The following is a 55,905-nucleotide window of genomic DNA, read 5'->3' on the forward strand; positions in this document are numbered from 1 at the left end:
GCCGCCCACCTCCAGCTCCATCAGCCGCTCGGCCGCAAAGCCGATCAGCTCGCGCAGGACATCCGTGTCGGCGCACTTCTCCAGCAGCCCGCGCAGGGCCATCATCTCGTCGGTCATCGGGGGGCTCTCGGTTCGGGGCTGGCTGTCGCAACCCGCCCGTACCCGGCAACCGCCGATGACCACCCCGCGAGGAAGTCCGCCCGCTACAGCGCGGGGGAGAGCGCGCGGGCGGACTTCCTCGCTACCGTCGAGCTGAACCACCTCCAGGGATACGACCCCGTGCACGTGCATGCAGATACGACCGGCGGCCGGGAGCCGCTCTGTGGCGAGGGTCGTGGGCGGTATGCATCCGGGCTGAGGACCTCCCATTCTGCCGGATCTGCTCAGGCGCTGCGGCGACTGCGGCACTCCGAGATCGGAACGGAGCAAAACTGACGCCCCTCACTGTGCACCTGAAGGCGAAGTGCGACTGGAAAAGTTGCTGCTGGAAGTCGCCGAGCTAAGTATCCGGGAGCGTCCGAGTTCGCAATCTGACTCCAGACGACAGCTACCGACGCCGCGGCCGTATTCGCTCGTTTGCTCGCTCCCGCGGACGTATGCTTCGCGCCCAGCAGAAGGACGCTATGAGCACTCAGATTGATCATAGGCCAAAGGGTCATCGCTTCGCGCGCCACTGTCAGATCAATCGGACGCTCGATGCTCTGCATGTCACACACCGCTAAGTTCGACACGTGAGCGCGATTGTTTGACCGCAGATCTTGCAGTACGGCTCGGAATCCTTTGAGCGATGGTGCCGACCGCCTCACCTGGGCGGTGGATCCGCCTTTTCCGCCATCGGCAGAGCGGCATACCAGTCGGCATAGCTCGTGTTCTTGACCATGCGGCGGTTCTGGTCCGGCGCGCCGTCCGTCCACCATACAGGCCCGCGCTCGCCGAGGCCGTGCTTCGCGGCATCGACAGCCGCTCTGGCCTGCGCGATCGCGGCATCGTCGCCGGCCCGCTTGCCCGCCCGGACGGCGCGTCGGGCGTCCATCAGTTCATGCACGAGCCGGTCGCGCTCCTTTGCCTCGAGGTCCGGCCTTTGGCGACGCCACAGTCGTCCGTGTAAGACGAGGTAGCGGCCGTCCGGTGTCTCGTGGAACGCCATTGTTCGCTCGCTGTTTGACGTTCGGGCTATCGGCGCCTCCCCTGTAGCCTTAAGACAACCTGCCCGGTCAATATGGCGGGCATGGTGACGCCCCACTGCCGGGCATGGCTCGGCCGATTTCGCGACACATCCTTTCTTTAACAGTTGGCGGCCTACCCTTCGGTAGCAACCGGCCAGATTCGGCCTGGATACCTAAGATCATCATGCGAAATACTTTGCGACGGTCGTTCACTGTCGAGGTCAAATCCAGCGAGCGCCGTCATGTGACGATCATACCGAGCCGCATCGTCCCGCCCGTCAGGCCAGAGCCTCGCGCGTTCCTGGCGATCGCTCCCGAAGGTATAGATCCCGCCGTCGCGCCGCGCCGCATCCTGCCAAGCCTAATTGTGCCGGAGGTCGAGCCCAAGCCGACGCGGAGGGCGGAAGAGCAACCAGCGCAGCGACGGCGCGGGCGGCCCCGCAAGGTGCCTCCTGCCACGGTCGACCCGGTCGCCGAGCCTGTGGCGGAAGCGGCACCCGCGGCGTTTCCGAAGGCGGCCGCCGCTCCATCTATACCCATCAAGCGTACGGCGAAGCCAGTGAGCGCCCTGATGCCCGGCGAGCGATGGAAGCGGCGGCTTGGGCGCTGGAGCCGGTAGAGCAGGCCGAGCGCCTCATCTCGACACATTCCACCATCCGGCTATTCTGCGCCCATGCGCACCGCTCTCGCCGCCCTCGTTTCCGTCGTCGCTGCCGGTGGGGCGAGCGCGCAGCAGCTGCTTCCTACCGTCCCCGAGTTGCTGACGGCCGAGGCCAAAGCCGCGCAGGCCTGCGAAGGCTCCGGAGATCCCGCCATCAGCAAGGAGCAGTGCCGACGCCATGATCGGCTGAGCGGCCGTCTGGCTCAGGCCGGCTATTGCTGGGGCCGCAAGGGTCAAACCGACGATAAAAAGGAGTGGCACGCCTGCCAGCCGGACTCGATCTACGAGGATGACATCGAGGCGGTCCAGCGCTGACGCTTACTCAACCACCGCGGGATGCCGCGTCGGCACGCCCCGGTAGTGCCGCGTGCTCGAAGGGCAGCCATCGTGCGCTCGGCGGTTTGAAAGCATCAGGTGGCACTGCGCGCTTGAGACGCCCCGGACCGTCACGCGGCCTTGGCAGATCGGGCAGCGCTTGAGGACATCGCGAGGCAGCAATCGCGGCTCGTTCAGGCTGACGGTGCGCCAAGCGCCTTCCACCTTCACGTCAAAGGTCTGGGCTGATGGCGTCGACATGCCCGACCATGCCGCTCCGGCCGATTGGTCCCCAGGGCAATCGGATCACACACCTCGGCCGCTCGCTCTCGCCCTGACTTGCTGATGAGACGGTGGAGCGCCCGATCTCACCGGCGAGAGGCGATAGGCCAGGCAGCTCTGGCAAGCGTCGGCAAGGGAGCCGCGCCGGGGTGCAAGCTGCGCGATCCCGACCCGGGAGGGGGCCGAACCGAAAAAGCCCGCCACGGCGTGAGCCGGACGGGCTGAAGGCGGGGCTCGGGAGAAGGAGGCAAGTTACTCCGCCGGGCGTTCGCCGCTGCAAAATTAGACAGATTCCGCCGAGCTGACACGAAAAGCCGCGCGTGCCAGGTGCCGGCAGGGCCGGGCCAGGGTGATCCGTGAGGCTTAGACGCGCGAGCGGGTTGGCAGTTCCGGGCCACGAGAAACGACGAAATGCGCCACAGCGCAAGTCGGGGTGGTCGACCTGGCAGCCCGGCAACCTGTCCGCATCGCCGTCTCGACGTTCTCCCTCCGCGCACGAATTCTTGTTCGCCGCGCGAGCGATCAGAACGCGCGCACGGTTGCCAAATTAGGAGGCAGTCTGTTTGAGAGCTTGGCTGTTTTGGTTGGGGTCCCCTTCATGTTGCTGGCCGTTGCACGAGGCCTTTCGGGGCTCGCGCTCTTGCTCCTATCTGCCACTCCCAGTCTCGCGGCAGCAGCCTCGCCCGACACCGGCAGCACGGCCTGGATCCTGACCGCCTCCGCGCTGGTCCTGTTCATGACGCTGCCTGGGCTTGCCCTGTTCTACGGAGGCTTGGTCCACGCGCGGAATGTCCTCTCCGTGCTGATGCAGTGCTTCGCAATCTGCTGCATCGGGTCTGTGCTCTGGGCTGTCTGCGGCTACAGCCTCGCCTTCGATGGCGATGGCGCGTTCATCGGCACGCTGCACAAGGCTTTCCTCGCCCACCTGGAACCGCTCCGCACCGCGACGCAGCTCCCCGAGCCGGTGTTCGCCCTATACCAGATGACTTTCGCGGTGATCACGCCGGCCCTGATCATCGGGGCGATCCCGGAACGCGTCGCCTTCCCTTTCCTCGTCCTGTTCTCGGCCGCGTGGCTGCTTCTCGTCTACGTGCCGGTGGCGCACTGGATCTGGGGCGGAGGCTGGCTCGCGGGGCTGGGGACCCTCGATTTTGCCGGCGGTATCGTGGTGCACACCACAGCGGGCATCTCGGCCCTGCTTCTCGCCATATTGGTGGGCCGTCGTCGCGGCTTTCCGACGACGCTGGCTCCGCCGCACAGCCCCGGAATGACTATGATGGGCGCCGGCATGCTCTGGGTCGGCTGGTTCGGCTTCAATGGGGGCAGCGCCCTCGCGGCCGATGCCAGCGCCGCGAATGCCATACTGGTCACGCACCTGTCGGCCTCGGCGGGAGCTGTGGCTTGGACGGCGGCCGAATGGGTAAAGATCCGAAAGCCCACCTCCATCGGAATCGTTACGGGCTGCGTGGCGGGCCTCGCCACGATCACGCCGGCGGCGGGCTACGTCTCGCCGGCGGCGGCTCTCCTAATCGGTGCGGCGGGCGGCGTGGTCTGCTTCTTCGTGACCTTGTTCGTGAAGCACCGCCTCGTCATCGACGATTCCCTCGATGTCTTCGCCGTGCACGGTGTCGGCGGCATTCTGGGTTCGCTCCTGCTTCCCCTCTTCGTGCTGCCCGACCTCGGAGGCATCGGCCTGACCGCAGGCCGCACGGCTCTGGGCCAGCTCGCGGTCCAGGCCCTCGCCATCGGGGCGACCGCCCTCTGGTCGGGCCTCCTAACCTTCGCCCTTACGCGGCTTATCGGGCTCGTCACGCCGCTGCGGGTCGATCAGGAGGCCGAGCACGACGGTCTGGATCTGGCCAGCCACGGCGAGCGCGCCTACGAGTTCACCGCGTAACACGCGTCCGACGGGTGATCGGCGGTCCTCCACGGGCCTCCGACTGCAGCACGTCCGGTGCTCGCTGCGCCCCATAGCGCAGATCTGGGTAGTCGACCTGGCAGCCCGGCCGCATCGCCGTCCCGGCGCTCTCAAACCGCGGGTACGGCGTGGCCAGATCGCGCCGCGGCTGGTCGAGGTCAGCGTCCGGGCCGACGCGCACGACCAAGTTTGCGTACCGGTAGCAGCAGCGGCGCGGGCACAGATCGCAGGTGAGCTGGACGATCACGAACGGATCGTCGGCGAGCGTCTTGAGGGCGGCCATGCGCTCAGCCGTTTAAATGGTGCCGCGCTGTAGCCCCTGGAGACCGGCCGCGCGTGCTCGGCGAACCGCCGCCCGGCCGCGTCGAGATCGGCCAGCGCGTCCGCGCTGGCTTGCATCAGGGCGGCCCAACCGTCGCACTGCGCCGGCTCGGTCGCAGTCCAGCGCGCTCGACTCGGCCTTCGAGCGGCGAATGTCCACAGCCGTCCGGCTCAACGATCGCGTGGCGCCGTTCTTCGAAGCCCGGGAGGGGAAGCTGTGCCGGGTGCTGACCGACCGCGGCACCAAATATTGTGGCAACCCCGAGCACCCCTGATACCAGCTCTACCGCGCGTTAGAGGACGTGGATCATTCCCGGACCAAGGCCAAGAACTCGCTGACCTACGGCACCGTCGAATTATTCCACAAGACGGCGCAGAACGAATTCTACCGGATCAACTTCCACAAGAATATCTAGGTCTCGCTTGCCGCTCCGCAGGCGGACCTGAATGCCTGGATGCGGATCAACAACGAGGAGCGACCGAACCAGGGGCGGAGGTGCTTCGGCGAGACGCCGATACAGACCCTTCTCGACGCCGTGCCGCTCGCCCGGGACAAGATGATCGCCGCCCGACGACCATCAGGCAGTCGAGACCGACCATCCCCAGACATCAGCTGTCCGACCAGGCCCCGACTACTACAGCGCATTCCCGGCGAACCAAACCGCACTAATTCCTCCCAGGGCACCTTACAGCGCCCCGGAGACTACTCATCATGAGCCGACCCATCGTCTTCCCCCTGCTGATCGTCAGTATCGCCACCATCGCCACGCCCGCTGCAGCCCTGTCGACGAAGGACTGCTCGGCAAAGTATCAAGCCGCCAAGCAGGCCGGCACGCTCAACGGGCAGAAGTGGAACGACTTCCGCAAGGCCGAGTGTGGTGCGCAGCCCGACGCCGCCGCCAAAGCCGTGCCGAACCCGGTCGCGCCGTCCGCGACGACGGCTGCACCACCCGCCACCGCGCCGACCACGACAGCCTCGAGGGCAGCGCCGGCGTCAGCTGCCTCGCCTGGCTCGGCCGCGTATCCCCGAGCAATCGACCCGAAGTACGCCAAGGAGTCGGCGGGCAAGGCCCGGATGCACACCTGTCTCGACAGCTACAACGCGGCCAAGGCCGCGGGCACGCTCGGCGACGCCAAATGGATCCAGAAGGGCGGCGGCTACTACTCGACATGCAACAAGCTGCTCAAGGGGTAGCTCACGCCCCAACCTGACCCGCGATGAGCCCAGGTCCAGCGCTGACAAGCGCCAAACCGTACCGATGCCCCTGCGGATCGGAGCACGTTGGCAAATCAAGAGATCGCCGAGCGGTGCGCGGTCGGCCATCCGTTGCGATGGGTGTGCCGGCCGTCTCACCGATATCTCCGTCATCGGGCCGGTCCTGGGCACCTGTCAGGACCGGTACGGCAACGTGATTGAGACCGGAACGCGCGAAATCTGCGCCGGCCGCGTCAATGCGACATCGGTCACGTGAAGATTCTGAATGGCGGACGCCCTCGCGACGCGGCGCGCCGTGCTGCCGGTCGAGGATAATCCCTTGCCGCTCATGGAAGCGGCTGCGGCCTCGCGCGAAACCGGCTACGAAGTTGCCGAGACGGCGAGTATCGAGGCCGTACAAACCCACTTGGCCGCCCGGCCAGAACTCGTGGCTATGGTCGCGGATGTCGACTTGGCAGGCGAGCCTTTGACCGGCTTCACCCTGGCGAAGGCCATCGCGGCACGCTGGCCTCAGGTCGCAATCCTGATCGTGTCAGGAATCGAGTGGCCACGCGAGGAGCAGATGCCGATGGGCGCGCGCTTCTTGCGCAAGCCGTTCACTCCGTAGTCGCTGACCGACGGTCTCGGTGCCGTGATCGAGGAACGCAACGTCGGCTCGGGGCCGCAGGACTTAGTCCGCCAGGACGGCGATGAGTGAGAACGAACCGGCGAGCACGAACGTGCCCGCAATGAGCGATGTGATCAGGAGCATGTCAAGACCTTATGCGCCGGACGGCGCCGCAGCTCCAACAACGTGTAAAGTCACGCTCGGTTGCGCATGGCCGAGCGCGGATCGTCCGTCAGTCCGGTCGTCGCTGCCGCCCTCTTGAGCGTCGCGGCAGGCGTGCAGCAGCCATCCCAACAGGTCGGCGTCATCCTCGCCTCCGCGCCCCTGACGGATTGCCAGTCGCTTCTTCGGGGATCCGCCCGCTCCTCGACGAACCACCTCCAGCACGCTACTCATCGTCATGGCCAAAGAAATGCCCTCTGTCGGCGATCTGCGTCGCAAGTCCGAGAGCACGGACGCTGAGATCGACACAGCGACAACTGCCCACCTGTGGGACGAGAGCACCTCGGCCACGTTCCACCGCACGACGGTGAGGCCGGCCGTCATCATGGGCTTCCCGGCGCAGGCATGAGCCACCCCGCGCCAGAAAAGGATCTCAGCGTCTACTACGACGGCGGTTGTCCACTATGCCGTGCAGAGATCGACCACTATCGCCGGTGCGCAGGAGCCGACCAGCTTACTTTCGTCGATATCGGGCGTGCTGTGCCCGCGCCGGAACTCGGACCCGATCTCGATCGTGACGCCGCCTTGCGGCGCTTCCATGTGCGCGCCGCAGACGGGCAGTTGGTCTCCGGCGCGGCCGCGTTCAGCCGCCTTTGGCGGACCTTGCCCGGCTGGCGCTGGCTCGGCCGCTTGGTCGATCTGCGCGTGCTGGGCTTCCAGCCCGTGCTGCCAATCGCCGAGCGGGCCTACCGCCTATCTCTGCCCCTGCGGCCCCGGCTGGCCCGGCTGGCCCGGCTGGCCTCACGTCGCCGACGCTGAAGGATGACAAGGGCTGGCGGCCCGCTGCGTCCACTGCGTCGGTTTCCGGGTCGATGTCTCCGACGGATGGGGGCGAGCATTCATTCGTCTGAGAGGGGCATCCATCGTATCACCGCAAATCACAGGGTCCTGGGTCCTCTGAACATCGGCATCTGACTATGAGGCCGCCGTGTTAGACTTGCTCCTAAATCTGCCTGTTTTCAGGATTAGGATCTCTTGGCAGCAGACGGTGTAACGCTCGCGCTCAAAGGCAGGCATGCAAGAGTTATTGCCGATCAACGAGTGTGAGTTCAGGGCCCGCACTCATCGGGGCGCCTACGGCCGGCGTGCGCACAAGGTTGTTCGAAAGGGCACGAAGCTCGCTGCCCTTATGGTTGCTCCGCTCCTCGGGGCCGGTCTAATCGTTCTTCCTCCCCGACCTGAACCCATGGTGGCCTTGGTGGCTGCCGCAGGTTCTGGAGCCGTGCTGGTGCCGCGCACGCCCAGCATGATCGCAATCACTTCCGCCAACGGGCTCGCCGCCGACTTCGTTAGCACGCACCTAAAGTCACCGATCGAAGTGGCGTCGGTCTCTCAGTTTCTGGACTCGCTTCAGGACACATGGCTGAATGCCTTCTACGGCGACAAGCAGCGCTTGCGGGAGTTCATCGAGCACACGGCCGTCGCCAACGGTCTACCGATCGATTTCTTCCTGCGGCTCCTTCAACAGGAGAGCGGGCTTGACCATCGTGCCGTCAGCCCTGCGGGGGCCCAGGGTGTCGCGCAGTTCATGCCGGCGACCGCGGCCGAGCGAGCCTTGATCGACCCGTTTGACCCCTTCGAGGCCATACCGAAAGCGGCGGAGTTCCTCCGAGAGCAGCGTGCGACCTTCGGTAGCCTGGGCTTGGCCGCCGCCGCCTACAATGCGGGATCGCAGCGTGTGCGGAATTGGCTAGCCGGACGCTCGGCGCTGCCCCAGGAGACAAGGGCCTACGTCACGAAGATCACCGGTCGGACCGCCGACGACTGGCGACAAGGCGGCGACATGCTCGCCGTCGCCGAGCCGGTGATTAGAAACGGTTGGTGACCATAAGGTTGGAGCCGCTCCCTGGCGGTGACGGCGAATCACGGGCAGACAGGACAAGATCAGCGCTGCGGGAGGCCGGAGCGCACCGATCGGTTGAGCATCCTACCTCGTTTGGCGGAATACGGCCTGGCAGCAGCGCCGCCTAAAGCTCTGCCTCGCCGGGAGCGTTCGCGGTGTCATCGCGTGACCAGTCGGAATGGGGCGGAATCCGGCTCGGTTCACGACGAGCGCGCCGACGAGGATCGGACTTATGCCGGCACGGTGTCCGCCGCCCGGTCTCGGCACGGCCGATGCCAGATTGAGGCAGAGGCCCGCGGTTCTCGGAAACTCTAGGACTCGGGTCGATGGCGTATCTTCGGGACTCGGCAAGCTTCGGGACAAACGACATGGGGGCGCCGGTCGGCCCGCATCTCGGGGTCTACCGGCCCAGACCCGCCTGGCACAGCAGCCCTACGGCGATCGGGCGACGGAGTGTCTGCGCGCTGCCGAGGCTGGGGCTCGACGCATTTCCCTGGATCCTCCTGATTCTGCTGGCGCCCGTGGCCGGCGAGCAGGTGAAGCTTCCGGGACTCGACAAGCTCGTCTGGCTCGGCAGCGATCTGGCCGCCCTCGCCTTCCTGGTCCTGCGTCGCGATCTCGCTAGCACGTTGTTCGGCAGCCGGCCGATCATCCTGGCTTGGCCCGCACTCGCGATCGCCTCGGCGACTTGGTCTCTCACGCCCGACATTTCTGCGTATCATGGCCTCCAGCTGCTCGCCACGATCGTGGCCGGCATCGCCCTGCGTGCCTCGATGGGGATCTCCGGCCTCGTAAGGATCGTCTTTCTTGGCCTCCTGGGCGGACAAATTCTGTCGGTCTTACTGGGCGTCGCCGCACCCAGCCTGACGCGCGGCCTCAGCGGCGAATGGTCGGGAATCTACTCGCACAAGAACGTACTGGGGAGCCTGATGAGCCTCCAGCTCCTCTGCGCCGCCTGCCTATTCCTGGAAGGCTGGCACCGCCTCCTGACAGCGGTGGCGTTTCTCGGGGCCCTCGGGCTCCTCGCGTCGTCGCATTCCGCCACCGCCCTCGTGGCCGGCGCCGTAGGGCTTGCGCCGCTGACAGCCATCACGGTGTGGCGACAGGGCAGCCGGATCACGGGCTTCTGCCTGGGCATCGCCATCGCGCTCGCGGGCGTCGGCATCATGGTTGCAGCGACTTACGGTGCAGACCTCTCCACCAGCCTGCTCTCCGATCTGGGCAAGGACACGACACTCACCGGCCGCACGATCCTGTGGCAGTTCGGCATCGACCAGTTCTGGCGGGAGCCTGTCCTGGGAATTGGCTATAAGGCCTACTGGGAGAGCCCGCTCACGACCGCCGCGTACCTCCATTTCACCACCCAGCAGAAGGTGTGGTTCTTCCATAACAATTTCATCGACATTGCAGTCGCGTTCGGCGTGGTGGGTTTGGTGATCTTCACGGGTGTCGTGCTCGACACCGCCCGCCGGGTGATCAAGCATTTCGCGCGATCGCCCGGCTACGTGGAGGCATGGCCGATCCTGTTCCTGTCGCAGATTGGCGTCCTCATTTGTTTCGAGTGCCCGCTCTTCGTGAATCACGGTCTCCACCAGATCCTGCTCGCGGCGATCCTGCCCGTGCTGCGGATGCGAGAGCGGACTTGAGCAGAATTGCATGGCGCGATTCTGCTGCGGTTCTTGCTCCGGCATCCTTGTCACTGCCGGACCGAAGTCGGTTCCGGCGAACCACGCCCGGAGTGGCGCACGGCCCGTCCCGGTAGGCGCGACCCCGATCCGACCCGACATCTGCAGACGTTCCGGGTCCGGTGGGACCGACGCGTAAAGGCCCTGGGACGATCGCCGCAGACACGCCGGCAGCGAAAAGATCCGGAAGCCGGGCGTGCCAGCACTCCCCGTCGCGGGCACGACGCCGGATCCGTATTCGCCACGGCAGCGATCCCGATGAGCGGAGTGTCGATGCCGCATCGGCAGCGTGTGAACCTGAAACTCCGGAAATTGAGGTATCATCAATACTGAATTCGCATCTCGCTATGGATTGCAAAACCGGCAAAAATTGCGTACTTCCGCCGTCCAGAGGCCGGTACGATGTACTGCTTTGCAATATCCATTCCCAGATTTCGCGAGCGGCACGCGTATATCGCCGAGCACCTCGCCCGGTTTTGGGGACCGGATTTCGAGATCATCGGCATCGATGGGGATGCGGCAGGCCAAGAGATATCGGCTCGGACCGGGCTGACCCCGGGGCAGGTCGGTTGCGCCCTGTCGCATCTGGCGGTCTACGAGACGCTGGTCGCACGCAAGATACCCTGGGCCCTCGTGGTCGAAGACGATGTGGTGCTCCCGCACGACATCCATGACATCCTCGTCCGGATCGAGGCGACCTTGCGCCGGGGCGACGTCGTCCTGCTCTACAATCGGCCCCAGCACCTCGCGGCGTTCAGCACCGTCGATGCCGTCTCCATCGGTGACTACAGGCTGTGCCTGCCCATGAGCATGAGTGGGCTCGGGACGACGGCGGCCTACGTGATCACCAGGCAGGCGGCCGAAGGCATACTGGCGGCGAACCGCCCGATCGTCGTGGCAGCGGACAATTGGACGTACTTCTACGAGCGTCGGGCAGTCTCCCGGGCGCGGGTGATGTCGCCGAACGCGGTGGCGGTTCAGCCCTTCGAGTCGACCATCTTCGCCTCCGGCTCGAAGGTCGGCGCATTCCTGCGGAGCAATCGCATCCTCCGCCCCCTGCTCACCGCTAGGCGGAAGTTCCTGACCACGCGCATGGCTGCCAACATGGTCTTCGTCGACGAGGTATCTCCTTACGCGAACATCTCGCCGCAGTAGGCGTGACGGCCGCGGAGGTCCCTGTCTCGCCCCCTGCCGAAGGAGGCACGGCGCGGTGTCTCACCTAACACGCGTTTCGGCGACGGCGTGCACGCTCAAGGGGAGTAAATCTCGAAACGGCGCGAGGCCCTATGGTGCCATGCAAGCCCGCGCACGGGCCGTCGGTGGGGCGCGGGCCGTTGAGGCCGAAGCCCCAGGCAATCGTGTTCGGCTTGTCCTGTGTCGATGACCGTTTGGAAGGGCCAGTAGCGCGCCGGCCTCCGGGGGGACCGGATCTAGCCCGGCGACACCCCCGATCACGGAATACGGTTCAGTTGAGCTTCTTCGTAAGACGCACGCAGAGGATGCCCGGTTTGTTCGAGCCCGGAAACGGATGTCGGTCCGTCAGGCTCCCGTAGACATTGTGATCTTCCCGGATACCGAACACCTCGCTCGTCACCACGGAAAACCCTCGGAACTTGTCGATCACGTCCATCCCGATGAGGTGGGGCTCGGTGACTGTCGGCGGATGATTGATCTCTACGATGAGCAGGATCGTCCCGCCCGGCGCGCAGACGCGTGCGAGTTCACCGACGGTCGTGTCGACGTTCTCCACATGGTCGAGGGCGTTGAACATCGTCACAATATCGAAATGCCCGTTCGGAAACGGGATGTTCTCGCTCGGGGCCGCGACGTACGACATCGTGTGCAGCCCGCGGTTGAGCTTCACGTAGGAATCGGCGAGCGGATCGAGACCGACGCGTTCCAGGGCGTCAGTCGCCCATTCCAGGCTGCCGACCGGGCCGCAGCCCACGTCGAGAACACGTTTGTCCGCGTAAAACGTTCGATCCAGGCCGAAGAAGGTGGTGTAGAATGGGATCAGATGCGCATTGTAGAACTTCCCCTTCGACTTCCACAGCGTCTTGCGCCAAAAGGCAAGCTCGACCAGCTCCTTGATGGACGATCTCAAAGTGGGATGCTGCGACAGAAACCGGCCTGCACTCTGCTTGATGAGGAGCATGTCTGTCCTTTCCATTATATCTTTTGTTCACGAGTAAATTTTTTCCGTTTCATTCTATACTATTATTTAATATTATAATATAATTCAAATACCCAACATCGCGGATAATAACTCATACGCGCAAACAATGACCGTATGACCAAGAAGCAGATGAATTTCGAAATCAGCTCGATCGAGAAAAATCTGATGATCGAAGCAACCAGAATCGATCCTGCTCCCGTTTCCGATACCACTCAGTTTTCGGAAACGAGGCACGTCATTCATTTTGGTTAGCGCAGGCATACGCGCGAGGCGAACCTCGCCTCGCCTGGGCGGCCGGGTCGCTATCATCCGTCTTTCGGCGTAGTCCGGCCGGCAGCATCGCCCCCGAAAGCTCTCCGGCATCCGGAGCATGGCACAAGGCGGCGTGCTCAGGCGACGCGCTGCTTCGACCCGATCGAGGCATGGATGCCCGCCCCGGCTCTGCGTACGAAGGAGCGGCTGGACTGGGCGACCGCCGACGAGCGACAGCGGGGCCTGGGTTTCTCGGCTGAAGACAGTGACGGCTTCTGCCCCGGAGGGGTATCGATTTCCGAGATGTCGCGGCCGATTTCGCCTTCCTCGTAGGGCGAGCGCATCATGATCGTTCCATCCGGGCCGTACCGCGTGAGAACGCCTGCGTTGCCGGCGCTGGCCATCGCGAAGAGCGGTCGGAAAGAATCCCGATCGGAGAAATTCACGAGCGGCGCGTCGAGAGGCTTCGACCTGAGGACAATCTTGTCTTACGCATCGATGACAAACGGGGAACTGAAATTTTCCCCCGTGGTCCCCCGATCGAAGCGGATCATGCGGCGTAACCTGGGCGCGGCCTGCGCAACTTGCGCCAGCGTCATACCGTCGACGACAGCGCGCAGAGATAGATCGTAGCGTTCGATTTACGGGGCGATGTCGTGCACGAGGCTCTGCGACGCGATCCGTGAGCGCTGCACATCCCCAGAAGCGTGATCGCTGCGCCCCCGGGGGGCGATTTCCGCCGCCTTCCTTTCCCACTTGAACAGAACAGGGCGACACACTTCGTACCAGCAGACTGGTAATGCGGCCGATGGACCGTCATCCTCTCGGCCGGAGCGCATGACGCCTCCCTCTAGAATTCTGCTGGAGGCCGACGCGGAACGAGTGGAAATCCGCCGTCAATGCCTCCCTCGGACACGCGCGGCCGGCGCGGCAGGAAGAAAATGAACCCCACGGCGAGCGTGGACCTAAACTTCGATCTGGGCGTGGGCTGCGGCGCTTACGCCCGCGGCCTCCAGGCCGGCGGTCCCGAGATCATGGTCAGCACCTTCGCGCGTGCGCCAGGAGATCTGGCGGATCGCGGCTACACCGAGGCGGGGCTGCTGATTCCGCGCAGCCAGTCCGGCGCGCTGATCACCGATGCCGCCGCCGTTAGGGTGCTTCGCATGGTGGAAGGCGGTGCGATCATCACGGCCTCTGGCCAATCGTTGCCGACGGCGATCCGTTCGATCTGTGTACACGGAGATTTTTGCCCACGCGGTTTCCACCGCCCAGGCGGTGCGCGCCCAGATCGAGGATGCTGGCGTGACGCTCGCGCCTTACCGACCGTGAGCGCCGCCGAGAGCACGCCAATCGGCGCATCCGGGCTGCTCGACACGCGCAGGGCGGGACACGGCTTTCGTTCCGGCCCGTCAACGTGGTCGAGGCGGTCGCGGCACGGCGGGCGGAGCGGGAGATGCTGCACGAACCAGTGCCGCGTGAACCAGTCGTGCGCACGACCTTCGCGTCCGATTTACTGGTCGGGCTCAGCCTCGTCGGCGGCGTCACCGACGGCCGCGCCTGACGCGAGGCATGCGCGTACAGTACCCTCGGCCGAGTCCGTCGGCTGATGATACGCAAGAGAGAGAGTCTTCACGCATGGCGCACGCCGTCACCGCCCTTGGCACGCCGCCCGCGCGCCGCAACGAGCCCCTGAACGCGGACGGCGTCCGTCGCGCCCGCGTCGACCTCGCCGCCTGCCTTCGCTGGGCCGCGCGCAACGGTCTCGAAGAGGGAATCTGCAACCATTTCTCCGCGGTCCTGCCCGAGCGGCCCGACCTGTTCCTGGTCAACCCCTACGGCCTCGCTTTCGCGGAGGTGACGGCGTCAAGCCTGCTGGTGTGCGACTTCCACGGCAACGTCGTCGAGGGCGACGGCCAGCCCGAGGCAACGGCCTTCCACATCCATGCCGAGTTGCACCGGCTGAGGCCTCGCGCCCGGGCCGCCTTCCACACACACATGCCCTACGCCACCGCGCTGGCCATGCTGGAAGGGCAGCCATTGCTCTGGGCCGGTCAGACCGCCCTGCGCTTCTACGGCCGGATCGCCGTGGACGAGGATTACAATGGGCTGGCACTCGATTCCCGCGAGGGCGAGCGGATCGCCCGGAGCGCCGGGGATGCCGACGTGGTGTTCCTCAAGAATCATGGCGTGATGGTGCTCGGCGAAACCATCGCGGAGGCCTGGGACGACCTGTACTATTTGGAGCGCGCCGCCCAGGCGCAGGTGCTTGCCATGAGCACGGGGCGCACCCTGAAGGTCGTGCCCGAGGGAATCGTGAGACACGTGGCGGCGCAGGAGGCGGCCGGTCGCGCAGAGAGCGCACGGCTGCATCTGGAGAGCGTCAAGCGTGTCCTGGCCCGGGACGAGCCCGCCTTCCTGGCCTGATCCGGTCTCAGGGCGCCGAGCGGCCCCCAGGGGTCGCCCGGATCCGGTCCAGCAACGCGGCGTCGGCGTAGCCGTCCGGCGGCAGTCCCACCGAGCCCTGGTAGGCACGCAAAGCCGCCCGGGTCTTCGGGCCGATCTTCCCGTCGACGCCGCCGGTGGCGTAGCCCCGCTCGGCCAGGCGGGTCTGGAGGTCGCGGCGCTCGTCCGGGGTGAGCGGGCGGTCGCTCCGCGGCCAGTCGCGCGAGAGGCCCGGGTCGCCGCGCAGCCGGTCAGAGAGCTGCGCCACCGTCAGGGCATAGGCCAACGCCGTGTTGTAGCGCAGGATCACCGCGAAGTTCGGCCTGAGCAGGAAGGCGGGGCCGCGGATCCCCGCGGGCAGGATCAGGGTCGCCGACGCGGTCTCATCCGGGATCGGCCGGTCCCGGATGGGCTTCACGCCGAGGTCCCGCCACTCGGCGAGGCTGCGGGAGGTGGTCTCGTCGGCGAGCGCGGCATCCAAACCCTCGGGCAGCGCCACCTCGTAGCCCCAGCCCTCGCCCGGCCGCCAGCCGTGGGCACGCAGGTAGTTCGCCGTGGAGGCGAGCCCGTCCGAGGTCGAGGTCCAGATGTCCCGCCGGCCGTCGCCGTCGAAGTCCACCGCGTAGCGCTGGTAGACGGTGGGCATGAACTGGGTCTGGCCCATCGCGCCCGCCCAGGAACCCGTGAGGCCGCCAGGCATCCGATCCAGCGGCACCTCATTGCCGGCGAGGATCTGGAGGGAAGCAGTCAGCTCGTCGCGCCAGTAGCCGGCGCGGGCGGGGTCACCGCAACTGAGCGTGGCGAGCGAGCGCACCACCGGCTTCACAACCGCGGGATTGTCCAGCACGGCGCCGTAGGTCGATTCGACGCCCCAGAATGCGACCAGCGTGTAGCGGTCGACACCGTATTGCGCCTCGATTGCCGCGAGGGGACCGGCCAGCTCGGCGAGCTTGCGCTGTCCGGTCTCGATCCGGGATGGGGTGACGCTGGCCTCGACGTAGTCCCAGATCGGCCGGACGAATTCGCTCTGGTTGCGAGTCGCGGCCAGCACGTCCGGGTCCGACGACACGCCGGCGAGATGGGCGTCGGCGACAGCCTGCGGAACCTCGTGCGCCGTCACCCAGGCGACTAGGTCGCCCCGGCAGCTCTCGAAGGACTGCATTGGTGCGGAGACCGGAGAAGCCTCGGGCGACGCGCCGGCCAGAGCTGGGACGAGGGCGATGGCTGCCGCCGCGAAACCGATAACGCGGGCGCGCGCCACAGTATTCCGAATGTCCGACTTCATGCGGGCCGACACGTCGTATTCGTTCATCGGGCATCTCCGGCGCGGGCCTTCCGGGTCTTACCGAGGGCGCCAGACGGTTTCCAGGCGTTCCCGGAGCCATACGCCGAGCGAGATGGGCGGGCACGCGACGGATCGCGTGGGCCGCCCTACATCCGATCGACGATCCTCGTGGAGCCCGATCCCGTGAAGCGAGCCCTCCACGCAGCGGCCGCAGTGGCAGCTTTCCTGGCAGCCGGACCGGCCTACGCCTTGGAAGTCTCCCGCAGCCGCGACATCCCGGCACCGCCGGCCGCGATCTGGGCGCTGATCGGCGATTTCTGCGCCATCGGGCTCTGGCACCCGCAGGTCGAGCGCTGCATCCTGTCGAGCGACGAAGACGACGACCTGCGGGCGCAGATCCGGGGCGTCGTCGTGAAGGGCGGCCTGGGCACGATCGTCGAGGTCGAGACCGCCCGCGACGAGGCGGGGATGAGCTACAGCTACAGCTTCGTCCAGGGCCCCTTGCCGGTGCGCGCCTACAACGCGACCTTGTCGGTCCGACACAACGGAGCCGGCTCCACGGTGATGTGGAGCGCGACCTTCGACGCGGAGGGCATCAGCGACGCCGACGCCCTCAAGGACATCGCGGGCGTTTACGACGACGGGCTGGCCGGCATCGCCCGAGAGGTGGCCAAGTAGAAGGCGGCTCCCCGGGACAACCGCAATCGCCCGCCGAAATCGACGGGCCGCGCAGAAAAAACTCGCCGTGTCCGCAGTCGTTGCCAATGTGACCCGCGGATTGCCCAGCTGATTCCTGGAGATCGCCCTATGGTCGAGAACCGCATGCGCCGTCACCGCCAAGCCAAGATCGTCGCCACCGTCGGCCCCGCAAGTTCGGCGCCCGACCGGCTGAAGGCCTTGTTCTTGGCCGGGGTCGACACCTTCCGGCTGAACTTCAGCCATGGCGTCCAGGAGGACCATGCCAAGGTCCACGCCGCGATCCGCGCCCTCGAGAAGGAGGTCGGCCGCCCGATCGGCATCCTCCAGGATCTCCAGGGCCCGAAGATCCGGATCGGGACCCTGCAGGGCGGCCGTCTCGACCTCGAGCCCGGCGAGACCGTCCGCTTCGTCCTGGACGGATCCGAGGGCGACAAGCAGGCAATCCCGCTCCACCACCCCGAGATCTTCGCCGCCGTGGTGCCGGGCCAGGAACTTCTGATCGATGATGGACGCGTGCGGGTACGGGTGATCGCGCCGGAGCGAACCTCGATCACCGCCGAGGTGGTGACCGGCGGCCAGATCTCGAACCGCAAGGGCGTCAACCTGCCGGGCACGCTGCTGGAGTTGTCGCCGCTCACCGAGAAAGACCGGATGGACCTCGCCTTCGGGCTGGAACTCGGCGTCGACTGGGTCGCTCTGTCCTTCGTCCAGAAGCCCTCCGACCTCATCGAGGCCCGAGGGCTGATCGGGGATCGCGCCGGGATCATGTCGAAGATCGAGAAGCCGCAGGCCCTGGAGCGGATCGACGACATCATCCGCCTCTCGGACGCCGTCATGGTCGCCCGCGGCGACCTCGGCGTCGAGATCCCGCACGAGGACGTCCCGGGGCGGCAGAAGGAGCTGATCCGCGCCTGCCGGCTCGCCGTGAAGCCCGTGATCGTGGCGACCCAGATGCTCGACTCGATGGTCGCGGCGCCCGCACCCACCCGGGCGGAGGCCTCGGACGTCGCCACCGCCATCTACGACGGGGCGGACGCCGTGATGCTGTCTGCCGAATCGGCAACCGGGCGCTATCCGGTCGAGGCCGTGGCGATGATGGACCGGATCATCCGCAGCGTTGAGGGGCACAAGCTCTACCATTCGATCGTGGCGGCCTCCGAGCCCGGAGAGGAGGAGACGCCGCCCCACGCGGTCGCCACCGCCACCGCGGACCTCGCCGAGGCCGTGCACGCCAGCGCGATCGTGGCCTACACGGCGAGCGGGACCACCGCCGCGCGGGTGGCGCGCAAGCGACCCGCCGCGTCGATCCTGGCCCTGACGCCGAACCTCGCAACCTCGCGGCGCCTGTGTCTGCTTTGGGGCGCGCACAGCGTGCACACGGAGGACGTCGATTCCTATGAGGAGATGACCGCCAAGGCCTGCCACCACGCGCAGGAGGAGGGCTTCGCCAAGCCGAACGACATCATCGTCATCACAGCTGGCATCCCGTTCCACACCGCGGGCAACACCAACAATATCCGGCTGATGCAGGTGTGACGGATCGAGGGCCGCGCCACAATTGGAACGCCGCACACACCTCGCCCGTTGAATTCGAAGCTGCGCCGTTCCGGCGCGAACGCGAGGACCGACTCATGAGCCTGATCGGACGCATCGTCACCAAGCTGCTCGGCAACGAGAACCGCCCCATCGACCGCGACGACCGGAACGCGAGCAGCGCGACCCCGCTCGGCCGGCTCGTCACCAAGATCCTGGGCAAATAGCCAGCCCGATCGCCGCGCACCCTCCCGGGCGCGCGGCGCCGGAACCGACGAGCGTCATTTCGCCACCGCGCTGGCGGTCTGCTTGAGCGTCGGCGCGGCCGGGACGGTGTGCTGCCAGAACGTACCCGTCCGGCCCTTCTCCAAGCCCGCCTCATAGAGGGCGCGCATATACGCCGTGTCGAAGCCCTTGGCGGCCGAAGCTTTTGGGCCGTCCTCGTCGATGTAGGTGAGGTTGAAGCCCATGCCGATGTTGTGCGCCAGGGCGTAGGTCGCGGTCAGTGTCGCCCGTGAGCGCGCGCGGCTGGCCGTCGTGAAGGAGCGCTCGACGATGGACAGCGTGTTGTCCTTCGTCACCTCGAAATCAGGCTCCAGGCGACCGTTGATCACGACGTAGATATTGGCTTTCCCGCCGGCGCGGAACTTCCCGTTCCGCAGCAGCAGCGTCTGCGGTAGGGTGAAGACCGGCGTGACCACAGAGCCGTCGACATGCATCTCCTGGAAGCGTGCGTCGCCGGCCGAGACGTCGATCAGCTGTGGAGGGAAGACGGCCGGAATGCTGGCCGAGGCGGCCAAAACGTCGCGGAACAGTTCCACGGCGTTCGGCGCGCCGCTCGCCGCGATGGCCCCCATGTTCCAGATCACGGCGCGCTGGGAATCGAGGTTGGTCGTCACCACGAGCAGGCGCCGGCCCTTGGCGTGCTCCTCCGCGATGGCCGTAAGCAGCTCCGGGGTAACGTAGCGGCCGATCAGGTTGCGCAGGCGCCCATCCCCAAACAGGCCCGAGCCAAACAGGACGTTCGCGAGGTTCGGTGAGGCTACCAGCTCGCCGGCGACGCCGCTGGTGTAGAACTCCGTCAGGTAGGCATCGTAGGACGGGCCCAGGAAGGCGAACGGGGCGATCAGCGCGCCCGTCGACACCCCGGAGACCAGGGTGAATTCCGGGCGCGTGCCTGAAGCCGTCCAGCCATTGAGCACGCCAGCCCCGTAGGCGCCGTCCCCGCCACCGCCGGAGAGCGCCAGATAGTTGAATCCGGCGGAGCGGCGCTGCGGATTGCCCGCGAGTTCCGCGATGGTTTCGACCGAGGCGTCGGCATACACGCGCGCCCCCGGGATGGCGGGCACGCTCGCGAAGGCCGCCTGCTCGGCCGTGTAGGATGTACGCGGTACGGAGCCGCAGGCCGCGACCTGACCCGCGAACCCGAGCGCAACCAGCGCGCGCAGGCCCGCCTGACGGTAACCCATCGTCTTCACCTTCGATGACCGCAAAGCTCGCCTCTTTTGCCATATGGAACGAGCTTGGCCTTAACGGCGTTCCGGCCAAGCTTGGCATTCGGCGCGTTTACGTCGCTCTGTGACGCAGGCGACACGCTCCACGGGAGCGCGGCGCGACGCGGGTGTCGACTGGATCGCCGCGGGCTTGCCCTTCGCCGAAGCCTTTGCCGGTGGACAGGCTCCGGCGGAGCCCCTTTCGGGCGGAGGCCCGCCCTTGCAACCGTCGCGAACGCCGCGCTAGGGTCCCGCCGTGGCCTGACGGGACAGGGTGTCGCACGCGTTGCGGCAACCGGCGAGAAGGGGCGCGGTCTGCACGGCGGCGCGGTCCGCCGGGACGGGTCCGATCGGATCGGATTGCATACCGTGACACCGGCGGAGAGCCCGGGCCGCAGGGGGCGGAGGGAGACGATGGAAGCGGGCCTGAGCTGGACGGACGATCGCGTGGCGCTCCTGCGCCGGCTGTGGGAAGACGGGCAGAGTGCGAGCAAGATTGCGGCGCAACTCGGTGGCGTGACCCGCAACGCGGTGATCGGCAAGGTGCACCGCCTCGGCCTCGCCGGGCGCGCCCGGGGCGTCGAAGAGGCTCCGGCCGTAACGCCTGCCGCGACGGCCGTCGAGATCGAAACCGCCCTCGCGGTCGTCGAGACGCAGGCGCCTGAGCCGGTGGCGATCCTCTCGCATCGTCCCGCGCCTACGTTCCCGGTACCGGCGCCGACCCCAGAGCCTGTTGCCCTGTCGGTATCAGAGCGCGTCACGATCATGGACCTGCGCGAAGCCATGTGTCGCTGGCCGCTGGGCGACCCGACGACGCCGGAATTTCGGTTTTGCGGCGCCCGCTCGATCACCGGGCTGCCCTATTGCACGCACCACGCCGAGATCGCGTACCAGCCCGCCGCGGAGCGCAAGCGCGACCGTCGCGTCGCGTCCTTCCGCTGAGTCGCGAGGCGTCAGCGGGGCGGAACCCCTGTTTCGCGCACGTAGCCGGGCCGTTCCGGTATTCGGCTCCGCTGCCAGCACGAAACCGACTAGGGACTTCGGTACGCTGTCGGCGCCCTGCGTGAGGCGCGGCTAACGCTTTGCCTTGCAGCGCCTTTTTCCGAAAGTTAGCACACACCGCAGAGGCGATGCTGTTCGCCGCCCTGGCCAGCCAGAACGGCGCCGTGAGCCGCTCCTGCACTGCGCCGGGCCGCGGAAAGCGTAGAATTTTCGCCTCGAAAGGCCCGGAGAGGTGTGCACCACCTGTGCCTGAGCCCTGGCCGGGTCGTAGCATTCTCGGTCTGGCAGGATCGGTCAGATGTCCCGCTCGGGATCGCGCCCCGAGGTGGCCAGGGCGCTGGAGCCCGTCACGTCGGGATCGACGCGGCCCGTGCGCCGGAGGCCGCCATTCTCGCACGAACCGCCACGCGCCCGCTTCTCAATGCTCGGGGGTGTGACAGGCTGTGCGGAGCGACGCCGCACGGTCGCTTCGGGGAAACCGTCGCGGCGCCGTCGGGAGAACGATATTCCACGAGGCCCACCCGTATCAGCGGCATCTTTCCACGATCGGCCGTCATCGTTCGTCGGATACGGAAAGAACTTTCGTACAGGGCACTTAGCCCGATTGCTCCGGCCGCGCCGACGCGATATCGCAGCCTCCCGTTCGCGGGCTGGCCGCCCCCCCTTGGCGCGGCTCCCCCGGACCCGACATCTGTCCGACCCCAAACGAGCAGGAGCTCCGCGATGGCCGATTCCCTCAACGTGCCGGCAAAGGTCGGCCACGGCCGTGTCTACGGCTCGATCACCGAGACCATCGGCAACACCCCGCTGGTGCGCCTCAACCGCCTGCCGAAGGAACACGGCGTCGACGCCGAGATCCTGTTGAAGCTGGAGTTCTTCAACCCTATCGCCAGCGTCAAGGACCGGATCGGCGTCAACATGATCGACGCGCTGGAGGCCGCCGGCAAGTTGCAGCCCGGCGGCACGCTGGTCGAGCCGACCTCCGGCAATACCGGGATCGCTTTGGCCTTCGTGGCCGCGGCCCGGGGCTATCGCCTGATCCTGGTGATGCCGGAGACGATGTCCCTGGAGCGGCGCAAGATGCTCGCTTTCCTGGGGGCGGAGCTGGCGCTCACGCCCGGCGCGCAGGGCATGAAGGGCGCCATCGCCAAGGCCGAGGAGCTTCTCCGGGAGATCCCCGGCTCGGTGATGCCGCAGCAATTCTCCAACCCCGCCAACCCCGAGATCCATCGCAAGACCACCGCCGAGGAGATCTGGAGCGATACCGGCGGCAAGCTCGACGCCTTCGTGGCGGGCGTGGGCACCGGCGGCACCGTGACCGGCGTCGGCGAGGTGCTGAAGCCGCGCCTGCCGGACCTCAAGGTCTTCGCGGTTGAGCCGGTCGATTCGCCGGTGATCTCCGGCGGCCAGCCCGGCCCGCACAAGATCCAGGGCATCGGCGCCGGCTTCATCCCCGATAACCTGCACACCGCCATCCTCGACGGCGTGCTGAAAGTCTCCAACGAGACCGCCTTCGAGACCGCGCGAGCGCTCGCCCGGCTCGAAGGCATCCCCGGCGGCATCTCGACCGGCGGCAACGTCGCGGCCGCGCTGGAGCTGGCCAAGCGGCCGGAGTTCCAGGGCAAGCGCATCGTCACGATCGCCTGCTCCTTCGCCGAGCGCTACATCTCGTCGGCCCTTTTCGACGGGATCGGTTGAACAGCTTCTCCGGGGCGCCCCGCGCTTCGGCGCGCGGGCGCAACGACGCAGGGCACGCGAGCCGCGCCGGTGCGCCTGGAACCAGCGCAGCATCGGTGGCGGCAGTGGATCGCGTTCGGTGCCCCGCGGGGATCGAGCGCTGTGACAGCGTCGGACTGCGCGGCGTCTGCCGCATGACGCCGGCTCACGCCTTGCTGAACATCCGCGATGATGCCGCCTGCGAATGATCGGCTTTCTGGGCGCCGACTTTAACCGTCGATCGTAAATTTTCATTGAAAATATCAAATGCCTGCAATTATTTATCGCATTCTTACAAAAATTATCTTACAAACATTATTCATTCGGTTCTGGTGCCGCAAAATGCGGAGCCGTATTCGAACACGAACTTGGAAAGACCGGCACATCGACCATCTTTATCTTGGTTCACCGTTACGCTATCGCCAATCCGACGACCGGATGGACCTTTGCGCATGCGCTGTGCTCTCGCTCTCCTTTGCTGCCTCACGGCACAGGCTGCGCAGGCGGGAGGCTTCGCGATCCACGACCTGAGCGCCGTTTTGGAACAGGCCAAGGCCGCCCTCGACGCTCGATCCACGGTGCAGGCGGACCCGAACAGGCTGATCCTGACCTGTTCCAGTTGCAGGGGCGCGCGCGTCATCGGCTTGCAGCTCGGACGCATGACCGACGGGACCGAGCAGCGTGTTCGATCCGGACAGACAACCTTCGCTGCACTTGAGGCGCTCTGCGTCGCGCAAAACCCCGATTGCCGGCTCTCCGGCTTGCCGGCCGGTCCGGCGATCGGCTGGATCACCGTCTATGCCCTGGGGCGAGGTGCAGGCTCGACCGCTGTCATCCTGCGCGACGGCGACCTGCTGACGATTCGGGCCAATGCGGACAGTCGTGGCGCAGCCGAGGATTCCGTTCGGAGACTGGCGCAGACCGTCGTCCCGCAAATCGTCGGCCCCTGACGTCACGCGCGGGATCCATGCGTTAGGTCGCCGCAACGGGCAAGGCGAGCAGGGGCGGCCAAGCCGGGTCGTCGGCGCGATGAACATCTGGCTCCGCTTCGCGCGAGAACCACGCGACGATCATTCTGCCCCCGACCCTCTCTGGCGAAGCCGTCGGCGGCTCGGCGACCTGACGCAACTCACATCTCCCGCTCCCGTTGTTCCGCCACGACGTGATGAAGAGGCAGGAGCCATGGCAGAGCAGACAGGACGGCCGTCGCTGAAGGACTTCGACGCTTACGCCGACCGCAACGGCCAGGACCTCGGCCAGGATTCGCCCCTCGACGTGGGGCTCCCCGCCAAAACGCAGGCCGACCTGAAGCAGGATCCGGCTGGCGACGCGCAGGCGGCCCGGATCGCCTCCGGCACCCCGGGTTCCGACGCCACCGACGCCACGGAGGCGGAGACCCCGCCTGAGAACATCAGGAGGCTCGAGGGCGAGAGCGGAATCGCCGCGACCATGGACGAGGCGATAGACCGTGCCACCGCGGCGGTCGGTCAGGACGACGGGAAGCGTTGATGGCCGGGCCGACAAACGAACCCGGGACGGTGCCCCGCAAGCCCGACGACGCGGTCGGCACGCGCGGCGGCCCCGCCGCGGGCGGCGGCCGCCAGACGCCCGAGCAGGCGGCGATCACCGACATCGGTGACGTTGAGCTGGGCAGGACTGAGCCCAAGGCGGGATGGAGCGGCTCCGGTGAAGCCGGTCGGTCGCCGCCCGCATTGGGCGGCTCGTCGGGTGGCCATTCCGACCTGAAGGCATCGCGGGGTCCGACAGCCGGAGAGAAGGTCGCGAGCGGTCACGCCCGTGCCGAGCGGGAGAACCAGACATGAACGAGCGCGAGGATGCGGAGCCGAAGCCGCAGAAGCCCGCCAACGTCGCTCCGGACGCGGTCAAGGACCCGAACGAGAAAACCGAAGGCAAGCCTGGGCTCGGACATCAGGGCGGCAAGACCCAGCATGACGAGACTGATCCCGGCGGCAGCTAGACGGATCGGCCATGCGGAATACAGGGGCGCGGAGGGGTCTCCACCGCGCCCTTCTTGGTACTGACGATTCGAGAAGGTCCCGTCTTAGGACAGCTTGAAGCGGATCGGCCCCGCCGCCATGGGCACGTCGTCCGGGCGGCAGCCTGTCTCCACACAAGCGTAGCGAATCGCGTCCTGGCGAGTGCGGAAAAGGCCCCCGGCCCTGCCGCCGGTTTCGACGGCCACCCAATGGCCCTCCCCGTCCTGGCCGACGAGGTAGGAGGAGGACGTCTCGGCCGCGGGCGACCGGACCGGATGATGGGGATTCAACGCGACGGGCATCGGAGTCACGGGGGTTCACGCGGCCCTCTCGGGACCGCTCCGCCGAGCTAATGCGCCCGGCGTGAGGGTTCGATGGGCCTGACCAGGGATCAGAATAAGGTGCGCATCAGCAACCGGGCCTGAGCGGCCCGTTACCGGGCGTTCAGCTCAGGCCGCGTTCTCCTTCGACCGCTCCACGCGCTTGCGGTCGTTGGGATCCAGCACGGTCTTGCGTAGCCGGATCGACTTCGGCGTCACCTCGACCAGTTCGTCGTCCTGGATCCAGGCCAGCGAGCGCTCCAGGGTCATACGGATCGGCGGCGTCAGGCGGACCGCCTCATCCTTCGACGTGGTGCGGATGTTGGTGAGCTTCTTGCCCTTGAGCACGTTCACCTCGAGGTCGTTCTCGCGGTTGTGCTCACCGATGATCATACCCTGGTAAACCTTCCAGCCGGGCTCAATCATCATCGGGCCGCGATCTTCGAGGTTCCACATGGCGTAGGCCACCGCTTCGCCCTTATCGTTGGAGATCAGCACACCGTTGCGGCGGCCTGCAATCTCGCCCTTGAACGGCTCGTAGGCCTTGAACAGACGGTTCATGATCGCCGTGCCGCGGGTGTCGGTGAGCAGCTCGCCCTGGTAGCCGATCAGGCCGCGGGTCGGGGCGTGGAACACCAAGCGCAGCCGGTCACCGCCCGAAGGCCGCATCTCCAGCATCTCGGCTTTGCGCTCCGACATCTTCTGGACGACGACACCCGAGTGTTCCTCGTCGACGTCGATCACCACCTCCTCGACCGGCTCGAGCAGGTTCCCCTCTTCGTCCTTCTCGTAGACGACGCGCGGGCGGGAGACGGCGATCTCGAAGCCTTCGCGACGCATCGTCTCGATCAGGATGGCGAGCTGGAGCTCGCCGCGGCCGGACACGTAGAAGGAGTCCTTGTCGGCGGCCTCCTCGATCTTGAGCGTGACGTTGCCCTCGCCCTCCTTGAACAGGCGATCGCGGATCATCCGGCTCGTGACCTTGTCGCCCTCGGTGCCGGCGAGCGGCGAGTCGTTGACGATGAAGGACATCGTCACGGTGGGCGGATCGATCGGCTGGGCCTGGATCGGGGTGTCGACCTGCGGGTCGCAGAACGTGTCGGCCACCGTGCCCTTCATCAGGCCGGCGATGGAGACGATGTCGCCCGCCTCGCCGACATCGATCGGCGCACGCTCCAGGCCCCGGAAGGCGAGGATCTTCGACACGCGGCCGGTCTCCACGACCTTGCCGTCGCGCGACAGCACCTTGATCTGCTGGTTCGGCTTCACGGTCCCGGACGCGATGCGCCCGGTGATGATCCGGCCCAGGAACGGGTTGGCCTCCAGGAGAGTGCCGAGCATCCGGAACGGGCCGTCCTCGACACGCGCCGGCGGAACATGCTTGAGCACGAGCTCGAACAGCGGCGCGAGGCCCACCGACGGGTCCGCCTCGGGGCTGTCGGCCATCCAGCCGTTGCGGCCCGAACCGTAGAGAATCGGGAAGTCGAGCTGCTCGTCGGTGGCGTCGAGCGCCGCGAACAGGTCGAACACCTCGTTCACGACCTCGTTGATGCGGGCGTCCGGCCGGTCAACCTTGTTGATCGCCACGATCGGGCGCAGGCCGATCTTGAGGGCCTTGCCGACCACGAACTTGGTCTGCGGCATCGGCCCCTCGGCCGCATCCACCAGCACGATCACGCCGTCGACCATCGACAGGATGCGCTCCACCTCGCCGCCGAAATCGGCGTGGCCGGGGGTGTCGACGATGTTGATGCGCGTGTCCTCCCAGACGACCGAGGTCGCCTTGGCGAGGATGGTGATTCCGCGCTCCTTCTCCAGGTCGTTGGAGTCCATCGCCCGCTCCTCGACCCGCTGGTTCTCGCGGAAGGTGCCGGACTGGGCCAGCAGCTTGTCGACGAGCGTCGTCTTGCCGTGGTCGACGTGGGCGATGATGGCGATGTTGCGCAATTTCATGGCGGCCCGAAACGGGTTGTGCCGGCTCCCTGGCGACCGCGCGGCGCGGCCGTCCGCGCCGGGTGAGGTACGGAGTCGTGGTGGTTGCGTCGCAATATAAGCACGCGCGCCCGCCGGCAAGGCCACTGACGACATGGCGGGGCCGTGCGCCGCGACGCCTGCACGGCAGGATTGCCTACCCCGCGGCAGCCACAGCGGTTAAGCGACCCCCTATATGACATGCCGATGACACCGCCGTCGGATCGCGGCGCCGGTTTCGACCACGGCCGTGTTGGATCGATCCGCGACTTTCATTTACTGTATCCACGCGTAAGTGTGCGACGATTCGACATCAACTTAACCACCAGGACCCTCGTCGGAAGGACACGATGCGCGAGCTTGAGCCGCGACTTTTTCCGTACATATGGCGCTACTCCAAGGCCGAGCAGCTGAAGATCTGCGCCGTGGTTCTGGCTTCGCTTCCGTTCTACTTCGCCTCGCTGGACCTGCCCAAGCGCATCGTCAACGACGCGATTACCGGCAAGGCCTTCGCCCACGGCGAGGCGACCGCTCCCTTTCTCGAGATGACCGTTCAGTGGCCGGACGTGCTGGGCGGCGGGACGACGCGGCTGTTCGAAGGTTTCCAGCTCGACCGATTCGAGTTGCTGCTCGGCCTCTCGACGCTGTTCCTGGGCCTCGTGCTGATCAACGGCGCGTTCAAGTTCTGGATCAACCTCCAGAAGGGCGTGCTCGGCGAGCGCATGCTCCGCCGGCTGCGCTTCCAGCTGTTCTCGCTGATGCTGCGCTTCACGCCGGAGGCGCAGCGCGAGGTGAAATCCTCCGAGACGGCGACCATCATCCGCGACGAGGTCGAGCCGATCGGCTCGTTCATCGGCGATGCGATCGTGGTGCCGGTGTTCCTCGGCACGCAGGCGGCCACCGCGCTGGCCTTCATCATGATGCAGAACGTGTGGCTCGGCCTCGCAGCCGGCGGCATGGTGGCGGTGCAGATCACCGTGATCCCGCGGCTGCGGCGCGAGATCATCCGGCTCAGCCGCCAGCGCCAGATCGCCTCGCGCAACCTCGCCGGCCGGGTCGCCGAGGTGCTCGACGGATTGCCGGCCGTGACGCTCAATGACACCGGGCGCTGGGAGCGGGCGGAGGTCGGCGGCCGGCTCTACAGCCTCTACGACCTGCGCCTGCGCATCTACCGGCGGAAGTTTGCGGTCAAATATCTCAACAATCTGCTCGCGCAGGTGACGCCGTTCCTGTTCTACGCGATCGGCGGCGTGTTCGCCCTGAAGGGTGAGCTCGATATCGGCCAGCTGGTGGCGGTCCTCGCCGCGTATCGCGACCTGCCGCCGCCCCTGAAGGAGTTGATTGACTGGGATCAGCAGCGCCTCGACGTCGAGGTCAAGTACGAGACCGTGGCGGCCCATTTCGGGCCGCAGCGCCTCCGGCCGGCGGAGCGCGAGACCCGGAAGTCGCCGCCGCTTCTCGGCAGCCCGCTCCGGATCGAGGGACTCGCGCTGCGCGATCCGCAGGGAGGCGTCCCGATCGAGGTCGGCGACGTAGAGGCCGGCCTGCCCGGCCACCTAGCCCTGGTACCGCCCGGCCCCCTCGCCCAGGAATTCGTGCAGGTTCTCGGGGGCCTGCGGAGCGCACCGAGCGGCACGATCCGGGTCGGAGAGCACGATCTGTCCATCCTGCCACGGTCGACGCACGCCCACCGCATCGCGTTCGCCGGCCTTGAACCGGTGCTGTTCCCCGGGACGCTGCGCGACAACGTGCTCTACGGCCTGCGCACCCGCCCGCTGCGCAAGAATGGGATCGACCTGAGCAAGGCGCGCATCAACGAAGCGGTGAAGACCGGCAATCCCTTCGACAGCATCGACGATCCATGGATTGACTACGCGCAGCTCGGCGTCCGCGACCCCGTGGAACTCGACCTGCGCATCCTCGACCTTCTCGGCCGCCTCGACCTGGGGGACGATCTGTACCGGTTCGGTCTCGGCGCCCTCAGCTCCGTCGTCCACGACACGCCGGCGGGCCAGCGCATGATCGCCGCCCGCGAGCATCTGCGCGAGCATTTCGCGCAGAACGGGCTCGCCGATCTGGTGATCCCGTTCGCGCGCGGGCGCTACAACGAGCAGGCGACGGTGGCGGAGAACCTGATGTTCGGCGTGCCGCGCGACCCGTCCCTGACGGATCCGCGCCGGCTCGCGGGCGTGCAGCTCTTCCGGCAGGCGCTGGAGAAGGTGAAACTGCTCGACGAGCTCGACCGCATGGGCGTCGCGATCGCCCGCACACTGAAGGACATCTTCAGCGACGTCCCCCCTGGCCACCCCCTGTTCCGGCGCTTCTCGCTGATCACCGCCGATGCACTGCCGGACTACCTGAGCCGGCTCGCGCGCCTGCCCGCAGAGGGGCGCCTCGACCAGGACGACAGCGTGGCCTTCCTTGCGCTGGCCCTCGCGTATGTCGAGCCTCGGATGCGCTTCGGCCTGCTCGATCATCCGCTCAAGCGCCGCATCGTCGGAGCGCGCGGCGTGGTGCAGGACTTCATGCACGATCATGACGGCTGCGACATCGAATCCTACGATCCGAATCGGATTAACCCGCGCAGCACCGTGCTCGACAACCTGCTGTTCGGCCGCATCGACACGGCGCGGATGCACGGCGAGGCGATCATCCAGCGGGAGGCCCGGGCGGTGTTCCGCGCGTTCGACCTGGAGCGCGGGATCCAGCGGCGCGGCCTCGAGAAGGAGGTGGGCAACCGGGGCCAGCTCCTGACCGAGCGCGTGCGCATTCGGATCGGCTTGGCGCGGGCGCTCCTGCGAGACCCGGAGATCCTGGTGGTCGACCGGGTGAGCGAGCATCTGGATCGCGGCGTGGAGACGCTGCTCGAAGTCACATCGGCGGTCCTGCCGCGGGGAAGCGTCGTCGCCAGCGTCTCGGCCGAGGCCGACGCCGCCCAATTCCCTGCGCGGCTGGCACTCCGGCCCGCCGAGGCGCGCCTGCGCACCGCCGCAGAGTGACGCCGGCCTGATCCGCCTCCGAGGCGCGGCCCTGCGGTTTACACCGCATCCCGTCTCCGGCACAGGATCGCCCGGCATGCCCCTGCTATTGGACGCGATCGCGAGTTCGGACCGGATGACCGCGAGCCTCGCCGGCCTGCCACGCCTGGTGCCGCCGCACCGGTCCCCGCCGGAGCTGGAGCTGCCGCTCCCGGCCTATCTGCGGTCGATCCGCGACAACGGCCTGGGCGGCTTCCCTCGGCGCGCCTTCGAGGAGCTGGTGACGCGCCGGAGCCTGCTCGGACGCTCGAGCCTCGTCCTGAACGATCCCGAGGCGATTCGCCGGGTCCTTGTGGAGAATCAGGCCAATTACGCGCGTACTACCGGGACTCTGCGCATCCTGCGCCCGATCCTGGGCGACGGTCTTCTGATCAGCGAGGGCGCGGCCTGGCGCCATCAGCGGCGTACCCTGGCGCCGGCCTTCACCCCCCGGGCGATCGACGGGCTGGTGCCCCACATCGCCGCCGCCGTCACCGGCGGGATGGAGCGGATCGCCGCCGAGGCTGCGGCGGGACCGATCGACCTGTTCACGGCCTTCCACCGGCTCGCCCTCGAGATTGCCGGGCGCAGCATGTTCTCGGTGGGCATGGACCAGTACGGCGCGGAGCTGCGCCGATTCATCGCCGCCTACAGCGTCAAGATCGGCCGGCCGCACCTGCTCGACATCGTGATCCCGCCGGGCTGGCCAGTGCCGCTGGACTGGTCACGGGCGCGGTTCCGGCGGCGCTGGATCCCGTTCCTCGACCGGATCATCGCGGCGCGCCGGGCCTCGACCCGCGACGAGGGCCGCTCCGGCGACCTGCTCGATCTGCTCACCGCCGCCCGCAACCCGGACACCGACGCCCCGTTCAGCCCTTCCGAGCTGCGCGACCAGGTCGCCACCATGATCCTGGCCGGCCACGAGACCACGGCCGGCACCCTGTTCTGGGCCGCCTACATGCTGGCGCTCGCGCCCGAATTGCAGGAACGCGTCGCCATCGAGGCGCGCGGCGCCGACCTCACGGACCCGACCGGCTGCCAGAGCGACGGGCGCCTGCCGCTCATCCGGGCGGTGGTGGACGAGACCCTGCGCCTGTACCCGGCCGCTTTCGTCATCGTCCGCCGGGCGCTCGGCCCGGACAGCGTTGCGGGCCATCCGGTGAGGAAGAGCGACATCGTGATGGTGAGCCCCTGGGTGCTGCACCGGCATCGGGGTCTCTGGTCGGATCCCGAGGCCTTCGACCCGGGGCGCTTCCTGCCCGGCGCGAACCCGCCGGCACGCTTTTCCTACCTGCCGTTCGGGGCCGGCCCGCGGGTCTGCATCGGCGCGCAATTCGCGCTGACCGAGACGGTGCTGTCGCTGGCGCGGCTGCTGGCGCGGTTCCGGCTGGTTCTGGAGGATCGCGAGCCGATCCTGCCGCACGCGGTGGTGACGACCCAGCCGGACCGGCTGGCGCGGTTCCGTCTCATCCCGCGGGTTCCGGTCAGCCCTTAATGCCCGTGATGGTCGCCGAGATCGCGCGCGGGTCGCGCATCGGCCAGCGACCGCTCTCGACCTGCGTCAGGAACGCGTCCAGCAGGCGGTTGTAGGCGTCGGGCTCCTCGATGGAGAGCGCGTGGCCGGTATTGGGCAGGATCGCCAGGGCCGCGGACGGGATGACCCGCTTCATCATCAGGCTCGCGGCGAGGCAGGGCCAGTCCTCATCGCCGGAGACGATCAGGGTCGGGACGCTCATCCGCGCCATCGCGTCCTGCAGGTCGTAGAGTGAGGGCCGCCCCTTCTGAACGCCGGCCTGGGTGTTGGCCGACCCGAGCGCGGAATGCTCGGCCAGCATGCGCCTGAACTCGGCGTGCCCGCGCGGGTCCTTGTTCTCGAACTGCACCCGGGTCGGCCCGTAGGCGTAGCGCTCGGCGAAGGCCGCCATCCCGTCGCGGCGCAGGATCTCCGCCGTGGCGTCGGCCTCGGCGCGAAACATCGCCTGCCGGTCGGGCTCTGCGCCGTAGCCGCAGCCGCCCAGGCACAGCGACAGGGCGCGATCGGGGTGCCGCAGCCCGAAATGCAGGGTCGCGAAGGCGCCCATCGAGATCCCGGCGACGTGGGAGCGGGGGGCGCCGACATGATCGAGGATCGCCAGGATGTCGTCGGCGGCGCGCGCCTGCGAATAGGCCGAGACGGAATCCGGCACATCGGAGGGCGGGTAGCCCCGGGCGTTGAACGCGATGGCGTGGTATCGCCGGCCGAAATGGCGGAGCTGCGCCTCGTAGCTGCGGTGGTCGCCAGCGAATTCGTGAACGAAGATCAGCGGCGTCCCGCGGCCACATGCCTCGTAGTGAAGCCGGATCCCGTCGTCGGTGGTTGCGCTCGGCATGGCCATCTCCGCGGCTGTGGTCTCCCCGGGGCTGAGAGATGGGGCGGTGTCCCGCACGGTCGAGACCGGACAGGACGAAGCCGCGCCCGGCTCAGCGGGCGCGGCTCGCGCAGTCTTGTGCCGGCGGTGACGGTCCGGGTCCCGCTCAAGCGGCCTTCTTCGAGGCCGCCTTCTGCCCGCCCTTGTTTGCCGCGACTTCGGCGAGCTTGGCCGCCAGCTTCGCGTCGAGCTTGGCCGAGGCACCGAGCGGAAGCTCGATGTCGAGGCCCAGTGTCGAGACACCCTCGCCGCGCTCCAGGGTGACCTTCACCTTGTCGGGCTCGACCGAGACGTGGTTGGCGATCACCGCCAGGATCTCCTCGCGAAGCTGGATCACCAGGTCGGGACGCCCCGACTCGGCGCGCTCGTGGGCGAGGATCAGCTGCAGGCGGTCGCGGGCAACGGCGCCGGAATTACGCTTCTGGAAGATGCCCAGGATGCTCATGCCGCCCTCCGCATGAACAGCTTGTCGAGGAAGGATTTGCGCTCGGTCGGCAGGCTCATCGGCACGTTCTCGCCCTTCAGCCGGCGCGCCGCATCGGCGTAGGCCCGCGCCGGGGCGCAGAGGGGATTATTGAGGGTGACCGGGCAGCCGAGGTTCGAGGCGCGCAGCACCTCCTGGCTCTCGGGGATGATCGCCAGCAGCGGGATCGACAGGATGTCGAGCACGTCCTCGGTCTTCAGCATGTCGCCGCGGTCGGCCCGGGTCGGGTCGTAGCGGGTGAGGATCAGGTGCTTCTCCATCTCCTCGCCCTTTTCCGCCTTGGCGGTCTTGGAATCGAGCAGGCCGATGATCCGGTCGGAGTCGCGCACCGAGGAGACCTCGGGATTGGTCACGACCACCGCCACGTCGGCGTGGTGCATGGCGAGCTGGGCGCCGCGCTCGATGCCCGCCGGCGAGTCACAGACCACCCAGTCGAACCGGTCGCGCAGCTCCTCCATGACCCGGGCGACGCCCGCGTCGGTGAGCGCGTCCTTGTCGCGGGTCTGCGAGGCCGGCAGCAGGTGCAGGGTCTCCAGACGCTTGTCCTTGATCAGGGCCTGCGGGAGCTTCGCGTCGCCGTTGACCACGTTGATGAGGTCGTAGACCACCCGGCGCTCGGCGCCCATGACCAGGTCGAGGTTGCGCAGACCGACATCGAAGTCGACCACGCACACGCTCTGTCCGCCCTGCGCGAGGGCCGCTCCGAGGGCCGCGGTCGTCGTCGTCTTGCCGACGCCGCCCTTGCCCGATGTGACGACGAGAACCTTTGCCACGCGTCGATCTCCCTTGATCCAGAGCTTACTAGTCTAAGCTTGCCATTCGGATGTTGCCGCCATCGAGCCAGACCTGGGCGGCCTTGCCGCGCAGGGCCGTGCCCATGTCCTCCGCCGTCCGCACGAGGCGGTCGATCCCCAGCAACTCGGGCTCGAATTTGCGGCAGTAGATTCGTGCGCGCGGATTGCGCGCAGCTCCGGCGATCGCGCGACCGCGCAGGGCGCCGTAAACGTGGATCGAGCCGCCGGCCAGGATCTCGGCCCCCGAGGAGACCGACCCCATCACGGTAACGTCGCCTGTGGGATTGATCACGCTCTGGCCGGAACGGACCGAGCCCTCCACGGTGATCGAGGTGACCACCTGAGGCTCCGGCTCGGCGGGCGCCGCGGGGATCTCGACCTTGTCGGACGGGTGCCCCTGCACGAGCAGCGGCGGGAACCCGGCGGCAACGGTCTCGATGCCCTCGATTCCCAGGACCGCGATGCCGCGGGCCTTGAGCTCGGCCATTAACATTTCGAGCGCGTCCGGCTCAGGCTTGAGCTGGGCGCAGTCCAGGATCACGGCCCGGCCTTTCAGCAGGGTCGGCGAGCGCTTCAGCGCCGCGTCGAGACCCGCAAGCCACTCGGGAAGCGGCGGCTCGGGGGTGAGGGCCAGGCCCTTGAACGCCCGCCCGCGAAGGCTGAGCGGCCGGGGCGCGGGAGCCGCCGCGGGGGCGGTCTCCGGGTCGATCGGCTCGGGGAGGGTTTCGCTCATGTCGGCCCGTTAAGAGTCCTTACCGGTCCATTGACGGCTGGCATGGTTACCGAAGAGTTAAGTTTTGGATCCGGTCGGCAAATTCTGCCGGGATCCTGGTATCCGGTTGACCCCGGGGTTCGCGCAGCCGGGACACCACTGTCGCCCCACAACCTGCAGCCGCACGGCCTTCCGACACGGATCGATCGTTCGAACGCGCAGCGCCGATCCACGTCAAGTTTTTGTAAAAAATCAGTTTTTCGATACTGAAGCCGCTGATTGTATCGGCGCGGTGCCACCGGAACTCGGACCCACCACGGGTCGAAATGCGAAGCGCGTCTTGCCGTCGGCGGTCAAAATTTCGATCCGACGAATTGCCTGACCAATCCCCGATGACCCCCTCGGAACGCGTGTCTCGGATACATCCGTCTGCCGCAGGCGAAAATCGCCGGTTTCTACCGTCGCGAGGTCGACGCGGGTCTCGTTCGCGAACGGTCACGCCCAATACAGAAACGGACCACGTGACCGCCCCGTCAAGACCCCGCCTCCTTCAAGGGCCGTACGGCCGAGATCGTGACCACGTCGTCGACGCGTTAGCGGACTACCCAGCCGATACCTCCGAATTCGATAAGCCAATCCCGATACGGCTCGGGCAGGATATCGATCATCCGTCCCTTTCGGGGATGCGCGCCGAGATCCTGCACACCCTGGATGATCGCTTCACCGGCGCGCTTAGCGGCCGATGGACTCTTGGGACGCAGGAATGCACGGAGGCGTTCGAGGTCACGGAGTGCCGCCGGGGCGAAAACCACTCGTGGCCTTCCGGCGTCGGCGGCTCGTTCTCAGTTCCCCAACTCGCCAGCCATCTATCGACCTTCGCGGTCGTTGCGCGCAGGGCGGTCGCCTGGGAATCTTCCCATGCCTTCAACGTATCCTGCCGCAGGGATTCGCGACTTTCCTCGCGCTCGACGTCCTGCACGATGGCTTCGCGCATGATCCAGGGGCGCGCGGCGATAGGTCTCCGCAAGATGCTTGACCCGGCCTTTCAGCGTGTCGTCGAGCTTGATTGATGCCGGCATGGCCATGACCTGCCACTTCCAGCCGAGGCAACACCTTGGCAATACCTTGGAACGCTCTGCCGGCCGCGGGAGGCTGTCCACGCGCCCGAAGTCGAAGCATCTGCGGCGCCGAATGCGTGAATTCCAAGATCGAAGAGGCTCGTTGCGAGCGTCCGTCAGGCCGTCCGGGTCGCCCGCGGATGTTGGCCAGTGCAGCGGTCAATCCTTGGACGGCATTCCTGCTTCCACTCATCCCCGCTCGAACAAGCTCAGCTTGATCGCATCCTCAACCAGCCGCACCTCCACGGCCTGCCCCCGAAAGGTCGGGTCGAGGTCGTCGGCGGCGCGGTAGAGGCCATCGATCGCCACCAGCTCCGGCTCGAAACGGCGGCACCAGATTCGCGCGGCCGGGTTGCCGGCGGCGCCCGCCACCGCCCGGCCGCGCAGAGCGCCGTAGATGTGGATCGAGCCGCCCGCGATCACCTCGGCTCCCGAGGCCACGGCGCCCAGCACGGTCACGTCGCCCTCAAGATGCAGCACGGTCTGCCCCGAGCGCACCGGCGCGTCGAGGATCAGCGAGCGGGCCGCGTTCTCTCTGGGCTGCGGCTCGGTCGGCGGGGCCTCGCCGGGGGTGTCGATCTCGCCCGCCGGGCGCCCGCCAGACAGGGCCGGCGGCAGCTCGGGAGACAGGATAGACGGGGGCGCGCCCTCGATGCCCAGGATCGCGATGTTGCGCGCGGCGAGTTCCGCGAGCAGCCCGTCGAGATCCTCTCGGGTGAGCCGCAGCCCTGCCAGATCGAGGATCACCGGCCGGCCGGCGAAGAAGTTGGGTGCGCGCCGGTTCAGGGCGTCAAGGTCGCCGAGCCACTCGGCCACGGGCGGCACCGGCGCCAGGACGGTGGCCATGAAGGAGCGGCCGCGGAAGCGGATCGGCGGGCGCGCCGGCTCGGATGTCGGCTGGGTCACGGGCGATTTCGGTGGCGTGGGCGGATGATCAGGGAACGTGTTCCGCATCCATGCGGCCCAGCCGCGCCCGGGGCAATCCCGCAGCGCCCGGTGTGACGCCTTGGGCGGTCCGCGAACGCGTTTCTGTTGTAGAGAGGTGCCGCAGCCGACCCGGACAGGACCGTTGAGCAGCGCCAGCACCCCGACCCTCCGCCCCTTCGTCGTCGACGACCTGACTCGCGCCAACCAGCGCCGGGCGGCCGACCCCCGCGCCTCGGCCTGGGTCTCGGCCAATGCCGGCGCCGGCAAGACCAAGGTGCTCACCGACCGGGTGGTGCGCCTGCTCCTCGACGGCGCCCCGCCCGGGCGTATCCTGTGCCTGACCTTCACCAAGGCGGCCGCCGCCAACATGGCAATCCGCGTGTTCCGGCTGCTCGGGCGCTGGGTGACCCTGGACGACGCGGCGCTGGCGGCCGAACTCAGCGAGTTGACCGGCGAGCGTGCCGATGCGGAGCGGCTGCGCATGGCCCGGCGCCTGTTCGCCCGGGCGGTGGAGACGCCGGGCGGCCTGAAGATCGAGACCCTGCACGCGCTGTGCGAGCGGCTCCTGCACATGTTCCCGTTCGAGGCGAATGTGCCGGCCCGGTTCGTGGTGCTCGACGAGACCAAGGCGCGGGAGATCTTCGACATCGAGACGGCCAACGTGCTGGCCGACGCGGTCTCGAACGGCGACACGCCGCTCAGCGCCGCCCTCGCCCGGGTCACCCCGGAGGCCACGGGCGATACCCTGCGGGCCGCGATCCGCCAGGCGATGCGCGCCCGCAGCCTCATCGGCGACTGTGCCGGCCTGGAGGGTGCCTTCGCGCGCCTGCACGGGGCGCTGGGGCTCGCCGCCGAGGAGACGGCGGAGCGGATCGAGGCCGCGATCCTCGACGGCGGACCCGGATGCCGGCCGGAGGAGCGGGCTTCCCTGATCGAGGGCCTCCGCACCGGCAAGGCCAACGACGAGAAGCTCGCCGACGCGCTGGCCGCCGCGGAAGCCGAGCGGGCGCGATCCGAGGGCTCGGCCGACCGGTCCGAGGCGCTCGACCTCTACCGCGCGGTGTTCTTCACCCAGAAGGACGAGTCCAAGGCGGACGGCAGCCTCGGCACCAAGAGCGTCCCGGCGACCACCAGGGAGGCGCTGATCGTAGAGCGCGACCGGCTGACGCCCCTGTTCGACCGCCTGCGCGCCGCCCGGGCGCATGCCCGCACGCAGGCGCTGTTCCAGCTCGCCGCCGAGATCCACCGCCGGGTCGAGGCGCAGAAGGGCCGCCTCGGCGCCCTCGACTTCGACGATCTGATCCACAAGGCCCTGGACCTGCTGGCGCGGGTCGGGGCCGGCTGGGTCCTGTACAAGCTCGATCGCGGTATCGACCATGTCTTGGTCGACGAAGCACAGGATACCAACCCGGAGCAGTGGGAGATCCTGCGGGCGATCACGCAGGAATTCGCCGCCGGCGAGGGCGCCCGCACCGGCACCCGCACCCGTTTCGCGGTGGGCGATCCGAAGCAGTCGATCTACGGCTTCCAGGGCGCAGAGCCCAGGGAATTCGCCCTCACCAGGGCGGCCTGGATCGCGGAGTCGCGCTCGGCCGGGCTCACCTTCGAGGACGTCCCGCTCACACTGTCGTTCCGCTCGACAGGTCTGGTCCTCCGCGCCGTCGACGCGGTGTTCGCGCTCGATTCGCACAATGAGGGTCTGTCTTTCGAAGATTCCGTGCGCAAGACCGTCCATGCCAGCGCGCGGCCCGGCGCACCCGGGGCAGTCGAGCTGTGGCCGATCGTCGAGCCTGAGCCGGCACCCGAGCCGGATGCCTGGACCGCCCCGGTGGACGCGCCCGAGACCAGCGCCCCGGCGATCGTCACTGCCCGGCGGGTGGCGCAGGCCGTGCGGACCTGGACGACCCGGGGGGACGCGACCGGCCGCGTCTGGCGTCCCGGGGATGTGCTGATCCTGGTCCGCAAGCGCGGACCGGCCTTCGAGGAGGTGATCCGCGCCCTGAAAGGGCTCAGCGTCCCTGTGGCCGGGCAGGACCGGCTCGAGGTCTCGGCCCATATCGCGGTGGCCGACCTCGTCGCCGCGGGCCGGGCGGGGCTGCTCCCTGCCGACGACCTGACCCTCGCCACCGCGCTCAAGACGCCGCTGGTCGGGCTCACCGACGAGGATCTCGTCCGCGTCGCCGCCCGCCGCGACCTGTCGGAAACTCTGGAAGACGCCCTGCACCGTCAGGCCGATGCGGGCGACGCGGCGGCGATCCGCGGGCTCGCGGCGCTCGCCCGGTGGATCGCACTGGCGGGATCTCACGGCCCGTTCGGCTTCTATGCGCGGCTCCTCGGGCCGTTGGGCGGCCGGGCGAAGCTGGTGGCCCGGCTCGGCGGCGAGGCGGGCGATGCCATCGACGTGTTCCTGGCCGCCGCCGCCCAGGCCGAGACTGGCGAGGATGCGCCGTCGCTCGGCGGCTTCCTGGCGCGCTACGTGGGCAGCGAGGCCGGTCACACAGTCAAGCGGGACATGGAATCGGGCCGCGACGAGGTGCGGGTGATGACCGTGCACGGAGCCAAGGGCCTGGAGGCGCCGGTCGTCGTGGTGATCGACGGCTGCGAACCATTGGGACGCAACGACCCGCCGCTGCTGCCGCTCCCGGCGGCCGGCAAGGCGCTGCCCCCGGTCTGGTCGAGCGGGAAGACGCAGGATTGCGCGGCCGCCGGCGAAGCCCGTGCGGCCCTGCTGGCCAGGGCGCGTCAGGAGCACAACCGCCTGCTCTACGTGGCGATGACACGGGCCGCCGACCGGCTCATCGTGGCGCCCTTCCGGGGCCACGAGCGCGAGAGCGAGGCGGCTTGGTGCCGGATGGTCCGGGCCGGCTTGGAGGCCGCCCTGGGCGCCGGACAGGCGATCGAGCTGTCCTACGGCCCCGCCACCTTGTGGCACGACGGCCCCGAGACGATCCGGCTGATCGACGCGGCCCCGCCGGCCGCGGCCCAGGGACCGGAACCGCACTGGCTGCGCAGTCCGGTGCCGCCGGAGCCCGAGATTGCCACCCTCAACCCGTCCGGCGTCCTTCAGGCGGCGGACGGCTCGCGGGTGCCGCCGCCGCGCCTGGCGGATGCTCAGGCGAGGCGGCGCGGCATCCTGATCCACGCCCTGTTGCAGCACCTCCCGCGGGTCGAGCCGGAGCGCCGCGAGGCGGCGGGGATCGCCTTCGTGCGAGCGCGGGCACCCGGCCTGGCCCGGCCGGCGTCCTACGGGATCGTCCGATCGGTGCTGCGCATCGTCGACGATCCGGAATTGGCCCACCTCTTCGCGCCGGAAGCCCGTGCCGAGGTCAGCCTCTCGGGACGTGTATGGGCGGGCGGCACCGAGCGCGTGGTCCAGGGCCGCGTGGATCGTCTGGCGGTGACGGCCGATACGGTCAGGATCGCCGACTTCAAGACCGGGCGCCCGCCGGCAGAGAATGATGCATTGCCAGCCGCAGAGGCGGCGCAGATCGCCCTCTACGCGCGGCTTCTGGCCCAGATCTATCCCGGACGCACGATCCGCCCGATGCTGATCTGGACTTCCGGCCCGGTGGTCCGAACGCTCAGCGCGGCGCAAGCGGAGGCCGCCCTGGAGACGATCGGCTTGGTACCGACCTGAGACCCGATCTCGCTGGGTCCGGTTCATCGAGATCGCCGGTGCGTTTGCGGGGCGGCGACCACCCGCGTGACCTCACGGCTTCCGACTATCGGTCGGATGCCACACGCACCCGCGCCAGGAGCGACATGCGCCAGCGCACACGGCGGTGCCCTCACGGGGCCGCCGCCCTATGCGGCCGGCGGGACTTCTTGACCGGGCGCCGGCCCGTCGCCAATTCTGTCCGGACTGCGCGGGCCCCTGCCCGCTCGAGGCTGCCTGACGGGCAGCCACTTGCGAAAGGTGACGTTATGGCGACGGTGAAAGTGACCGACGCGAGCTTCGAGCAGGACGTTCTCAAGTCCGCCGAGCCCGTTGTGGTGGATTTCTGGGCGGAGTGGTGCGGCCCCTGCCGCCAGATCGGGCCGGCGCTGGAGGAGATCGCCACCGACCTTCAGGGCAAGGTCAAGATCGCCAAGGTCAACGTCGACGAGAACCCGCAGATCGCCGCGCAATACGGCATCCGCTCGATTCCGACGCTGCTGCTGTTCAAGAACGGCGAGCGGGTGGACCAGAAAGTCGGCGCCGCCCCGAAGGGCGACCTCTCGCGCTGGATCGGCGCACAGACCGCCTGAGCGATTCGCCGGAACGACAAAAGAAAGCCCGGCCTCGCGGCCGGGCTTTCTCGGTTTCAAGACCCCAATACCTTGAGGTCCCGGGCGCCAACCGGGGCCTCTTCGTCCGGTCTCAATAAGAGCCGAACTTGTAGTTCAGGCCGGCGCGGACGACGGCGAAGTCGTTCGTGTTCTGGGTCGATGTGGCGACCGCGTAGACCGGCAGGACGCCAGCGCCGGTCACGGCGGCGCCGACCAGCGGGAGGCCGGTGCGGTTGCGGTCGAGGCTCACGTACAGACCTTCGACCTTGAACGTCACGGCCGACGACCGGAAGAAGTTCAGGAACGAGTCGGTGGGCAGCGCGAACTCGGCGCCGCCGCCGACTGTCCAGCCAGTCTTGAAGTTATCGCGATTGCCAGCGAAGTTCTGGAGCGCCACGCCCTGGGTGCCCTGGTCGCCGGTGGCATAGGCGAAGCCGCCGGTGGCGTACACGAGGGTCCGGTCGAAGGCGTAGCCGAGGCGGCCGCGCACGGTGCCGAAGAAGTCCAGCGTGTTCAGCGTGCCGTTGACCGGGACAAACGACGAATTGATCGCCACAGCGTTGGTGGCGTAGCGCGGACGGCCACCGAAATCGAGGTATTGTGCATCCGCCTCGAAGCCGACCACGACGCCCGAGCCCGGCGTGAATTGATAATTGTAGCCGATCTGGCCGCCGCCGGAGAATCCTTCGCGGTTGTTGCGGTTGTAGAGCAGCACCGAGCCGTTGGGGGCCAGGGCTTGGTATGGCACGAGTCCGGCGCCGGTCAGAACGGCCGGGCTGCCGGCGGTCTGCACGAACCCACGGTTGTTGTTGCTGTTGCTGGCGTCAAATCCGTAGCCGGCGTTGATACCGAAGTAAAAACCGGTCCAGGTGAACACCGGAACCGGGGTGAACACCGGCGGCGGAGCGCGACGCGGTAGGTCGGCCGCGGATGCGGCGGCGGAAAGCGCCGTGAATGCCGCAAGAGAGCTTAGAAATTTCTTCATTACTGTGATCCCCAGCACTCGCCCGATCACGGCAGAAATTAGGCGATCGGGCTGGTCGAGGATGTAGCCTGGCTGCCACAGCAAAGGGAAAGCGTGGCCATACCGTGCATTTCGCTTCATCAATTGAAGCGAGTCGACGGCAGGTGAGCGGCCGCCCAGTAAATGGCGCGACAAAGGCCTGAGGCTTACGAAGCGCAGCGGTGGCTTTTCAGACCGGCGGCGTGTCGTTGGCGGCGAGTACCAGACCGGCCAGATAGAGCGATCCGCAGATCAGAATTCGCGGGGGCTGCTCGAAGGCGATGTCCTTCACCATGCCGAGCGCGGCCTCGATGCTTGGCGCGCTTCGGGTCGACAGGCCGACGCTCTCGCCGATTCGCGCCACCTCTTCGGCAGGCCGCGCGGCCATCGAGCTCGTGATCGGAACCGCGATGAGCGCGCGCGCGAGCCCGACAAAGTTGCGCAGGAAGCCGTCGGCATCCTTGGTGCTGAGTAGGCCGACGATCAGCACCAGCGGCACGTCGCTCCGCTCGCCGAGATCGGCCATCGCGGCGGCGAGGATCCGGCCGCCGTCGATATTGTGGCCACCGTCGAGCCACAGCTCGGCGCCGGGATCGAGCTGCGCCGCGAGCCGCCCGCGGCCGAGCCGCTGGAGCCGGCCCGGCCACTCGACCTCCGCCAGCCCCCGCTCGAGGGCTGCCGTGCCCATGTCGCCGAACCCGGCCGCCCGCAGCGCGGTGATCGCCGTGCCGGCGTTGACCAGCTGGTGGCGTCCGGCAAGGCGCGGCCGGGGCAGGTCGAACAGGTCGGTCTCGTCCTGGTAGACCAGCCGGCCACGCTCCTCGTGCACGGAGAAGTCCTGATTGCCGACCCGGATCGGGCCGGCGCCGACCGCCTCGGCGTGCCGGCAGAGCACGGCATCGGCCTCGGCGTAATCCTGCGCGGCGATCACCGCAGGGCAGCCGCGCTTGAAGATCCCGGCCTTCTCGGCGGCGACCGACTCGACCGTGTCGCCGAGATACTCGGCATGGTCGCGCCCGATCGGCGTGACCACCGCGCAGGCAGGGCGCTCGATGACGTTGGTGGCGTCGAGCCGACCGCCGAGGCCCACCTCCAGCAGCAGCACGTCGGCCGGGCTCTCCGAGAACAGCAACAGGGCCGCGGCCGTGGTGATCTCGAACATGGTGATCGGCTCACCGGCATTGGCGGATTCACAGCGCGAGAACGCGTCGGCCAGCCTGTCCTCGGCCACGAACTGGCCACCGCCGATACCGCCGATCCGGATGCGCTCATGGAACCGGACGAGATGGGGTGAGGTGTAGACGTGGGCCGCGAGCCCTCCGGCCTCCAGGATCGCCCGCATGAACGCGATGGTCGAACCCTTGCCGTTGGTACCGGCGACGTGGATCACGGGGGGCAGGCGCCGCTCCGGGTGGTTGAGCCGGGCGAGCAGCCGCTGGATCCGGCCCAGCGACAGGTCGATGGTGCGCGGATGCAGCGCCAGGAATCGCGCCATCAGGGCATCGGACGAGGCCATCCTGCGAACCTAGGCCGGCTCGGGAGCGCGAACCGGCGCACCCGTCTCTGCGGCGTTGGTCAGCAGGCCGCAGATGCGGCTGATGGTCTCCTTCAGGGCGTGGCGGTGGACCACTTGGTCGACCATGCCGTGCTCGCGCAGGTATTCCGCCCGCTGGAACCCGTCCGGCAGTTTCTCCCGGATGGTCTGCTCGATCACCCGGGGACCGGCGAAGCAGATCAGCGCACCCGGCTCGGCCAGGTGCACGTCGCCCAGCATGGCATAAGAGGCGGTGACCCCCCCTGTGGTCGGGTTCGTGAGCACCACGATGTAGGGCAGGCGCGCTGCGTTGAGGCGGCGCACCGCCACAGTGGTCCGGGGCATCTGCATCAGCGAGAGGATACCCTCCTGCATGCGCGCGCCGCCCGAGGCCGCGAACAGCACGTAGGGCGTGCGCTTCTCCAGCGCCGTCTCGGCACCGCGCACGAAGGCCTCGCCGGCCGCCATGCCCAGCGATCCTGCCATGAAGCCGAATTCCTGCGCGGCCAACACCATCGGCAGGCCGCCGACCCGGCCGAATCCGATCTTGAACGCGTCCTGCATCCCGGTCTTGGCGCGCGCCTCCTTGAGCCGGTCGACGTAGCGCTTCTCGTCGCGGAACTTCAACGGATCGGTGGCGACCTCGGGCAGCGCCACGTCGATCCAGGTGCCCTCATCGAACATCATCTTGAGGCGCGCCTGCGCGCTCATCTTCAGGTGATGCTCGGACCCCGGGATGACCCAGTGGTTGGCCTCCACCTCCTTGTGGAACACCATCTGGCCCGTATCCGGACACTTGACCCACAGGTTTTCCGGCGTCTCGCGCTTGAACAAGGTCTTGATCCGGGGGCGCACCACCTCCGAGATCCAGTTCATCGGTTCGACCATCGCCTTGCGTCCGTCCGCTTCAAGACTGCGCTGATATCAGGTGGTGCGACCTTCGCCGCCAGGGACGCGTCGGCCCTGGGCTCTCAGGCCGCCCGCCCCGCCCCCGCGGCGCGCACGCCCTCGGCAAGCTCGCGCACCAGATCCGTCACCGCCGGGACGCTGCCGGCCTGCGGCCGGCCATCACCGTCCAGCGAGCGGACGAGGGCGTCGACCAAGGCCGAGCCGACGACGACGCCGTCGGCGCCCTTGGCGATGGCCGCCGCGTGGGCGCCGGTCTTAACCCCGAAGCCCACCACAACGGGCAGGTCCGTATGGCGGCGGATGCGGGCGACCGCCTCCGAGACCTTGCCGAAATCGGGCGTCGCCGTCCCGGTGATGCCGGTGATCGACACATAGTAGACGAAGCCCGCGGTGTTCGCGAGCACGGCCGGGAGGCGACGCTCGTCGGTGGTCGGCGTGGCGAGCCGGATGAAGGCCAGTCCCTTAGCCAACGCGGGCAGGCACAGCTCGGAATCCTCCTCCGGGGGCAGGTCGACGACGATCAGGCCATCGACCCCGGCCGCCACCGCGTCGTCGAGGAACCGGTCGACCCCGTAGGTGTGGATCGGGTTATAGTAGCCCATCAGGACGATCGGCGTGCCGTCGTTCTCCGCGCGGAACCGGCGCACGAGGTCCAGCGTGCCGACGACGCCCTGGCCCGCCTTGAGCGCGCGCAGGCCCGCCGCCTGGATGGCCGGACCGTCCGCCATCGGGTCGGTGAACGGCAGGCCGAATTCCAGGATGTCGGCGCCGGCGCCCGGCAGCGCTTTCAGCACCTGCAGGGAGGTCTCGGGATCGGGGTCGCCCGACATCACGTAGGTGACGAGGACGGCCCGATTCTCCGCGCGGGCACGGGCGAAGGTGGCGTCGATGCGGCTCGGCATGGGTCTGGACGTGTTTTCGCGGCTACGGGACCGAGGCCGGTCCGGGTTGCACTCGCGCTACACCATCGGCACCGGCCCGTGAAGCGGGCTCTCCCTGTAACGGCGGCGCCGCCGCGTCGCGCGATTCGGCCGGTCGACCCGCCGCCGTCCCCGCGGCGGTTTCAGATGGCGCGGGCGGCGGCCCTGCGTGCGGCGCGGTTGTCCGGTCGCCCTTGGCCACGTAGCGCTCAAGCATGACCGCCAGCGCCCTCCCGACCCGCCGTTTCACCGCGTTCCTGTTCGACATGGACGGGACGATCATCAGCTCGATCGCCTCCGCGGAGCGCGCCTGGACGCGCTGGGCCCGCACGCACGGCCTCGACGTGGCGAGCTTCCTGCCGACGATCCACGGGGTGCGCTCGGTGGATACGATCCGCCGGCTGGGCCTGCCCGGCGTGGATCCGGAGGCCGAGGCCGCCGCGATCACCCGGGCCGAGATGGAGGATGTCGGCGACATCGCCGAGATCCCGGGGGCCCGGGCCTTCCTGCGGGCGTTGCCGCCCGAGCGATGGGGGATCGTGACCTCGGCGCCCCGGGACCTCGCCGCGCGCCGCCTCGCGGCGGCCGACATGCCAGTCCCGGCCATGATGGTCGCAGCCGAGGATGTGGCGCGCGGAAAGCCCGCGCCGGACTGCTTCCTGCTGGCGGCCGAGCGCCTGGGTGTCGCGGCCTCGGATTGCCTGGTCTTCGAGGACGCACCGGCCGGGATCCGAGCCGGCGAGGCAGCGGGCGCGACCCTCGCCGTCGTCACCGCGACCCACCATGCGCGCATCGAGACCGGGCACGCCGCGATCCCGGATTACCGGGTCCTCTCGGTCGACGCGATGCTGGACGGCATCCGCCTTCTCTGCGGCCGCTGACCGCGTCCTCGATCAGACCATCGCCCAAGCGTTGACTTTCCGCGGCCACACCGCGGCAGTAACTGCCGCGCGTATGTCGGGCGTGGGAGCTTAGAGCGTATGACGAAGCCGAACGGTGTGCCGAGCCTGTTCGACACTGCGGAAGGGCGCAGGCTCGTGGCGGCGCGCACCGATCCGGCGTGGCGCCGCTGGGGGCCATATCTGAGCGACCGGCAATGGGGCACCGTCCGCGAGGATTACAGCCCGGGTGGCGATGCCTGGGACTACCTGCCCCACGACCATGCCCGCTCCCGGGCCTACCGCTGGGGCGAAGACGGCATCGGCGGCTTCGGCGACCAGCACCTGAATTGGTGCCTCGCGCTCGCCCTGTGGAACGGGCACGACCCGATCCTGAAGGAGCGCCTGTTCGGCCTCACCAACGCCGAGGGCAACCACGGCGAGGACGTGAAGGAGCTGTATTATTACCTCGACGGCGTCCCGACCCACGCCTTCATGCGGATGCTGTACAAGTACCCGCAGGCCGCATTCCCGTACGATCGCCTAGTCGAGGAGAACCAGCGGCGCGGGCTCGACGATCCGGAATTCGAGCTGCTCGATACCGGCCTGTTCGACGATGGGCGCTACTTCGACGTGGAGATCGCCTACGCCAAGGCAGGTCCCGACGACGTCCTGATGTGCGTCACCGCTACGAACCGCGGGCCCGAAGCCGCCGACCTCACCCTGCTGCCGCAGCTCTGGGCCCGCAATGTATGGTCCTGGAAAGCCGGCAGCGCGAAGCCGGAACTGTCGGCCGGCTCAGATCGCTCGGTCTGGGTGCGCCATCCCGACATGCCGCCGATGCGCTTCTTCGCCGATGGTGCGTCCGAGCTGCTGTTCACCGAGAACGAGACCAACACCCGCCGGCTGTTCGGCAGCGGACCGCTGGAGGGCTTCTACAAGGACGGGATCGACCGTCGGGTCGCCGGGGGCGAGACCGGGGCGGCCAACCACCTGTCCGGCACCAAGTGCGCAGCCCGTTTCGATCTGCATCTCGGCCCCGGCGAGTCGCGAGCCCTGCGCGTGCGCCTGCGCCCCGAGACCGCGCCGGGCGAACCGTTCGCGGATTTCGATGCCGTGTTCGCGACGCGCCGAGAGGAAGCGGATGCCTTCTATGCCGCGCTTCAGGCGCAGATTGCCGATCCCGAGATGCGGCTCGTCCAGCGCCAGGCGCTCGCCGGCATGCTCTGGTCGAAGCAGCTCTACCACTACGACGTGCGCGAGTGGCTCGCGGGCGATCCCGCCCAGCCCGCTCCCGACCCCGAGCGCCGGCACGGGCGCAACAGCGACTGGGCGCATCTGCGCGCCAACGACATCCTCTCGATGCCGGATGCGTGGGAATATCCCTGGTTCGCCTCCTGGGACCTAGCCCTCCAGGCGATCATCTTCGCGCTCGTCGACCCAGACTTCGCCAAGAACCAGCTCCTGCTCCTGGTCGACGAGGCCTACGCCCACCCGAATGCGGCGCTGCCGGCCTACGAATGGGGCTTCGGGGACGCCAACCCGCCGATCCACGCGCTCGCCGCCTGGCGGGTGTTCGAACTGGACCGCGCGCTCACGGGAGCGCCGGATCACGCCTTCCTGAAGCGCATCTTCAACAAGCTGACCCTGAACTTCACTTGGTGGGTGAACCGCAAGGATGCGGACGACCGCAACCTGTTCCAGGGCGGCTTCCTGGGGCTCGACAATATCGGCATCTTCGACCGCTCGAAGCCGGCGGGCGACGGGGCGATCCTCACCCAGTCCGACGCGACTGCCTGGATGGCGAGCTACGCGCTCAACCTGATGCGCATCGCCATCGAGTTGGCGCTCCAGGACCCGACCTACGAGGATATGGCGGAGAAGTTCTTCGAACACTTCCTCCTCATCGCGGCGGCCTCCGGCGACAACGTGTGGGACGAGGCGGACGGCTTCTTCTACGATGTGATCGAGGCTCGCGACGGCCGTCGCCTGCCGATCCGGGTGCGGACGATGGTCGGGCTGATCCCGATCCTCGCCGTGACCACGATCAGCGAACGCAACCTGGAGAAGCTGCCATCGCTCCGAAACCGGATGCAGTTCTTCCTCAAGAATCGTCCGGACCTCGCCAACCTGGTCTCGCGCTGGAACGAGCCCGGCCAGGGGCAGACCGCCCTGCTCTCGCTGCTGCGCGGGCACCGGCTGAAGGCGCTGCTGCACCGCGCCCTCGATCCGGCCGAATTCCTCTCGGACCACGGCCTGCGCGCCGTCTCCCGCGCCTACGCGGACCAGCCGTTCTGCTTTCCCTGGGACGGCAGGGACCTGGGTCTCGCCTACGAGCCGTCGGAATCGCGTTCGCGCCTGTTCGGCGGCAACTCGAACTGGCGCGGGCCGGTCTGGATGCCGGTGAACTACCTGCTCATCGCCGGCCTGAACCGCTTCTACGACTATTACGGCCCGGATTTCCGGGTTGAAGCGCCCAGCGGCTCGGGGCGGACCTTTTCCCTGCGGGAGATCGCCCAGCAGCTGTCGCACCGCCTGATCGGCCTCTCGACCCGCGGGCCGGACGGGCACCGGCCGGTCTACGGAAACAGCCGGATCGAACAGGAGGACCCGCACTTTCGGGATCTCGTCTTGTTTTACGAATACTATCACGGCGATACCGGCCGCGGGCTCGGCGCCTCGCATCAGACGGGCTGGTCGGGCCTCGTGGCGCTGCTGATCCAGGAGATCGCGGCGGAGGCCGGAGCGGATGTGACGGCCCAGGATCGGTCGTGACGCGCATGACTGTTCGCCGCCGCCGACGCGCGCTGTCCTATTCCGCCGCCTGCCGGAGCCGCTGGACGAGGCCGATCTCGCGTGAGATCTTCGAGCGGCGGGCGCTGTAGGTGGCGGCAACCAGCGGGTAATCGATCGGCAGGCCCCACTTGGCCTTGTACGCTTCCGGGGTGAGGCCACGCAGGGTCAGGTGGCGGCGCAGGGCCTTGTAGAGCTTCCCGTCCTCAAAGCTCATCAGCGTGTCGGGCCGGATCGATGCGCGAATCTGCGCTTCCGTGAGCCGTGTGATCTGCGGCTGCGGAAGCTTGTCCAGCGCGACGATCGACCGGTGGATCTCGGCCAGGAGAGTTGGCAGGATGGCGGCCGGGACGCTGTTCTTAGAGACATAGGCGCACAGAATCTTGGCGGCGAGTTCGAGTGTCTGAGATGTCGTCGGCATGGTCATCTCCTGCATTTTGCATTTGGAAGATGTAGCTTCGTCGTATCGAGTCAGGTGCTGTACTACCTCTCGCCGATCGTAGCCGGCCGAAACAATGTCCGGTCCGGAGGCTGGTGACGCGGGATGCCATTATGTACCGGGCCTCCGGACTTACAACCTCTGCGTGCAAACTTGGCGGAAAATTCCCTACTTACATTTGTGTTTTCCGGTCAACACCGAACTGACCCGGCTGTCTTCGTCTAGACGCGGATGCGGTATTGGCGTGTCATCTGCCCGGGTGGGGCGAGAGGGGAGCGTGTCGCGGATGGAGGCCCTGGTCGTCGGAGCGGGCGTGGTCGGGTTGGCCGTGGGGCGGTCGCTCGCCCTGCGCGGACACGGCGTGGTCGTGGCGGAGGCTGAGGAGGCGTTCGGGACCGGTGTCTCGGCCCGCAGCTCCGAGGTGATCCACGCCGGGATGTACTATCCGTCCGGTTCGGCCCGTGCCCGCCACTGCGTGGATGGCGCCGCGAAGTTGTATGCCTTCTGTGCGAGTCATGGGGTGCCGCATCGCGCCTGCGGCAAGCTGATCGTCGCGGGCGACGACGCGGAGGCCGAGAAGATCGCGGAGATCCGCCGGCAGGGCGAAGCGAACGGCGTTCCGGGTCTGGAGCTACTGGATGGAGCTGCGGCCCAGCGCCTGGAGCCCAACCTCACTTGCACGCTGGCGCTGCACTCGGCCCGCACCGGCATCGTCGACAGCCACGCGCTGATGCTCGCACTGCTCGGCGAGATCGAGGATCACGGTGGCGCACTCGCCCTGCGTACCCCCGTCGAGGGCCTGTCGCGGCGCGGCGGGCAGTGGCACGCCGCCTTCGGGGGAACCGAGCCGGGCGAGATGGCCTTCGACGCCGTGATCAATGCCGGGAGCTTCGGCGCCCCCGCACTCGCGGCCCGCACGGACGGCTATCCGGCCGATCGCGTCCCGACTCTGCACCTCGCGCGCGGCAATTATTTCGGCTGCATCGGCAAGCCGGCCTTTTCGCGGCTGATCTATCCGGCGCCGCGCATCGACGGCGGCCTCGGCATCCACCTGACCCTCGATCTCGCCGGGCGAACCCGCTTCGGTCCCGACGTGGAATGGGTCGAAGCCTTCGACTACCGGGTGGATCCGCGGCGCGCGGACTCCTTCTACGAGGCAATCCGGCGCTACTGGCCGGCGCTGCCCGACGGAGCGCTCTACCCGGATTACGCCGGTCTGCGCCCGAAGCTCACGGGGCCTGGCAAGCCGGCAGCGGATTTTTGGATCGACGGGCCGGCCCAGCACGGATTGCCGGGACTCGTCCATCTGTTCGGGATCGAGAGCCCCGGGCTGACCTCCAGCCTGTCGCTGGCGGAAGCGGTGGCCGACCGGCTGGACGCGTGACGTTCAGTACAGGAGGTGCAGCGCCAACGGCGCCAGGATCGCCGTCAGGAAGGCGTTGAGCCCCATAGCGATGCCCGCGAACGTTCCGGCCACCTCGCTGACTTGGAAGGCGCGCGCCGTCCCGATGCCGTGGGCGGCGAGCCCCGCTGCGAAGCCGCGGGCGCGCATGTCGCGGATCTGCAGCGCGTCCATCAGCGGCGTAACGAGGATCGCCCCGATAATGCCGGTCAGGATTACCAGGATCGCGGTCAGCGTCGGGTCGCCCCCCAGCGCCTCAGAGATACCCATCGCCACGCCCGACGTCACGGATTTCGGGGCGAGCGAGATGACGATCGGCTGCGGGAGGTCGAGCAGGCCCGCCAGCCCGATCACCACCGCGAGGGTCGTGGCGGCGCCGGCGGCCAGTGCGGCGAGCATCGGCACCAGCGCCCGCGCCACGGTGGCCCGTCGCTCGTAGAGGGGCATGGCCAGCACCACGGTGGCTGGCCCGAGCAGGAAGTGCACGAACTGTGCCCCCTCGAAATAGGTCGGGTAGGGGGTGCCGCTGACGGCCAGGACGCTCCCGACCAGGACCACGGTGATCAGCACGGGATTGGCAATCGGATGCCGGCCCGTCGCCGCCGCGATCCGGTCCGCGAGGACGTAGGCGGTCAGCGTCACCGTCAGCCACAGGAGCGGCGTGCGGGCGAGATAGACCCAGAGCGAGAAGTCGCCGCCCACGCGTCAAGCCTCCCCGTCGGGGCGCCGCCGCTCGACAAGGACGACCACGGCACGGAACACCAGGACGGTGACCAGCAGCGAGAGTGCCGTCGAAACCAGCAGCACGATGGCGAGCTTGAAGCCCTGCGCCCACAGCAGATCGAGGCGCCCGACGACGCCGACGCCCGCCGGCACGAACATCAGCGACAGGTTCATCAGCAGCCCGCGCGCCGTGGATTCCAGTGTCCCGTCGGTCAACGGCTTGGGCAGGATGCGGGCCAGGCCGAGCTGGCCGCCGTCGCGCACCAGCAGGAAGGCGAACATCAGCCCCATGCCGATCACCGGACCCGGGACCGGTATCCCCGCACCTCGGGCGACGATCTCGCCCACGAGCTGGGCGACCAGGATCAGCGCCAGGCTCGCGATCATCGTCCGATCCCGGCGGCTAAGCTGCGCCGACGCCCTGCTGCCCGTTCCGACGGGCGGCGGCGACGGCCGCCTCGTCGAAGCCGAGAAGCCGGCCCAGGCGCTCGACCAGCGCCTCCTCGAACTCGTCGACCGTCCCGTCCGCGGCGGCCACCGACCACGCCATCGTCAGCAGATCCTGGCGCTCGGCCTTGTTGGCCTCGTGCGGGATCATCTCGACGAGGCTCGCCACGTCCCGGATCTCGGCATCGACCGCAGTGGCGCGCTCGATCAGTGCCCGGGCCGCGTCCGGCCCGTCGGCATAGCGCCCCTGCACGATCCGGGACAGGCGCTCGCTCTCGGAGGGCGCAAGGATGCCGTCGACCCGGGCCACGTGGACCAGGAGTGCGGTGGCCGCGAGATGCGTGTCGTCAACCGGCTCGTGCGCGCCGACGCCGAGTGCCTCGGCCGCGTAGGCACGAAGGCGTGCGATCAAGGACATGTCGGCTCCGGTGGCTCTTGCACCGCACAGTTCGGTCGGTGGGCTCCGCCGTCAAGGACGTGGCGACACGTCGGCGGGAAACGTGGCACGGCTGCATCGGTCCCAGGCTAGCGCTCAGCCCCGCGCGGCCTCGGTGGCGCCCGCGACGAGGGGCGCCAGGATCGCGTTGGCCGCCCGGACGATCTCCGGTCCGGCCTCCGCGGGGGTCCCGGCCCGGAAGGGCGGCTCCGGGGCGTACTCGGCCACAAGCTGCGCAGTGCGGGCGTAGTCGGGATCGCGGAGGCGGGCGGCTAGCGCCAGCCCGAGATCGAGCCCGGCCGAGATGCCGGCCGCGGTGGCGCGGTTGCGGTCGAACACCACGCGCTCGGCCACCGGCACGGCGCCCAGCAGCGGCAACACCGCGTCGCGTACGCACCAATGTGACGTCGCCCGGTAGCCTCTCAGGAGCCCGGCCGCGCCGAGGATCAGCGCGCCTGTGCAGACACTGGCGACCCACGCCGCCCGCGCGGCGCGCTCGCGCAGGAAGGCGAGCACGGCCGCGTCGCGCATCTGCGCGGGCGTGCCGTCGCCACCGGGTACGAGCAGGACATCGAGATCCCGCGGGCAGGTCTCGAAATCATGCGTCGCCAGCAGGGCGAGGCCGGTGTCGCTGGCGACCGGCCCGGTCGTGTGGGCGACGAGATGGAGGCTGCCAGGAGCCAGGCCGGCGAGCAGCGCCTGCGGACCGGCCACGTCGAGGGCGGTCATGCCGGGATAGAGCAGCATGGCGATCCGAACCGGACGGTCCGGCGGAATCGGGCCCGGTGCGCCGGCCGCGACGGCCCGAAGCGGCCAGAGCGCGGCGGCCGCAACCGCGGCGGCCGCGAGATCACGACGGCTCGGATCCGGCGGGGTCACGCGCGGGCCGGGGGTGTCACAGCGGCCATGCCGCCCCGCGGTAGGCACTGTCCCAGAACAGCCATTCGAGTCGGGTGGCCTGCGTGAAGGCCCGGTGCATGCGCTCACGCATGACGACCGACGCGTCCCGGGCGGCGTGGTCGGTGGCGGCGATCATGGCCGCCACGGCGCCGGCGAAGTCCTCGCCCGCGTAAGTGTCGATCCAGGCCCGATACGGGTTGTCGGGTGCGGCCCGGGAAAAGATGTCGTCGCCCACCGCCTTGTAGATCCAGAAGCACGGCAGCAGGGCGGCGCAAAGCACCTCGAAGGGTTCGGCATAGGCCGTCGCCACGAGGTAGCAGACGTAGTGATCGCAGGCCGGTGTCAGCGGGGTGGCCGCGAAGGTCTCCGGCCCGATCCCGTAATCGCGGAAGAAACCGTCGTGGAGCGCCCGCTCGACCACGATCGCCTCCTGCGCGGCGCGCGAGAACTGGACGATCCCGTCCGGATCCGGCGCTTTCGCGGCGGCGAGACTGAGCGCTCGGCCGAAGCCGATCAGATAGTGCGCATCCTGAACGATGTAGCGCCGGAACGTGTCCCGCGGCAGGGAGCCCGCGGCCAGCTCGGCGTTGAACGGCATCGACCGAATGGCCTCGTAGGCAGCGGCGTTGCGCTCCCAGGCCTCGCGGGAGAAGGATCCCGGGCCGCCGTCGCCGTTCGCCATAGACGCCTCCTCGCCGCGACCCACCGCTAGCCCTGACGCTGCGCGTGCGTGACGGCGACGTGGATCAGCTCTGCGAGCGTGCGCACGCCGAGCTTCTGGCGCATCTGCGAGCAGGCATTGGTGACGGTCTTGTAGCTCACCGACAGGTCGGCCGCGATCGCCCCGTAGGAGCGCCCCTGGGCGAGCCGCGCCAGGATCTGCTGCTCGCGCGGGGTGAGCTGGGATTCGGGGGTCCGGCGGGCATCGGCGCGCAGCATCGCCACCTCGGTGGCCAGCCGGCGGTCGAGATAGACCTCGCCGAGCCGCACTTTGCCGAACGCCTCGAACAGCTCGGCCGAGGCGTGGTCCTTCAGCACGTAGCCCAGCGCCCCGGCCTCGAGCGCCCGCGCGACGATCACCGGATCGTTGTGCATGCTGAACACCAGGATCCGCGTCTCCGGCGCGACCGCGCGGATGCGGCGGATCAGGCCGAGACCGGCCATGCCGCTGCCCTGGAAGGTCAGGTCGCAGATCACCACGGGGGGACGGAGCCGGTGGAAGATCCGGTAGCCGCCGACCACGGTGGTCGCCTCCGCGATGGTCTCGACGCCGGCATCCTCGAGCACGCGTCGACAGCCCTGCAGGACGATGGGATGATCGTCGATCACCAGGACCGGCAGGCGTGTGGCGGTGACGTCGATCTGGGAGGCGATGGCGTTCATGCGCTCGGCGCGTCGTTGTTCTCGTCGCCCCGCTCCGGCGGAACGGGGATCGTGATCCGGACGATTGCTCCGGGACCGGCATTGTCAAGGGTGAAGGTGCCGCCGAGCGCCTCGACGCGCTCGCGCATCCCCGACAGACCGAGGCCTGTCCGGTGTTGCGCCGGGATTCCGCTTCCGTTGTCGGTGATCGTGACGTGCAGCGTGCCCCCCGCCTCGCTCGCCTCGGCTTCGACCCGGGTGGCGCCGCCATGGCGGACGGCGTTGGTGACGCTCTCCTGCACACAGCGGAAGACCGTGAGGTCCACGAGGTCGCCATAGCCGCGAGCGAGGCCATCGAACCGGCCGATGAAGCCTTTACCGGGGTGACGCTGCCCGAATCCCCGCAGGAGCAGATCGAGGCAGGTGGCGAGCGGCGCCTGGCCGAGCCCGTGCGGCCGAAGGCGATTAAGTAGCTCTCGATTGACGATCTGGACCTGACCGACGATGGCGCCGATCTCGGCCGCCCTCGCGGCCAGCTTCTCGCGGTTCGGCTCGGCCGGCCCAGAGGCGATGCGGGCGATCGAGGCCGCGTTGGCCTCCAGGGCGAATAGGCAGGGTCCGAACTCATCGTGCAGTTCGAGGGCGGTGCGCCGCCGCTCGTCGTCCTGCGCGGTGAGGAGTTGGCGGTTGAGGCGGCCGTTGGCGGCGCGCACCTCCCCCAAAGCCTCCGCCACCTTGTTGAAGCGCTCGGCGATCACCGCCAGTTCGCGGGCGCCCGGCGGTTCCAGCCGCACAGTGTAGTCGTGATGCTCCAGCTGCGTCAGGCCGGCGCCAAGCCGCTGCAGCGGCGCCAGGATGCGTCCGAGCGCGAGGTAGAGGGCGATCAGCATGGCGGCGTTGATCGCCAGGGTCGTCATCGAGAGCGCGCGCGCATAGCCCCAGATCTCCTCGATCTCATCCATCGGCTGGGTCGTGATCTGCGCGGTACCCAGCGTGCGCCCGTTGACGGCGATTGGGAGGGTGTGGCGCTCGATCGGCGGCATGATCAGTTCGGCGAACCAGCGCGGCGCCTCGCGGTCGGACCGGGGCGGCGGCATTGGCGTCCCGACCTGGTCGCCGTCCGCGTCGAGGACCGCGACCCGGACGTGCCGCAGCACCTTGAAGCGCAGGTCCAGGGTCTGAAGCAGCGTGTCAGGCGCGGCGGCATCGGACAGGCGGATCGTGTCGGCGACCAGCGACTCGACGGTGGCCAGCGAGGCGCGGGTCTCGACGCGCACCGCCGTGCGGGCGTTGAGCACGATGACCCCG

Annotated in this window: 51 protein-coding genes and 2 pseudogenes (1 of these 53 only partly in view); 27 read left to right on the forward strand and 26 right to left on the reverse strand. The window is 68.3% G+C overall.

Annotated elements, in window-relative coordinates; genetic code table 11:
• Positions 1–802: 802 nt before the first annotated feature.
• Positions 803–1,147 carry a hypothetical protein gene (locus tag Q8W67_RS15950; protein WP_305547215.1) on the reverse strand — a complete coding sequence of 115 codons (345 nt, stop codon included), beginning with the start codon at positions 1,145–1,147 and terminating at the stop codon, positions 803–805.
• Positions 1,148–1,839: 692 nt separating this feature from the next.
• On the opposite strand from Q8W67_RS15950, the gene Q8W67_RS15955 reads away from it, so the two are divergent.
• On the forward strand, positions 1,840–2,142 hold the full coding sequence (locus Q8W67_RS15955) for a hypothetical protein (protein WP_305547217.1): 303 nt from the start codon (positions 1,840–1,842) through the stop codon (positions 2,140–2,142).
• A gap of 922 nt (positions 2,143–3,064) precedes the next feature.
• Positions 3,065–4,321, forward strand: coding sequence for an ammonium transporter (locus Q8W67_RS15960; RefSeq protein ID WP_305547220.1), 1,257 nt, complete (start codon positions 3,065–3,067; stop codon positions 4,319–4,321).
• Here Q8W67_RS15960 and Q8W67_RS15965 read toward each other — a convergent pair.
• Positions 4,311–4,625 (reverse strand): hypothetical protein, encoded by a 315-nt coding sequence (locus Q8W67_RS15965; RefSeq protein WP_305547222.1) that lies wholly within the window; start codon positions 4,623–4,625, stop codon positions 4,311–4,313. The genes Q8W67_RS15960 and Q8W67_RS15965 overlap by 11 nt on opposite strands.
• 190 nt (positions 4,626–4,815) lie before the next feature.
• On the opposite strand from Q8W67_RS15965, the gene Q8W67_RS15970 reads away from it, so the two are divergent.
• The 7 genes from Q8W67_RS15970 (at position 4,816) to Q8W67_RS16000 (ending at position 11,391) form a co-directional block, all read left to right on the forward strand.
• Entirely contained in the window at positions 4,816–4,938 is a 123-nt protein-coding gene (locus tag Q8W67_RS15970) for a hypothetical protein (RefSeq protein WP_305547224.1), read from the forward strand.
• A gap of 437 nt (positions 4,939–5,375) precedes the next feature.
• The gene (locus tag Q8W67_RS15975) at positions 5,376–5,858 is read left to right on the forward strand and encodes a hypothetical protein (protein WP_305547227.1); all 483 of its coding nucleotides are present in this window, start codon (positions 5,376–5,378) and stop codon (positions 5,856–5,858) included.
• Positions 5,859–6,144: 286 nt separating this feature from the next.
• Complete coding sequence (locus Q8W67_RS15980) at positions 6,145–6,486, forward strand: response regulator (protein WP_305547229.1); 342 nt, start codon at positions 6,145–6,147, stop codon at positions 6,484–6,486.
• Positions 6,487–7,053: 567 nt separating this feature from the next.
• Positions 7,054–7,467, forward strand: a complete 414-nt coding sequence (locus Q8W67_RS15985; protein ID WP_305547231.1) for a thiol-disulfide oxidoreductase DCC family protein — start codon at positions 7,054–7,056, stop codon at positions 7,465–7,467.
• A gap of 427 nt (positions 7,468–7,894) precedes the next feature.
• Positions 7,895–8,533, forward strand: a complete 639-nt coding sequence (locus Q8W67_RS26875; RefSeq protein WP_370693891.1) for a lytic transglycosylase domain-containing protein — start codon at positions 7,895–7,897, stop codon at positions 8,531–8,533.
• 386 nt (positions 8,534–8,919) lie between these two features.
• Positions 8,920–10,197 carry an O-antigen ligase gene (locus Q8W67_RS15995; RefSeq protein ID WP_305547233.1) on the forward strand — a complete coding sequence of 426 codons (1,278 nt, stop codon included), beginning with the start codon at positions 8,920–8,922 and terminating at the stop codon, positions 10,195–10,197.
• A gap of 441 nt (positions 10,198–10,638) precedes the next feature.
• Positions 10,639–11,391 (forward strand): glycosyltransferase family 25 protein, encoded by a 753-nt coding sequence (locus Q8W67_RS16000; RefSeq protein WP_305547235.1) that lies wholly within the window; start codon positions 10,639–10,641, stop codon positions 11,389–11,391.
• 310 nt (positions 11,392–11,701) lie between these two features.
• On the opposite strand, the gene Q8W67_RS16005 is transcribed toward Q8W67_RS16000, so the two are convergent.
• Both Q8W67_RS16005 and Q8W67_RS16010 read right to left on the reverse strand, forming a co-directional pair.
• Positions 11,702–12,391: a class I SAM-dependent methyltransferase gene (locus Q8W67_RS16005; protein ID WP_305547237.1), complete on the reverse strand. Its 690-nt coding sequence runs from the start codon at positions 12,389–12,391 to the stop codon at positions 11,702–11,704.
• Positions 12,392–12,801: 410 nt separating this feature from the next.
• On the reverse strand, positions 12,802–13,110 hold the full coding sequence (locus Q8W67_RS16010) for a hypothetical protein (RefSeq protein WP_305547239.1): 309 nt from the start codon (positions 13,108–13,110) through the stop codon (positions 12,802–12,804).
• 588 nt (positions 13,111–13,698) lie between these two features.
• On the opposite strand from Q8W67_RS16010, the pseudogene Q8W67_RS26880 reads away from it, so the two are divergent.
• Together Q8W67_RS26880 and Q8W67_RS16020 are read left to right on the forward strand one after the other, a co-directional pair.
• A pseudogene (locus Q8W67_RS26880) lies at positions 13,699–13,848 on the forward strand (LamB/YcsF family protein); the annotation flags it as partial.
• Positions 13,849–14,299: 451 nt separating this feature from the next.
• Positions 14,300–15,088, forward strand: coding sequence for an aldolase (locus Q8W67_RS16020; protein ID WP_305547241.1), 789 nt, complete (start codon positions 14,300–14,302; stop codon positions 15,086–15,088).
• Between the two features lie 7 nt (positions 15,089–15,095).
• On the opposite strand, the gene Q8W67_RS16025 is transcribed toward Q8W67_RS16020, so the two are convergent.
• A complete protein-coding gene (locus tag Q8W67_RS16025) occupies positions 15,096–16,391 on the reverse strand; it encodes a lytic murein transglycosylase (RefSeq protein ID WP_305547397.1) in 1,296 nt (431 codons plus the stop codon).
• 183 nt (positions 16,392–16,574) lie between these two features.
• On the opposite strand from Q8W67_RS16025, the gene Q8W67_RS16030 reads away from it, so the two are divergent.
• From Q8W67_RS16030 to Q8W67_RS16040, 3 genes are all read left to right on the forward strand, one after another.
• Positions 16,575–17,069, forward strand: a complete 495-nt coding sequence (locus Q8W67_RS16030; protein ID WP_305547243.1) for an SRPBCC family protein — start codon at positions 16,575–16,577, stop codon at positions 17,067–17,069.
• A gap of 144 nt (positions 17,070–17,213) precedes the next feature.
• Positions 17,214–18,626, forward strand: coding sequence for a pyruvate kinase (gene pyk, locus Q8W67_RS16035; RefSeq protein ID WP_305547399.1), 1,413 nt, complete (start codon positions 17,214–17,216; stop codon positions 18,624–18,626).
• 95 nt (positions 18,627–18,721) lie between these two features.
• Positions 18,722–18,850 (forward strand): TFIIS helical bundle-like domain containing protein, encoded by a 129-nt coding sequence (locus tag Q8W67_RS16040; RefSeq protein ID WP_305547245.1) that lies wholly within the window; start codon positions 18,722–18,724, stop codon positions 18,848–18,850.
• A gap of 54 nt (positions 18,851–18,904) precedes the next feature.
• Here Q8W67_RS16040 and Q8W67_RS16045 read toward each other — a convergent pair whose 3' ends face one another.
• On the reverse strand, positions 18,905–20,092 hold the full coding sequence (locus tag Q8W67_RS16045) for a patatin-like phospholipase family protein (protein WP_305547248.1): 1,188 nt from the start codon (positions 20,090–20,092) through the stop codon (positions 18,905–18,907).
• A gap of 438 nt (positions 20,093–20,530) precedes the next feature.
• On the opposite strand from Q8W67_RS16045, the gene Q8W67_RS16050 reads away from it, so the two are divergent.
• The 6 genes from Q8W67_RS16050 to Q8W67_RS16075 all read left to right on the forward strand — a co-directional run bounded on the left by Q8W67_RS16050 (position 20,531) and on the right by Q8W67_RS16075 (position 24,812).
• Positions 20,531–21,058 (forward strand): GcrA family cell cycle regulator, encoded by a 528-nt coding sequence (locus Q8W67_RS16050; RefSeq protein WP_305547254.1) that lies wholly within the window; start codon positions 20,531–20,533, stop codon positions 21,056–21,058.
• Between the two features lie 783 nt (positions 21,059–21,841).
• Positions 21,842–22,816, forward strand: a complete 975-nt coding sequence (cysK, locus tag Q8W67_RS16055) for a cysteine synthase A (protein ID WP_305547256.1) — start codon at positions 21,842–21,844, stop codon at positions 22,814–22,816.
• Between the two features lie 470 nt (positions 22,817–23,286).
• Complete coding sequence (locus Q8W67_RS16060) at positions 23,287–23,784, forward strand: hypothetical protein (RefSeq protein WP_305547258.1); 498 nt, start codon at positions 23,287–23,289, stop codon at positions 23,782–23,784.
• A gap of 232 nt (positions 23,785–24,016) precedes the next feature.
• The gene (locus Q8W67_RS16065; protein WP_305547260.1) at positions 24,017–24,343 is read left to right on the forward strand and encodes a hypothetical protein; all 327 of its coding nucleotides are present in this window, start codon (positions 24,017–24,019) and stop codon (positions 24,341–24,343) included.
• The gene (locus tag Q8W67_RS16070; protein ID WP_305547262.1) at positions 24,343–24,657 is read left to right on the forward strand and encodes a hypothetical protein; all 315 of its coding nucleotides are present in this window, start codon (positions 24,343–24,345) and stop codon (positions 24,655–24,657) included. The genes Q8W67_RS16065 and Q8W67_RS16070 overlap by 1 nt, the downstream gene beginning before the upstream one ends.
• On the forward strand, positions 24,654–24,812 hold the full coding sequence (locus Q8W67_RS16075) for a hypothetical protein (protein WP_305547264.1): 159 nt from the start codon (positions 24,654–24,656) through the stop codon (positions 24,810–24,812). The genes Q8W67_RS16070 and Q8W67_RS16075 overlap by 4 nt, the downstream gene beginning before the upstream one ends.
• A 468-nt stretch (positions 24,813–25,280) precedes the next feature.
• Here Q8W67_RS16075 and typA read toward each other — a convergent pair whose 3' ends face one another.
• Positions 25,281–27,104 (reverse strand): translational GTPase TypA, encoded by a 1,824-nt coding sequence (typA, locus tag Q8W67_RS16085; protein ID WP_305547268.1) that lies wholly within the window; start codon positions 27,102–27,104, stop codon positions 25,281–25,283.
• 368 nt (positions 27,105–27,472) lie between these two features.
• Between typA and Q8W67_RS16090 the strand changes: the two genes are divergently transcribed.
• Both Q8W67_RS16090 and Q8W67_RS16095 read left to right on the forward strand, forming a co-directional pair.
• Complete coding sequence (locus Q8W67_RS16090; RefSeq protein ID WP_305547270.1) at positions 27,473–30,121, forward strand: ABC transporter transmembrane domain-containing protein; 2,649 nt, start codon at positions 27,473–27,475, stop codon at positions 30,119–30,121.
• A 76-nt stretch (positions 30,122–30,197) separates the two neighbouring features.
• The gene (locus Q8W67_RS16095) at positions 30,198–31,634 is read left to right on the forward strand and encodes a cytochrome P450 (RefSeq protein WP_305547272.1); all 1,437 of its coding nucleotides are present in this window, start codon (positions 30,198–30,200) and stop codon (positions 31,632–31,634) included.
• On the opposite strand, the gene Q8W67_RS16100 is transcribed toward Q8W67_RS16095, so the two are convergent.
• From Q8W67_RS16100 to minC (Q8W67_RS16130), 7 genes and pseudogenes are all read right to left on the reverse strand, one after another.
• Positions 31,624–32,508: an alpha/beta fold hydrolase gene (locus Q8W67_RS16100; protein WP_305547274.1), complete on the reverse strand. Its 885-nt coding sequence runs from the start codon at positions 32,506–32,508 to the stop codon at positions 31,624–31,626. The genes Q8W67_RS16095 and Q8W67_RS16100 overlap by 11 nt on opposite strands.
• A 145-nt stretch (positions 32,509–32,653) precedes the next feature.
• A complete protein-coding gene (minE, locus tag Q8W67_RS16105; RefSeq protein ID WP_305547276.1) occupies positions 32,654–32,992 on the reverse strand; it encodes a cell division topological specificity factor MinE in 339 nt (112 codons plus the stop codon).
• Entirely contained in the window at positions 32,989–33,804 is an 816-nt protein-coding gene (gene minD, locus Q8W67_RS16110) for a septum site-determining protein MinD (RefSeq protein WP_305547278.1), read from the reverse strand. Before minD ends, minE begins: the two co-directional genes overlap by 4 nt.
• Before the next feature lie 28 nt (positions 33,805–33,832).
• Entirely contained in the window at positions 33,833–34,558 is a 726-nt protein-coding gene (gene minC / locus Q8W67_RS16115) for a septum site-determining protein MinC (RefSeq protein WP_305547280.1), read from the reverse strand.
• 572 nt (positions 34,559–35,130) lie between these two features.
• The gene (locus Q8W67_RS16120; protein ID WP_305547282.1) at positions 35,131–35,349 is read right to left on the reverse strand and encodes a type II toxin-antitoxin system RelE/ParE family toxin; all 219 of its coding nucleotides are present in this window, start codon (positions 35,347–35,349) and stop codon (positions 35,131–35,133) included.
• Positions 35,349–35,622 (reverse strand): annotated as a pseudogene (locus Q8W67_RS16125) (CopG family ribbon-helix-helix protein); the annotation flags it as partial. The gene Q8W67_RS16120 and the pseudogene Q8W67_RS16125, both read right to left, overlap by 1 nt.
• Before the next feature lie 222 nt (positions 35,623–35,844).
• Positions 35,845–36,501 (reverse strand): septum site-determining protein MinC, encoded by a 657-nt coding sequence (minC, locus tag Q8W67_RS16130; protein WP_305547401.1) that lies wholly within the window; start codon positions 36,499–36,501, stop codon positions 35,845–35,847.
• Between the two features lie 223 nt (positions 36,502–36,724).
• Here minC (Q8W67_RS16130) and addA point away from each other — a divergent pair, with 223 nt between their 5' ends.
• Together addA and trxA are read left to right on the forward strand one after the other, a co-directional pair.
• Positions 36,725–40,219 (forward strand): double-strand break repair helicase AddA, encoded by a 3,495-nt coding sequence (gene addA / locus Q8W67_RS16135; protein ID WP_305547284.1) that lies wholly within the window; start codon positions 36,725–36,727, stop codon positions 40,217–40,219.
• A 287-nt stretch (positions 40,220–40,506) separates the two neighbouring features.
• Positions 40,507–40,830, forward strand: a complete 324-nt coding sequence (gene trxA / locus Q8W67_RS16140; RefSeq protein ID WP_010682902.1) for a thioredoxin — start codon at positions 40,507–40,509, stop codon at positions 40,828–40,830.
• Positions 40,831–40,942: 112 nt separating this feature from the next.
• Here the strand turns inward: trxA and Q8W67_RS16145 are convergent, their stop codons facing one another.
• From Q8W67_RS16145 to trpA, 4 genes are all read right to left on the reverse strand, one after another.
• Complete coding sequence (locus tag Q8W67_RS16145) at positions 40,943–41,836, reverse strand: outer membrane protein (RefSeq protein ID WP_305547403.1); 894 nt, start codon at positions 41,834–41,836, stop codon at positions 40,943–40,945.
• A gap of 208 nt (positions 41,837–42,044) precedes the next feature.
• Positions 42,045–43,370, reverse strand: a complete 1,326-nt coding sequence (locus tag Q8W67_RS16150) for a folylpolyglutamate synthase/dihydrofolate synthase family protein (protein ID WP_305547290.1) — start codon at positions 43,368–43,370, stop codon at positions 42,045–42,047.
• Between the two features lie 9 nt (positions 43,371–43,379).
• Positions 43,380–44,276 carry an acetyl-CoA carboxylase, carboxyltransferase subunit beta gene (accD, locus tag Q8W67_RS16155; protein ID WP_305547292.1) on the reverse strand — a complete coding sequence of 299 codons (897 nt, stop codon included), beginning with the start codon at positions 44,274–44,276 and terminating at the stop codon, positions 43,380–43,382.
• Between the two features lie 83 nt (positions 44,277–44,359).
• Positions 44,360–45,199, reverse strand: coding sequence for a tryptophan synthase subunit alpha (gene trpA / locus Q8W67_RS16160; RefSeq protein ID WP_305547294.1), 840 nt, complete (start codon positions 45,197–45,199; stop codon positions 44,360–44,362).
• A gap of 233 nt (positions 45,200–45,432) precedes the next feature.
• Between trpA and Q8W67_RS16165 the strand changes: the two genes are divergently transcribed.
• Positions 45,433–46,098, forward strand: coding sequence for an HAD-IA family hydrolase (locus tag Q8W67_RS16165; RefSeq protein ID WP_305547296.1), 666 nt, complete (start codon positions 45,433–45,435; stop codon positions 46,096–46,098).
• A 99-nt stretch (positions 46,099–46,197) separates the two neighbouring features.
• On the forward strand, positions 46,198–48,870 hold the full coding sequence (locus tag Q8W67_RS16170) for a glucosidase (RefSeq protein WP_305547298.1): 2,673 nt from the start codon (positions 46,198–46,200) through the stop codon (positions 48,868–48,870).
• A gap of 37 nt (positions 48,871–48,907) precedes the next feature.
• Here Q8W67_RS16170 and Q8W67_RS16175 read toward each other — a convergent pair whose 3' ends face one another.
• Entirely contained in the window at positions 48,908–49,309 is a 402-nt protein-coding gene (locus Q8W67_RS16175; RefSeq protein ID WP_305547299.1) for a MucR family transcriptional regulator, read from the reverse strand.
• Positions 49,310–49,613: 304 nt separating this feature from the next.
• Between Q8W67_RS16175 and Q8W67_RS16180 the strand changes: the two genes are divergently transcribed.
• Positions 49,614–50,711: an NAD(P)/FAD-dependent oxidoreductase gene (locus Q8W67_RS16180; RefSeq protein ID WP_305547405.1), complete on the forward strand. Its 1,098-nt coding sequence runs from the start codon at positions 49,614–49,616 to the stop codon at positions 50,709–50,711.
• Positions 50,712–50,714: 3 nt separating this feature from the next.
• Here Q8W67_RS16180 and Q8W67_RS16185 read toward each other — a convergent pair whose 3' ends face one another.
• From Q8W67_RS16185 to Q8W67_RS16215, 7 genes are all read right to left on the reverse strand, one after another.
• On the reverse strand, positions 50,715–51,431 hold the full coding sequence (locus Q8W67_RS16185) for an LrgB family protein (RefSeq protein ID WP_305547301.1): 717 nt from the start codon (positions 51,429–51,431) through the stop codon (positions 50,715–50,717).
• Positions 51,432–51,434: 3 nt separating this feature from the next.
• Positions 51,435–51,839, reverse strand: coding sequence for a CidA/LrgA family protein (locus tag Q8W67_RS16190; RefSeq protein WP_305547302.1), 405 nt, complete (start codon positions 51,837–51,839; stop codon positions 51,435–51,437).
• A 16-nt stretch (positions 51,840–51,855) separates the two neighbouring features.
• On the reverse strand, positions 51,856–52,317 hold the full coding sequence (locus tag Q8W67_RS16195; RefSeq protein ID WP_305547304.1) for a TerB family tellurite resistance protein: 462 nt from the start codon (positions 52,315–52,317) through the stop codon (positions 51,856–51,858).
• Between the two features lie 114 nt (positions 52,318–52,431).
• Positions 52,432–53,082, reverse strand: a complete 651-nt coding sequence (locus Q8W67_RS16200) for a DJ-1/PfpI family protein (protein WP_305547306.1) — start codon at positions 53,080–53,082, stop codon at positions 52,432–52,434.
• A 148-nt stretch (positions 53,083–53,230) separates the two neighbouring features.
• A complete protein-coding gene (locus Q8W67_RS16205; protein ID WP_305547308.1) occupies positions 53,231–53,917 on the reverse strand; it encodes a TenA family protein in 687 nt (228 codons plus the stop codon).
• Between the two features lie 26 nt (positions 53,918–53,943).
• Complete coding sequence (locus Q8W67_RS16210) at positions 53,944–54,618, reverse strand: response regulator transcription factor (protein WP_305547309.1); 675 nt, start codon at positions 54,616–54,618, stop codon at positions 53,944–53,946.
• Positions 54,615–55,905, reverse strand: partial view of an ATP-binding protein gene (locus tag Q8W67_RS16215; RefSeq protein ID WP_305547311.1) — the 3' portion only. It continues 191 nt past the right edge of the window; only the last 1,291 of its 1,482 coding nucleotides appear in the window; the start codon falls outside the window, past its right edge — the gene reads right to left on this strand; its stop codon occupies positions 54,615–54,617. Before Q8W67_RS16215 ends, Q8W67_RS16210 begins: the two co-directional genes overlap by 4 nt.

The sequence above is a fragment of the Methylobacterium sp. NEAU K genome (assembly GCF_030700285.1).
Taxonomy (GTDB): Bacteria; Pseudomonadota; Alphaproteobacteria; order Rhizobiales; family Beijerinckiaceae; genus Methylobacterium.

What these genes read in the sequence shown, in the direction of transcription:
- Q8W67_RS16050 (WP_305547254.1), top strand. Translation starts at nt 20,531, where the DNA reads ATGGAAGCGGGCCTGAGCTGGACGGACGATCGCGTGGCGCTCCTGCGC.
- trpA (WP_305547294.1), bottom strand. Translation starts at nt 45,199, where the DNA reads ATGCCGAGCCGCATCGACGCCACCTTCGCCCGTGCCCGCGCGGAGAAT.
- Q8W67_RS16045 (WP_305547248.1), bottom strand. Translation starts at nt 20,092, where the DNA reads ATGGGTTACCGTCAGGCGGGCCTGCGCGCGCTGGTTGCGCTCGGGTTC.
- Q8W67_RS15970 (WP_305547224.1), top strand. Translation starts at nt 4,816, where the DNA reads ATGTCCACAGCCGTCCGGCTCAACGATCGCGTGGCGCCGTTCTTCGAA.
- Q8W67_RS16095 (WP_305547272.1), top strand. Translation starts at nt 30,198, where the DNA reads ATGCCCCTGCTATTGGACGCGATCGCGAGTTCGGACCGGATGACCGCG.
- Q8W67_RS16000 (WP_305547235.1), top strand. Translation starts at nt 10,639, where the DNA reads ATGTACTGCTTTGCAATATCCATTCCCAGATTTCGCGAGCGGCACGCG.
- Q8W67_RS16070 (WP_305547262.1), top strand. Translation starts at nt 24,343, where the DNA reads ATGGCCGGGCCGACAAACGAACCCGGGACGGTGCCCCGCAAGCCCGAC.
- Q8W67_RS15995 (WP_305547233.1), top strand. Translation starts at nt 8,920, where the DNA reads ATGGGGGCGCCGGTCGGCCCGCATCTCGGGGTCTACCGGCCCAGACCC.
- Q8W67_RS16005 (WP_305547237.1), bottom strand. Translation starts at nt 12,391, where the DNA reads ATGCTCCTCATCAAGCAGAGTGCAGGCCGGTTTCTGTCGCAGCATCCC.
- minC (WP_305547280.1), bottom strand. Translation starts at nt 34,558, where the DNA reads ATGAGCGAAACCCTCCCCGAGCCGATCGACCCGGAGACCGCCCCCGCG.
- Q8W67_RS16175 (WP_305547299.1), bottom strand. Translation starts at nt 49,309, where the DNA reads ATGCCGACGACATCTCAGACACTCGAACTCGCCGCCAAGATTCTGTGC.
- Q8W67_RS16170 (WP_305547298.1), top strand. Translation starts at nt 46,198, where the DNA reads ATGACGAAGCCGAACGGTGTGCCGAGCCTGTTCGACACTGCGGAAGGG.
- Q8W67_RS16200 (WP_305547306.1), bottom strand. Translation starts at nt 53,082, where the DNA reads ATGCTGCTCTATCCCGGCATGACCGCCCTCGACGTGGCCGGTCCGCAG.
- Q8W67_RS26875 (WP_370693891.1), top strand. Translation starts at nt 7,895, where the DNA reads ATGGTGGCCTTGGTGGCTGCCGCAGGTTCTGGAGCCGTGCTGGTGCCG.
- Q8W67_RS15955 (WP_305547217.1), top strand. Translation starts at nt 1,840, where the DNA reads ATGCGCACCGCTCTCGCCGCCCTCGTTTCCGTCGTCGCTGCCGGTGGG.
- Q8W67_RS16100 (WP_305547274.1), bottom strand. Translation starts at nt 32,508, where the DNA reads ATGCCGAGCGCAACCACCGACGACGGGATCCGGCTTCACTACGAGGCA.
- Q8W67_RS15950 (WP_305547215.1), bottom strand. Translation starts at nt 1,147, where the DNA reads ATGGCGTTCCACGAGACACCGGACGGCCGCTACCTCGTCTTACACGGA.
- Q8W67_RS16090 (WP_305547270.1), top strand. Translation starts at nt 27,473, where the DNA reads ATGCGCGAGCTTGAGCCGCGACTTTTTCCGTACATATGGCGCTACTCC.
- Q8W67_RS15985 (WP_305547231.1), top strand. Translation starts at nt 7,054, where the DNA reads ATGAGCCACCCCGCGCCAGAAAAGGATCTCAGCGTCTACTACGACGGC.
- minC (WP_305547401.1), bottom strand. Translation starts at nt 36,501, where the DNA reads ATGGCCACCGTCCTGGCGCCGGTGCCGCCCGTGGCCGAGTGGCTCGGC.
- Q8W67_RS16020 (WP_305547241.1), top strand. Translation starts at nt 14,300, where the DNA reads ATGGCGCACGCCGTCACCGCCCTTGGCACGCCGCCCGCGCGCCGCAAC.
- accD (WP_305547292.1), bottom strand. Translation starts at nt 44,276, where the DNA reads ATGGTCGAACCGATGAACTGGATCTCGGAGGTGGTGCGCCCCCGGATC.
- typA (WP_305547268.1), bottom strand. Translation starts at nt 27,104, where the DNA reads ATGAAATTGCGCAACATCGCCATCATCGCCCACGTCGACCACGGCAAG.
- Q8W67_RS15965 (WP_305547222.1), bottom strand. Translation starts at nt 4,625, where the DNA reads ATGGCCGCCCTCAAGACGCTCGCCGACGATCCGTTCGTGATCGTCCAG.
- Q8W67_RS15975 (WP_305547227.1), top strand. Translation starts at nt 5,376, where the DNA reads ATGAGCCGACCCATCGTCTTCCCCCTGCTGATCGTCAGTATCGCCACC.
- Q8W67_RS16205 (WP_305547308.1), bottom strand. Translation starts at nt 53,917, where the DNA reads ATGGCGAACGGCGACGGCGGCCCGGGATCCTTCTCCCGCGAGGCCTGG.
- Q8W67_RS16075 (WP_305547264.1), top strand. Translation starts at nt 24,654, where the DNA reads ATGAACGAGCGCGAGGATGCGGAGCCGAAGCCGCAGAAGCCCGCCAAC.
- Q8W67_RS16190 (WP_305547302.1), bottom strand. Translation starts at nt 51,839, where the DNA reads ATGATCGCGAGCCTGGCGCTGATCCTGGTCGCCCAGCTCGTGGGCGAG.
- Q8W67_RS16025 (WP_305547397.1), bottom strand. Translation starts at nt 16,391, where the DNA reads ATGAAGTCGGACATTCGGAATACTGTGGCGCGCGCCCGCGTTATCGGT.
- Q8W67_RS16180 (WP_305547405.1), top strand. Translation starts at nt 49,614, where the DNA reads ATGGAGGCCCTGGTCGTCGGAGCGGGCGTGGTCGGGTTGGCCGTGGGG.
- Q8W67_RS15980 (WP_305547229.1), top strand. Translation starts at nt 6,145, where the DNA reads ATGGCGGACGCCCTCGCGACGCGGCGCGCCGTGCTGCCGGTCGAGGAT.
- cysK (WP_305547256.1), top strand. Translation starts at nt 21,842, where the DNA reads ATGGCCGATTCCCTCAACGTGCCGGCAAAGGTCGGCCACGGCCGTGTC.
- minE (WP_305547276.1), bottom strand. Translation starts at nt 32,992, where the DNA reads ATGAGCATCCTGGGCATCTTCCAGAAGCGTAATTCCGGCGCCGTTGCC.
- trxA (WP_010682902.1), top strand. Translation starts at nt 40,507, where the DNA reads ATGGCGACGGTGAAAGTGACCGACGCGAGCTTCGAGCAGGACGTTCTC.
- Q8W67_RS16060 (WP_305547258.1), top strand. Translation starts at nt 23,287, where the DNA reads ATGCGCTGTGCTCTCGCTCTCCTTTGCTGCCTCACGGCACAGGCTGCG.
- Q8W67_RS16145 (WP_305547403.1), bottom strand. Translation starts at nt 41,836, where the DNA reads ATGAAGAAATTTCTAAGCTCTCTTGCGGCATTCACGGCGCTTTCCGCC.
- Q8W67_RS16065 (WP_305547260.1), top strand. Translation starts at nt 24,017, where the DNA reads ATGGCAGAGCAGACAGGACGGCCGTCGCTGAAGGACTTCGACGCTTAC.
- pyk (WP_305547399.1), top strand. Translation starts at nt 17,214, where the DNA reads ATGCGCCGTCACCGCCAAGCCAAGATCGTCGCCACCGTCGGCCCCGCA.
- Q8W67_RS16040 (WP_305547245.1), top strand. Translation starts at nt 18,722, where the DNA reads ATGAGCCTGATCGGACGCATCGTCACCAAGCTGCTCGGCAACGAGAAC.
- Q8W67_RS16150 (WP_305547290.1), bottom strand. Translation starts at nt 43,370, where the DNA reads ATGGCCTCGTCCGATGCCCTGATGGCGCGATTCCTGGCGCTGCATCCG.
- Q8W67_RS16195 (WP_305547304.1), bottom strand. Translation starts at nt 52,317, where the DNA reads ATGTCCTTGATCGCACGCCTTCGTGCCTACGCGGCCGAGGCACTCGGC.
- Q8W67_RS16210 (WP_305547309.1), bottom strand. Translation starts at nt 54,618, where the DNA reads ATGAACGCCATCGCCTCCCAGATCGACGTCACCGCCACACGCCTGCCG.
- Q8W67_RS16165 (WP_305547296.1), top strand. Translation starts at nt 45,433, where the DNA reads ATGACCGCCAGCGCCCTCCCGACCCGCCGTTTCACCGCGTTCCTGTTC.